The organism is Glaciimonas immobilis, from assembly GCF_011947285.1.
In the GTDB taxonomy this organism is placed as follows: domain Bacteria; phylum Pseudomonadota; class Gammaproteobacteria; order Burkholderiales; family Burkholderiaceae_D; genus Glaciimonas; species Glaciimonas immobilis.
Map to the genome: position 1 here is coordinate 173014 of NZ_JAAOZT010000003.1, position 57671 is coordinate 230684.

The window sequence follows — 57671 nt, forward strand, 5'->3', positions numbered from 1 at the left end:
CGATAGTCTTTGCATGCGATACCGCAATTGACGAAAACTGATTCCCAATAATTCAGCCGCCTTCGTCCGATTGAATTGCGTGCGGCCCAAGGCTTGCCGAATAATATTACGCTCTACATCATCAAGATGCGTCGGCAATGACGGCGGCAAAATGTCGGCACCCGGACCGGCATTAGCGCCGGTGCGAACACCAGCCACCGCTGGCTCAAGTAACTTTTCACCCATCGCCATAATAGACGCCACCGCCGCCGCCGACTCCTCTGCACCAATTGGGTCCCGTAACTCAGCTGTGAACGCTTCCGCGTGACGCACGCCGGATAACTTCAGCGCCAGATCACATACTTCTATGATGCCATCGTTGGCAAATGCTAAGGCGCGCTCAAGAATGTTCTCCAGTTCACGCACATTTCCAGGAAAAGTATAGCTCTGCAATGCCTGTAACGCTGCCGGGCTTAGTGTCATCGTGGTCTGGTGTAAATCCAGTATCGCCAGACGCATCAGAATGACTTCGGCCAGCAAACCGATATCATCCTTGCGTTCGCGCAGTGGGGGCAAATGCAGCTCTATGACATTTAGCCGGTAGTATAAATCTTGTCGAAACCGGCCTTTCTCAACGCATTCAGCCAAATTCTGGTGCGTTGCGCTGACTAGCCGCACATCCACGACTTCCTCCGTTGTGGCACCGACTTTACGCACGCGCCGCTCCTGAATCGCACGTAATAATTTAACTTGCATTGCCAACGGTAGATCCGCGACCTCATCAAGCAACAAGGTACCACCATTTGCTGCCTGGAAAAACCCGTCGCGGTCCTCCACTGCACCGGTAAACGCACCTTTGCGATAGCCGAAAAATTCCGCTTCCATCAGGTTTTCGGGGATCGCGCCGCAATTGACGGCGACAAACGGTTTTTCTGCACGCGGACTAAGCGCATGCAAATCACGCGCGGCCAGTTCTTTGCCGCTGCCAGATTCTCCGCTGATGGCGATCGGTGCCATGCTCCGCGCTAACCTTGCAATTTGGGAGCGCAAGTCCTGCATCGCTGCCGACCTGCCAACCAATCGCAACGTCGGCGGAGCCGATTTGTTATTGCTCACGCCACTGCGAGGCAATGCGCCGATGGACGGCGAGAGATTGCGCTCAGAAGCGTGGACACGTAGCGCCGATCGCACCATTAAACGCAACTGATCCAATGCCACCGGCTTTGATAAATAGTCAAAGGCACCGGCCTTCAGCGCCATGACGGCATTGTCCGCACTACCAAATGCGGTAATAACCGCAATCGGCATCGTTTTTCCGCTGGCGACTACCTCGTGCACTAGTTCAATGCCAAGTCCGTCGAGTAGGCGCATGTCGGTCAGAACCAGCGCATAATCACGCTGTGACAGGAGTTGTCGCGCGGCCGCCAGAGAATCGGCACTATCGACGTCCAAACCCATTTTAACTAACGCAATTTCTAATAATTCACGCAGATGCGATTCGTCGTCGACGACCAGAATACGGGGTGAAGTCATAACAACAATTTTCCCGGGCAAATAAATTAAAGTGGCCTACGTACCGCAAACGCAATCACAAAACGCCCGCTCAGATCTTCGTGCTCTTCATGCCGATATTCATAATCCAGCTTCGCACCGTTATTCAAACACAACTCGCGCGCCAAAAATAGCCCTAACCCGGTACCTTTATTAGAAGTCGTATAAAACGGCTCGAATAAATGCGATCGAACTGCGGGTATGATCGGGTTACCATCATCCTGAACATGCAGTTCCAGCCCCCCAGACGCGTTCGTCATTACATGCAAACGCATGCTGTTGGGACCGCCGCTGGCATAACGCAACGCGTTTGATAGCAAATTGACCACTACCTCGCGCAGATGTAACGGATCAAACCATACGCTGGATTCCTCGGCGCTAGAAACTAGCAATTGCATTACGCCGGGTTTGATGACGTTCATCTGCTGAAATTCTTCCGTTATGTCCGTCATCAGCGGGCCAAGCAGAATAGGCGCGGTCTGGCGCTGGACTTTACGCGATATCGATAGGATATCTTCGATCATCCGATTCAAACGCGCTACATTATCTTCAATAATATTAAGCAAGCGCACCTGCGATGGACTCACCGCGTCTTCGACCAGTAGCGTCGCGGCGTACGCTATCGACGATAACGGATTCCGTACCTCATGGGCAATACTGGCGGTCAAGCGCCCCATCGCCGCCAATTTAAGTTGTTGCGCCTGATTTTCGATTTCACTGACATCTTGCAAAAAAATAACTGTAAGGTATTCGCGCAGGTCATCGGTTTGGACTGCGGCGAAACGTAACTTGAAATGGGCAGCTAGTTCGTTGCCGGTTGAACCCATCGCAACGCCATTAAGTCGGCGGTCATCACTGTGTTTGATTGTCACCACAAAAGGTGGATCACCGGCAGAGGCGCCACCTATAAACTGACTGGCATCAGCGGCACCTCCCGGATGTAAATTAAACGTCGACGCCCAAGAAAAAAAAGCCTCGGCAATCGGTGTCAATGCGGGAAAATCCCCCAGTTTACCCCCTGGAGCGCCCCGCACCACCGATAACGCCAGCATGCGGTCCGCCATGGGATTTGCACTTAAAATCGTACCGTCCGGACCGACAACCAGCAGGCCGTCACCCATATCTGCAACCGCGATATGGTTAATCGCAAGTTGCACCCGCAAATCCTTGCCACGTTGCTCGGCCAGTTCCTCCTGACGAATCAATCGGCTAGCCAAGCGATTGATCACAAACACTGCAAAAAAATATGCAGCGCCCGATAACCCAGCTTTCAGAGTGGGCGCGTCGGACGCTGATTGCAGCACCTGATAACCGCTCTCGCCCAATAACACGACCGTGACTACTGATACAAAAAGCATCGCTAGCGTGAGCGACGCCAGAATTGCGCCTCCAGCCAGTGGAAACAAATAAAGTACGCCAAGTCCACTTTTGGCGCCGCCCGCACCGAGGTACAAAATCGAGATGGCCGCAATATCCACCAAAATCTGCACCACAATTTGCAACCGGTAGTGGCGCCGGCAATAGGCCGCGAACAAGGCAAAGACAATCGCACAAAGCAAGTAGATCGAACAGGTTTCCGGATAGTCAAAAAATTCGGAAAGCCCGCGGGCATTTTGGCCGTTCGCACTGAGGTAAACCAGCAATACCAGCGCGACCACGATACGCGTGATGTTAAACGTTTGCAGCGTGCGCCAAAACGTTGTCGGCTTCTGGCCCTCTATAAAAAATGCGGCCATCGACTTGGGAAGCTGGAAGGACAGCGCGGATTTGATCATGCGCAAGATTTCAAAACAACGATTGGAGCACTAAACAAGGCGCGGCTTAAAGAAACGGTCAAAGTATCAGCACAGGTATCCCTACGGACTTTGGTCGAAAGCCAACTCACTGGACGTGCAAACGCCGATGTTCTTCACCGCAAAACACCGTGCCAACGTAATCTGTTACCGCTTCGGAGGCAGGAAAATGCAATCCGCAATGCGCGCATGCCACCATTTCTTCCACCGGTGACGAAGCCCCAGATAAGGACGATGGACGCGCATTTCTGGCACCCGCGGCACCAGCAGCATTGTCACGGCCGGCATCATTTGGCCCCGTACCGCCTTTATGGACGATGTTCTTTTTCACGCGCTGAAACCAGACAACAACCGCCAGCGCGATGACTAACCATATGACATATTTCATACCAGGACCCGATGTAACACAACTTCAAGTACAAAACGACTACCCACATAGGCGAGTAGCAAAATAGCAAACCCAGTCAATGTAAAACTAAGCGCAGTACGACCCCGCCAGCCCTGCCACTTCCGGCCAATCAATAACAAGCCAAATAGCGCCCATGACAACATCGTAAATATGGTCTTGTGATCCCACTTAAAAGCTGTTCCGAATAACTCTTCCGAAAAAACCACACCCGATGCCACGGTCAAGGTCAGTAAAAGAAATCCAAAGGCAATTAAGCGAAATAATATTTTTTCCATTGTTAACAACGCTGGCAAACGGTCCAGCGCGGCACCAAACCAGGTGGTATGCGCGCTGCCCGGGCGCGTGTGCAGACGGCTTTCTTGCAAAACCATCAGCACCGCATGAAACGCCGCGATGGTTAACGTACTATAGGCCAGGATTGAAATAACAATATGCCATAAAAACACAGGTGACTTACCAACCAAAGACACCATATTTCCAGGAAACAGACCCGGCAAAAGGACAGTAAGCGCCGCAGTCGGCAATACCAGAACACGCAAACCATCGAGGGTATAGTTACGATTTTCGAGCCAGTAAGCGGCGACCGATACCCACAGCGTCGCCGATAACATCATCGAAAACCCCACTCGCACCTCGTCCGGCCCAACAACGTCAGCCCACAAAGCGGCACCGTGCAGCAGCCAGGCGAGGGCAACGACGGTCGAAATTGTCTTCCGCTGCCTGGACGGCAATAGCGCGCAGCCGAGATATAGAATGGCTGTAAGAATAAAAAAATAAGTATGCATCATCTAAGTTTACAGTATGTGACCCAATTGTGGCATTTGTCGTGGCAGTAGCAATAGTGCCGCAGCCCAAAACAATGCCGCCCTTCATGGGTCGATTAGGGTTCGATAAACGACCGATCATGCCCCTCAGAAACAATTTGCTCGAATCACGCAAACTGATCCCGGCCACATTGTACTGTGCTGCAACCTATACGGCCCGCTACTAACCCCCGGCATTAGAGGGCGGTTTTAAAAATCACCTCGCCCACTCAGCAGCATCTGCTTAGCGTTCTCGCACGCGATTCAAACGCCCTATTTATTCCTGCGCTTATCCCGTATGTATGTTGCCGATTTGTTATTCGATAGCGTACGTTGCGTGACATCGAATAATTCCGTCGCACTCACTAGCCCACTTAGTTTGGTATAGCCATATTCGCGGGCATCAAAATCTGGCGCCTGCTTGGCGATGTGACTTCCCACCGAACCCAGCTGCGCCCACCCGTCCTCGTCCGAGACTGCCTCAATACCGCTGCGCAATAATCGTAGCAAACGCGTATCTTGCCTCAGTTCGTTAGCCGCCCGATGTAATTTACCGGGCGCCTGGCTGACGCCATCCTGATCCACCGCATCCGCCACATCCAGATCAATCAACAATTCCGTGTAGATAAACTTATCGCAAGCGGTAACAAATGGTTGCGGCGTCTTGCGCTCACCAAAACCGTATACCGTCAGCCCCTCTTCTCTGACCCGCGAGGCCAGACGCGTAAAATCACTGTCACTTGATACGATGCAAAAGCCATCGAAACGACGGGTATAAAGCAAATCCATCGCATCGATAATCATCGCGCTGTCCGTCGCGTTTTTACCTTTGGTATATCCAAACTGCTGGATCGGCTGGATCGAGTTCCGAAGCAGACACTCTTTCCAGCTGCCAAGCCGGTTATCGGTCCAGTCGCCATATATGCGCTTGACGCTGGCAACGCCATACTTGGCAACCTCGGCCAGCAATCCGTCAATAATGGCGGCACTAGCATTGTCAGCGTCGATTAAGACCGCCAGACGCGGCGCTTCAGAGGTGGAGTTTCCTGACATAATAATCCCTGAAATCTGTATTGAAGAATAATACCTCAAGCTAGAGCGCACCTACACGACGATCCTGTTCAGCGATCGCAATCAAGGCGACCTATTAAACATCCTTCTTAACATCCATCTTATATCGCGCATATATGGTGACGGCATCAGCCATTGCCATGCCCAGGAGAAATTTTTTTAAAATAATAGCTGATTCCGCGCATCTCGCCTGTCTTCAAGGCAGTTCATTACAGGTATCGGGTAAAATAGTCGATTATTTTCAGTGCGCCGCGTCGGTCATCCCCGTGGTGAAATTGTCCCATGACCACAGCGGTCATACGGTAACAATCGCGCATTGCCCTCTTGTCCTCTTCTGAAAACTCGGTCACCTATGTTAGACAACCTTACCCAGCGCCTCGCCAAAGTCGTCAAAACCATGCGCGGCGAAGCACGGCTGACGGAAACCAATACCGCTGAAATGTTGCGCGAAGTACGTTTGGCATTGCTGGAGGCTGACGTTGCGCTGCCCGCTGTGCGTGAATTTATTGCCAACGTCAAGCAAAAAGCATTGGGCGAAGAAGTCATTGCCTCGCTCACACCCGGTCAGGCGCTGGTCGGCGTCGTACAACGCGAGCTAGCCTCATTAATGGGTGCCGATCTCGGCCCTGAAGCATCGCAACTCAACTTTGCCACGCAACCGCCTGCGATCATTTTGATGGCGGGTCTGCAAGGTGCGGGTAAAACCACCACCGTCGGTAAGCTTGCTAAATATCTGCGCGAACAAAAAAAGAAAAAAGTACTTACTGTATCCACCGACGTTTATCGCCCGGCAGCGATAGGTCAACTGCAGACCGTCACCGAGCAAGTCGGTGCCGATTTTTTCCCCAGTCTGACCACTGATAAGCCAGTCGATATTGCACTGGCCGCACTTGATTTTGCCAAACGCCATTATCACGATGTACTGATTATCGATACCGCCGGTCGTCTGGGTATAGACGAGGCGATGATGCACGAAATCACCGCCGTCCACGCCGCAGTCAAACCAATCGAAACCCTGTTTGTCGTTGATGCCATGCTTGGGCAAGATGCGATCAACACCGCCAAGGCGTTTAACGACGCGCTGCCACTCACCGGTATCGTGCTGACCAAACTGGATGGCGACGCGCGTGGCGGTGCTGCCCTGTCAGTGCGTCATATCACCGGGAAACCAATCAAATTTGCCGGTGTCGGCGAGAAGCTCGACGGCCTCGAAGCGTTTGATCCGTCCCGCATGGCCAACCGTATTCTCGGCATGGGCGATATTCTGGCGCTAGTCGAAGAAGCGCAAAAAGGGGTTGACGTCGCGGCCGCGCAGGATCTCGCGCAAAAAATCAAAAGCGGTGGCAAGTTCGACCTGAACGACTTTAAGTCGCAACTCGGTCAAATGAAAAAAATGGGCGGCATGTCCAGTCTCATGGATAAATTGCCAGCCCAATTTCAACAAGCTGCCAGTGCCGCCAATATGGGCCAGGCCGAAAAATCGGTGCGCCGCATGGAGGGCATGATCAACGCCATGACCGCACAGGAACGGGCCAAGCCGGAGCTGATTAAAGCATCGCGCAAGCGCCGTATTGCTATCGGTGCAGGTGTGCAAGTCCAGGAAGTCAACCGCATGCTGTCGCAATTTGATCAAATGCAGTCAATGATGAAAAAACTCAAAAGCGGCGGCATGATGAAGATGATGCGTAGTATGAAAGGCATGATGCCGGGCCTGAAATAAGCGTTGATCGGTGCGGTTTTGCGGGACCCGGTATCAACCCCGTTGTCTCGCAAAACCGATAAATCATTGATTGCTAAGGCTTTCATGCTTTGATTTGGTGCAAACCGAGTTCCCTCGCGCCCCTCTATTATTCGCATAAAAGTCTCAGTATTGCGGCAGGCCATTATCATAAAAACCATAAAAATGGCGTCCAGATAGTTCCCCAAAGCGCTATGAAAATATGATGTTTTTGAGCGCCTCTGACCGGTGGCCATAAAATCCTGAAAAACCCATAAAAAACACTTGCGTCACTGGGAAAACCGCACCACTATGAGCGTTGCGTGATTGACGCATGTTTCACACTTTCTTCGTCAAGGAGGCTCAAAGATGGCCACAGCAAAAAAACCAGCAGTTGCGGAAAAAAAACCCGCAGCTAAACCAGCAGTAAAAAAAGCAGCACCAGCAAAAGTTGAAGCGGCCGAAAAACCCGCGCGCAAGCCTAACGCCGCATTCATGAAGCCAATGAAACCATCGGCTGTTCTGGCTGCCGTAGTTGGCGCTGACCCGTTGCCACGTACTGAAGTTACCAAGAAGGTTTGGGAATACATCAAGAAACACAATCTGCAAAATCCAGAAAACAAGCGCAACATCGATGCTGATGAAAAGCTTACAGCTGTCTTTGGCGGCAAAAAACAAGTGTCTATGTTTGAAATGACTAAACTCATTTCCGCCCACTTGAGCAATGCTTAAGGTCTAGCCAACGCGCTATTGCCCTGAGTGCCAAACAAAAACGCCCGCATTGCGCGGGTTTTTTTGTTTTTTTCGTCTGATGGTAAGCACCATGCGGTACGCGCTCAGCGCCGACATCCTCTCCGCTTTTTTTTCACGTCCGTCATTGGTCGGTTATTTGTACCGACGCAGACCAGACACGACAGCCAACTACGAGGCCGATGCCTAGGTTATTGCGCAGCCACCGTAGTTTTGAGCGGCACTTCACTAAACTGCCAGCGCTTCCAGGCGGCCTGTACCAGGTTCGGATACTCAGGGCGACCGCGGCTGCCGTTATAACGGCCCAGCGCCAGATAGAGATTACCCTTTTCCATATCTAAGTACATCCGCAGAATCGCGCAACCATAACGCAGGTTAGTCTGCATATTGAATAATTTACTGCGGTCGGCATCGCCAATCACGCCGGTCCAGAACGGCATCACTTGCATATAGCCGTGCGCATTGACGCTGGACAAAGCGTATTTGCGAAATGCCGATTCAACCTGAATCAAACCCAATACCATCGCCGGGTCCAAGCCCGCTCGCTTCGATTCGTACCAGGTGGTTTCCAGAAATTCGGTGCGCGTCTGTTCATCCGGAAATTTCTTTTTGAGGCGTCCCGACATTTCTACGAACCAGTATAGATACTGAATACGCTGGTTGATATCGGCGAACTGCACTTTAGGAGGCGCCGCATCGTTGATCGAGCGCGATAAAGCCAGCCGCACCGAATCCGCCAATGCTTCTTCTTTTTGATTACCGGCATACGCCGCGCCGCTCGCCAGAAGCAGCGTCGCCGTGCACCAAAGAAAAATCCGACCGATCAAACGCAAATCCAGCTCCCGGGAAAAAACCTGCATTGTTTGGTTTCCGCGGAAACCCACTATAAACAAAGGCGGTGTTGCCATGCTAAGCGCTTAAAGCGATTTTTGCGTCTGAAATCGGCGTAAATACCGCAGAAAGTCGATTTTTCGCACATAAATTTGCGGGTTTTGTGGAATGCATGAAATATAAACAATACATTGGGAGGTTAAAGCTAACTATGAATATCAACTGAAGCGTGTTGATATTTGAAGTTTTAGCGGTATTGTTTGGGTGATCGGTAACTCACATTGTTACTACTCCGTGGACGCTAGTCGGGGGTAGCCCGACAGCTAGTCACTTTTTCTTGCTTCGGCTAGGCGCCCCCGCAGAAAAGAGTAACCAAAAAGAAGGCGACCGCAGAGACGTCGCCCGCGGTTGGCGGGTCCCCGATTATTTCGACTATCAGTCGGGTCGAAATATCAACTCGCTTCGCTCAAACATGGTTTCCGACAATTCCCGACTGACAGCCGAAATAACCGGCAACGTCTATGACGGGGTAGCTCAAGCTCAAGTTCAACTTCAACGTCAAGTTCAACAGCAACGACCTTTAACGTTCAGGTGATTTAGTTTCGGGATATCTCGTCTGCAAATCTGTATGTCAACACGCCCTACTGGCCCTCCCCCCGAGGGAAATACCACTTAAGATAAATCCGCACCCGATAAACTTATCGGGTGCGCTTAAGACGGTGCGACGTTAAGGCTTTATGAATTCAAGCGTGCCTTCACAAAATCCACCATCTCGCTCAAAGGCACGCTAGTAGCCTCAGTGTCACGGCGTCCCTGATACTCAAGCTGGCCCTCTTTCAGACCGCGATCACCTACTACCACGCGATGTGGCACGCCTATCAGCTCCCAATCGGCAAACATCGCACCCGGACGTTCGCCACGATCATCAAGGATTACATCGACGCCTGCAGCCTGCAAGGCCTCGTAAAGCTTATCAGTCTCGGCTTTAACGGCCTCGCTGCGGTCATAACCCATCGGACATAGTACGACTTCAAACGGCGCAATCGCGGTTGGCCAGATGATGCCTTTATCGTCAAAATTTTGCTCAATCGCCGCACCGAGAATCCGCGTGATACCGATACCATAGCAGCCCATTTGCAGCGGTTGCGGCTTACCGTTTTCATCCAGGAAGGTGGCGTTCATTGCTTCTGAATAGGCGGTCCCCAGTTGAAACACGTGCCCAATTTCAATCCCGCGCAGGATCGCCAGCACGCCCTTGCCGTCCGGCGACTGGTCTCCCTCAACCACATTCCGGATATCGACCACCATCGGCTCAGGCAGGTCGCGACCCCAGTTAGCACCGGTGAAGTGAAAATCCACCTCATTGGCACCGCACACGAAGTCATGCATATCGGCGACCGTACGATCGGCAACGACGATAACCGGTCTTTTGGTATTGATCGGCCCAAGATAGCCCGGTGGCGTACCGAAGTACTCGACGATTTCTTCTTCGGTTGAAAAGCGATATCCAGCCAGACCGGGAATTTTGTTGGCTTTGATTTCGTTAAGTACATGATCTCCGCGCAGCATCAGCAACCAGACTTGCTTGGATGCGGGCGCGCTCTTGGTCGCCGCTGTTTCCACGGTCAGGACAATCGACTTGAGCGTCGTGTTCAAAGGAATATTGAGCAGCTCGGCAACCGCTTCGCACTTGGCTTTGCCTGGCGTCGCGGTCTTGGTCAGCGCTTGAGTTGGCGCAGCACGACTTACGTCGCCTTGCAAAGCCTCAGCAGCCTCCATATTGGCCGCATAGTCGGAGGTCGGGCAATACACGATAGCGTCTTCACCGGTCGCCGCGATCACATGGAACTCATGTGACGCAGTGCCACCGATGGCACCATTATCGGCCGCGACGGGGCGGAACTGCAGTCCAAATCGGTTAAAAATGCGGATGTAGGCGTCATACATATTTTGATATGACTTTTTCAGACCATCCACATCGCGATCGAATGAGTATGCATCTTTCATCGTGAATTCACGACCGCGCATTAAACCAAAACGGGGACGACGCTCATCGCGAAACTTGGTCTGGATATGATAAAAATTTACCGGAAGTTTGCGATAAGAACGTAGCTCGGTACGCGCGATATCGGTCACCACCTCTTCCGAAGTTGGCTGAATGATGAAGTCGCGGCCATGCCGGTCCTTCACGCGCATTAGTTCGTCACCGTATTTTTGCCAACGGCCAGTCTCCTGCCAAAGCTCAGCCGGTTGAACCACCGGCATCAACAATTCGACGGCACCGGAACGATTCATTTCTTCGCGCACTATATTTTCGACCTTGCGGATCACCCGCAAACCCATCGGCATATAGGTGTAAATGCCAGAACCGAGGCGTTTAATCATGCCGGCGCGCATCATTAATTTATGGCTGACAATTTCGGCGTCAGATGGGGCTTCTTTAAGCGTAGAGACAAAAAAACGGGAGGCGCGCATAACGGTGAATTCTTTTTAAAAAGAGAGGGTTATAATCGACTCAATTTTAAAGGATTAGCTGGCTGATGCGCCCACTCATTGCACAATTGATTGATGTTCTAGCCAGTTTAAGCACTGGCTGGGGTCTGCTTCGTGTAAATTTAACATGTAAGCGAGTTGGCATGAGGACCGTCTAGCTGCAGAAAGTTTTGAGGTAATAGTATGCTGGACCGTGAAGGCTTCCGCCCCAACGTCGGCATTATCTTGCTCAACACCCAGAATGAGGTGTGGTGGGGCAAGCGCGTGCGTGAACATTCGTGGCAATTTCCACAAGGTGGCATCAAGTACGGTGAAACGCCGGAACAAGCCATGTTTCGTGAACTAGAGGAAGAAATAGGCCTCAAGGCGGAGCATGTCAAAATTATCGGGCGGACCCGGGACTGGCTGCGCTATGAAGTGCCGGACCATTTTATTAAACGCGATATTCGCGGACATTATCGGGGCCAAAAGCAAATCTGGTTCCTGCTCAGAATGGTCGGACGTGATTGCGATGTTAACTTGCGATTAACCGAACACCCTGAGTTTGACGCCTGGCGCTGGCATGATTACTGGGTACCTCTGGATGTCGTGATCGAATTCAAGCGCGATGTCTATCAACGTGCATTGCAGGAGTTATCACGTTTCCTGACGCGTCCAACGCCAGGCGCCGGACGACCAGGCCGCGCCGCGCGCTGCGGGAGCGAGTCTGAAGCTGACGACCAACTGCCTGTAATATGTATTTCGGCTGAATCAAGTATCGACAAGGAGTAAGTTTTTATATGTTTTTTAACGCTACTTTACAATCCAGACTCAACAAATTTGTCTCCGTCAGCGCGCTCCTGCTTTTGGTAAGTGCACACGTTCATGCGGCCCCCGGCTCCGGTCCGGGCCCGGGTTTTGACGACGATTTCGACAACGAAGTGAAGACTTGGCAGGAACTAGCGGTGCAGTTACCGCCACAACCGCAGGCGGCTAATTTGGTGCCTTTCTATGTGAGCCCGACATCGACCATGAAGTTCGCAATTGACGTGAAATCGATTACTGCCGGCTCCGATGGCGTGGTGCGTTACACGCTGGTCAGTACCAGCAGCGCGGGTGCAGAAAACATTAGTTATGAAGGCATTCGGTGCCAGACCGCCGAACGGAAGTTGTATGCGTTTGGGCATAAGGAGGGTAATTGGTCACGCGCGCGCCTGAGTAAATGGCAGCAAATTACCGATGTGTCGGCCAATCGACAACATGCGGCGCTTTTTCAGGACTTTTTGTGTCAGGGGGGGACTATTGCAGGGAGGGTTGTTGATATTCAGGCGCGGTTTCAAAATAATCGGCCGTTGAAACCGGGGGATTAAGTGATGCGACATTTCAAGGCCTTGCGTTGGGGGCTGGAGCGGAATAAATAATAAAAAGCCGATACTTATTCTGTATCGGCTTTTTATTTACACCGTTTGTAGCGTGAATCGGTTACATGAATCTACAACGTCAACTAGTTAAATCAACTACGCTTTAATAAATACGCCACCTTCTTCAAATGCGCACGACTGGACTACTTAAGCGGTTATTGACCGCGCCCGGCGCCATCCCTGCCACCCTTCCTTTATTTCAGCTTTCGAGATATTCCTCAAAGAATAGCCTCCGTCCGTTCTCCCCGTTTTTATAGAAATATTGGAAGGGCTATCACACTAAGACTCTCAGATGCCGATGTTACCGTAACGATACTTACGGACCCGGCTAAACCGGCGTACTTTGAAATGTTATTTTATTCATCTGAATCTGTTAAATAACACTATTCCCCGATAAGCCTGTTGTCACGGCGCTTACCAGGGTTCAAAACCGCAGTTTGCTCCGGGCATCAACGTTGAGGCGTGCTCCGGTTACGGGAGAGTCCCATGTCCAACATCGCAGGAAAAGCCTATGCCATGAATGTCATCACACCGATCCGTTGGTACATGACATGGCTAAATAAACTTATTTTTTGGGCTGCACTTCAATTTCCACGGACATTAAAAGGGCTCATGAACCTGTCCCTGATTCATTATGCGCGCTGGGTCATTGTTGGTCGTCATCAGTTCCCGCATCTGGATCCAAGCCAACCTAAAGAGAATCTGAAGTACGCTTATATGCTGTTTTTCAGTAACTTCAACGGAAGTTGGGATCAGTATGTCGACTCCTTCACATTTGCGATTCCGAGTGGACTAGATATGTTCTGGAAGTGGAATCTACGTTATCCACGATCAGTGCCGTTGTCACCGTTCCATGAATACATTCAGTACAACCAGATTGAAACTTCGCATTATTACAATGCTTATCCTCTGGCCGCATCAAACGATATCAAGTCGGCTAAGGTCGTCAAGAATGCGTTGATTGCTTTCAATCAGGAATACGCCAACGCTGCGCCGGAAATCTTCATTAAGCAGTATTACGCTCTGTTGCGAAGTGTGCAGAAAGATTTGGGCGATATGTCGCCAAGTCCGATTGTCAGTATGGCCGCAGCTGAGGTGGAAAAAAGATGCGCCGGTGATGCATACCATGCCAAAGTTGCCCGCGATTTACTTGAAGTAATCGCCCATAAAGCCAGACAAAGCGAAATAGCAAAGAAAAAGGAGCTCGCAGATGGCTAATATTCAGGGCAACGCTTATGCATTGACCATTTTGTCGCCGATCATAGAGGGTCATTTCAATGAGATCGCCTATTCGGACGAGATCAAAGCGCGGTTGGAACAGTGGAATATGCTTCCGAACAGTCCTATGACGCGGGTACCGCAAACGTATTTATGCCGCTATTTTGTGCTGGACGATGTGGTTATTCAGTCGACGCCCGGGACCGATATATTTGGTCCGATTATCGATCTCCTGTCGATTTTCTCTGACAAAGTGCGTCGGGGTGCATTGCCGCAAGAAGATCATCTGGCATCTAAATATTTAGTTTTTTCGACCAATTTCCATGGTGAACTGGAACCGTATTTACGCGCAATGTGGAACGCCATCGGTAAAGAAATCATACACGTATGGGGCTTTTGTTACGGCTTTAAACTGGTCCACGATGCGGACAGTTTTGTTACGTACATGAAAAAATGTCAGCTGACGGCATCGCTATTTTTTGTGGGTTCGAATGACGAGTCACTGGATGAACAATTAAAAGCGCTGTATCTCAAACAGCAGTTCACCAATTTTGCTTTGCGAACACAAGGCATGCCAGTGGCAGAATTACAAAAAGAATTTAACGATTTCATTCTGCGCGTCGAGCCAGCCAATGTCACCGGACCATCCTGGAAAGCCGGACAATATCGTTTAGATCAACATGAAAGGACTGCATTGTGACGCAAAAACTGGACTTGATGGATATTCAGGGAAATGTCGTTCGCGCTTATGGACGCTTTAATTTTCCTGTTGCGCGCTATCTTTTTTTAAATGTCATCGCACAAGCGCAAGGTAGAAAATTTATCACCGCTCTGCTGCCACAGATCACGAGTTCGGCAAATTGGGGGGCGGGCCCTGATGAAGTGCCAAAGCCAGCGGTAACGACCAACATTGCGTTCACGTATGAAGGACTGAAGGCGCTGGGATTACCGGGTGCATCATTGATTGGATTCCAACCGGAATTTATGATGGGAATGAAGGCGCGTAAAGACATATTGGGTGACGATGGCCCAAGCGCGCCCGAGCATTGGGACGCTATCTGGCAGGGCGACCAGGTCCACATATTTATTTCCCTCAATGCGCAGGACCAGGCGCATCTGGAAAAAAGCTATCAACAATTATTGGTGCTGATAGCAAACCATCCGGACAGCGTCATGGTCTTGGAAGGTCATCGCGGTGATGCGGCTGTGGATGATTTGCCGTATCAGGACGCCAGCGTTTTAAGAACTGCGGACGACAAACCTACCAGCAAAGAGCATTTTGGTTACACAGATGGCATTGGGGATCCTGTGTTTGAAGGATTGCCATGTCCGCCGGCTAGCGTCAATGGGCGCGGCAAGCAAACTGATGCGGGCTGGTTACCGCTGGCGACCGGTGAATTTATCCTTGGACATCTGGATGAAGCCAAAGAATATCCGGCGGCACCAAGTCCTGTTTCATTTGCGCGCAATGGTAGCTTTTTGGTATATCGCAAGTTGCATCAAAACGTCGGAAAATTTAACGAATTGTTGGATAAAGAAGCAAAAACCTATCCCGGAGGAAGGGAATTGCTAGCCGCCAAATTCATTGGTCGATGGCGTGACAACGGCGCGCCGCTGGCGTCCACGCCTGATCAAAAAAGCAAGAATGCGTGGGACATAATTTTCAATAAAGCAGAGAATCCGGAAAAGGACAATATGCTGAGCAACTTCACTTTCGATGACGATAGAGAAGGCGCGAAATGTCCATTCAGTTCCCACCTGCGAAGAATTAATCCGCGTGCATCGATGGAACTTGATAAAGATGCATTTGATACACCCGGAGCGCTATCCAATCGCCGCCGTATTCTGCGGCGCGGTCTGCCTTACGGCATCGCCAAAGACCAGACAAAAAACGATGGTAATCACGGCATTATCATGATGATGATCAACGTCGATATCAACCGGCAATTCGAGTTTATTCAGCAGCAATGGATTAATTACGGGAATGACTTCGGCGCTGGCAACGATAAGGAAATCATTCTCGGCAATCACAATGACGTAAATCCCAGCAAGGCAGTTATTCAGGTCGATCCGGATAGCGATCAGCCACCTTATTTTGTTCAGAATATTCCACGGCTGGTGGAAACCAGAGGCGGAGATTATTTCTTTATTCCCGGTATCACAGCGCTGCGATTGATCGCTAAGGGGCTAGTCGATCCTACGTAGATGGTTTGCCAGCGATCCGACGGGCGGGATAATGTTGCCACCCCGGCGAGGGCGCAATAAACACTGAGATGCATATTGCCGAAATTGATCTGTAATATGATTTTTCAGTGGGGACGCTGCACGTCTGACAACAAGGCAACCATTAATTCTCAGAATGGTATGCATTCGGTCAATTCAAAAAATTACGCAACAATAAAACCATGTCAATTAAAGAAAAAATCCAGGCCTTCGTTCAAAGTCACCTCCCGTTGTTTTATGGATATTGCGTAACTTCAAATTAATTTTTACGTTCAATAAAATTACTTTGGTCACCCGTTTACCGATATCCAAAAGGTGTTATCGCGTCCCGATGTATTTGGCGTGACTTACGCGGAAAAGATGGCGGTCGTTGCGGCGGGCGGCAATTTCTTTTTGGGGATGGACAATACCCCGTCCTACACGCGAGACGTTTCAAATATGCGGTTGGTCATACGTCGTGATGGTTTGAGTCAGATTATTGCGCCAATGATTTTACGCCTGACCAATGAGGTAATAGCAAAGCACGCGGGAAAAATTGATATGGTTAAAGATATCAGTGCGGTAGTCCCGGCCCGTTTCGTCAAAGAATATATGGGCGTTGCCGGGCCTGGCGAAAATAATTTAATTGAGGAGACGACTTATCTCTTTGAATATTTATTTTATCCAGCAAATCCTTTCAACCAACTCCACATCCAAACTTAATATGTCATTCTCGCCAGATAAGCCATTCAAATTACAGCAACACCATATTATCGCGATGGATCAGTTCTGACTTTTCAACGAAGCCTAGAATTGCGGCAATCTCTGATGAAGGGTGGCGGATGATTTTTCTTGCTTCGGCGCTGGTGTAGTTGGTGATTCCGCGGGCGATTGAGCGGCCATCGCTGGTTACGCAGGTGATGACATCGCCGCGGCCGAATTCGCCCATTACATCTGTGACGCCTATCGGTAGCAATGACTTGCCCTCTTGGGTCAGTTTTTGTACCGCGCCTGCATCTAGCACTACTTTACCGGCTGTCTTCAGGTGATCCGCCATCCATTGCTTGCGGGCCGTTAGCTGACCGGTTTGTGCATTTAACTGGGTGCCGATTGCTTCGCCAGCGGCCAGACGCGTCAGTACGTTGGCTTCGCGGCCCCAGGCAATCACTGTGTGGGCGCCCGAAGTTGCTGCGCGCTTGGCAGCAAAAATTTTGGTGAGCATACCACCGCGACCAATGCTGGTGCCGGCGTCACCGGCCATTATTTCGAGCGCCGGATCGCCGGCTTGCGCCTCATGAACGAACCTGGCATCTGGATTTTTGCGTGGGTCGGCAGTGAACAGGCCCCTTTGGTCAGTCAAAATAATCAGGGCTTCAGCCTCGATCAAATTGGCTACCAGCGCACCTAGCGTGTCGTTGTCACCGAACTTGATTTCGTCGGTGACGACCGTGTCGTTTTCATTGATGATTGGAATAACGCCAAAACGCAGCAACGTAAAAAGGGTGGAGCGCGCATTCAAATAGCGCTCACGATCTGCCAGATCGGCATGCGTCAACAGGACTTGGGCGGTATGGATATCGTGCAGGCGAAAGCTGGTTTCGTAAATTTGGGCAAGGCCCATTTGTCCAACTGCGGCACAAGCCTGCAGCTCATCAATACTGGTGGGGCGCTTGTCAAACCCAAGTCGCTGCATACCCTCGGCGACAGCACCGGAACTGACTAAAACTACTTCTTTGCCCATCGCACGCAACGCTGAAATCTGGGCGGCCCATGTCGCAATCGCTTCGCTATCGAGTCCTTTGCCGTCATTGGTGACCAGCGAAGAACCGACCTTGATGATGATACGTTTAGCTTTTTGAATGACGGAATTCATATTTTTATCTGCCACAGCCAATAGCACCTTTTCGGCGCTGATAATAAAAAACCGATATCGCCAGAGCAAATAAGCGCTAGCCATATCGGTTGATGGGCGGACCCAATTTGCCTGCACATTCTACTGCATCTTATCGCAACGTAACATAAGCCACGGTAAACATAACGTAAAAGCAAGGTAGCGCTTAACAGCCCGCAGCGCCCCGGCATCAGATGGTGCGTTGCTGTCTGGCCCTTGATTCACACGCAGGCCGCGTATCGTTGCCTGCACTCTTAATCGAGGATTTTAAAACGCGGATCGTCTGGATCAATCGACAGAATGCCCTGTGCTTCTTCTGTCATGTGCGTTTCTTCAGCGCGATGTTCTTGCTGACGCTTTTCTGCCAGATAAGCATAAATCTCGTTAACCAATTCTGGACAACCGGCATGCGTCAGTGCGGAAATTTCAAAAACAGGACCCTTCCAACCGAAACGTTTAACGAAATCCTTGACCCGTTTTTTGCGCTCGTCTTCCGGTACCACGTCCAGTTTGTTCAGAACCAACCAACGCGGCTTGTCAAACAAGGACTGGTCGTATTTCTCTAACTCTTTGACGATCGCTTTGGCTTCCTTGACGGGATCCACAGTCGATTCGAACGGTGCCAGATCAACGATATGCAACAGCAATCCGGTACGCTGCAAATGTTTAAGGAACTGAATCCCTAAACCTGCACCATCCGCGGCACCTTCAATCAGCCCTGGAATGTCCGCGATCACGAAACTCTTTTCATGACTGACGCGCACGACGCCCAGATTGGGATGCAAGGTGGTGAACGGATAATCGGCAATCTTCGGACGCGCGTTCGACACGGCAGTAATGAAGGTCGATTTACCTGCATTAGGCTGCCCTAGCAGACCCACATCTGCCAACACTTTTAACTCTAATCGCAAGATGCGGCGTTCGCCTTCTTTACCATCGCTTTTTTGGCGTGGCGCACGATTGGTCGAGGTTTTAAAGTGAATGTTGCCCCAACCGCCTTCGCCGCCCTTGGCCAGCATTATTTCCTGACCATGTTCGGTCAAATCGGCAATGCTTTCGCCAGTATCAACGTCAACGATCAGTGTGCCTACTGGCATGCGCAATTTGATATCGTCGGCGCCCTTGCCGTAGCAATCCGAACCGCGGCCATTTTCGCCACGACCTGCACGATGCATTTTGGAAAAACGGTAATCGACCAGCGTATTCACGTTACGGTCGGCAACCGCATAAATGCTGCCGCCGATACCGCCGTCGCCGCCGTCTGGCCCACCAAAGGGACGAAATTTTTCGCGCAAAAAGCTCGCAACCCCATTGCCACCATCGCCGGCAATGACTTCGATTTTTGCTTCATCTATAAACTTCATTCGAAGGTCCTAATGAGATTGGATGTTTAAGTTCCGTGTACCTGCTTCTTGGGCGGGTTAGCGGGATAGTTGAGGCGTTAAAGCTGGCAAAAGCACGCGTGGACCAGCCTTAAATTAAAAGGCATATCCCCGATCAACTTGTTGCAAGCACGCATCAACTTGCTTGTTGCAAACCAACTATTTCAAGCTATTTGCAACGCATTTACAACGTAATTACAGCTTCTTTAAGTGGGAAGCAGGCATTTTATTGCGTAAAAACCCTGGGATTACCGGATTCACACAATAAATTTATTCGCCTACGTTGCGCAGAATTGGTAAATCAATCCCAGCACAACCATACCCAAAGCAACTAATGCTGTTCAGTTAAGCAAAATACCAACTGTTTGTCCGACCTGAATAACCATTCGGATCGCACTAAATCTGGCCTCGGCGCGCTTTCAATCCTCATAAAGGAAATGAAGTTAGCAATGCCATGATCGGTCTGGATTCCGGACCATCGATTTGTTTATGCTTAAATATTATGCTTAACTGAACGGCATTAACGCCACAAACCATTGTGATACCGGTTCGTGTTGCCGTTTTTCCGCCATTATCTAATTTTACGCAAGCAGCCAAACAATTACACGCGTTAAAAACTAAAAAGGCTCTACCAGCGGCAGAGCCTTTAGCGGCAAAGCTTGCGCCTCGCGCTAATCACTTCAAACGCTGTGCGCTATGCTTACGCAGCAACAGCGGCAGAAGCTGCTACTGCAGTAGCAGCAGCTACAACAGTAACGTATTGACGCTTTGCAGCGCCCTTGATTACAAATTGTACTTTGCCTTGAATCAGTGCGAACAGGGTGTGATCCTTGCCCATGCCAACATTTTCGCCTGGATGCGTCTTAGTGCCGCGTTGACGAATAATGATGCCGCCAGCATTGATAGCCTGACCACCGTAGACCTTGACGCCGAGTCGCTTTGACTCTGAGTCACGGCCGTTGCGCGTAGTGCCGCCGCCTTTTTTATGTGCCATTTAAAACTCCTGGTATCTGGTTAAGTCAATCAACGATTATTTTGCTAAATACACAAAATAAATATGCAAATTAAGCGTTGATTGAAACGATTTGAATTTCGGTGTAATTTTGACGATGGCCTTGATGCTTCTGATAATGCTTACGACGACGCATTTTGAAGATCTTGACTTTATCGTGGCGCCCTTGCGCCAATACCTTAACCGACACCGTAGCACCTTCAACCAAGGGCGCCCCAACCTGCAGGGTATCGCCAGCGCCAACTGCAAGCACTTGATCAATAGTGAGTTCGGTGCCAATGTCTGCAGGTATCTGTTCTATTTTAAGTTTTTCGCCGGCAATAACTTTATATTGTTTGCCACCGGTTTTTATGACCGCATACATATGAAACCTCATCGAAATAATTGAAGAACCAACAACAATTCATCACCCCGCTACGGCATAAAACATCATCCGGAGTCGGGAGAACCTGAGATTATACATAGTCTTGATCCGAACGTCAAAAACTCTTGACAATTGTATTAAGCACACCATAATTGTGTCGCATTTCAGTCTCGTCAGCGGCATACGCCACTTTTTCATATAATGACTACATTCTGAATATTAATCTGAACATTTAAAGGTATTGCCATGAGCGAAGTACAAGCGTGGATCAAAGAAACCGTGACTCAAAACCCAGTGGTTTTGTTCATGAAGGGCACAGCACAATTTCCACAATGCGGTTTTTCCGGTCGTGCCATCCAGCTATTAAAAGCTAATGGCGCAGAAAACATCGTCACCATCAACGTGCTGGAAGACCCTGCCGTGCGCCAAGGCATCAAGGACTATTCTAACTGGCCGACCGTCCCGCAACTCTACGTCAAAGGCGAGTTCGTTGGCGGCTCAGACATCATGAACGAGATGCATGAGTCCGGCGAGCTAAAAACCCTATTGGTGCCTTAAGCAGATCCGGGTGTCAGCCACGTCCGCAGAGCACGCAACACCGCTACTCTTGTCGCCCGAGTCGGTTAACCCGCTGGTAGCAGCGGCGCGTCCTGATCCGTCCGCAGGAACGCGAGCGCGACCGCAACCACGCCGCCTGATTGTCGCCATCACTGGTGCCACGGGCGTTGCGTATGGCGTGCGGCTATTGCAATTTATGCGAGAGATGCCAGAAATAGAGTCACATTTGTTGATCTCAGACGCCGGCGTACTGAATTTGCATCAAGAACTGGATATGCGCCGTAAAGAGGTCGAGGCCCTGGCGGATGTGTCGTATAACGTGCGGGATGTCGGTGCATCGATTGCAAGCGGCTCGTTTCAGTCCGACGGCATGATCGTGGCACCCTGCTCCATGAAGACGCTGGCGGCAGTAGCGAACGGATTATCAGACAACCTGATCACACGTGCGGCGGATGTGGTCCTTAAAGAGCGGCGGAGGCTGACGTTAATGGTCCGCGAGACGCCCTTTAATTTGGCCCACCTGCGCAATATGACGAGCGTGACCGAGATGGGCGGGATTATTTTCCCGCCGCTCCCAGGGTTTTACCACCGCCCAAAAAGTATCAACGAGATGATCGATCATACGGTGGGACGCGTACTTGATCTGTATGGCATAACGCATACGTTGACACCGCGCTGGGCCGGTATGAAGGCAGACTCTAAAATGGATACTTAAGCAGGTGCCTGCGTAGATACTTTGTAGCTACTCAGGCAAAAAGCCGACTTCACAATCAGCTCCTCTGCCATTTCCTGCCTCATTCCCCATTCACCCAGATATCCACACCAGAATTACTCCCCCGCAACGCTAGCGCCCGCTACGTCCTTCTAGCCAGGCATTCCGTGCGCTTAGCAATGCCACTGGTTTCGACTCCACCTTCAGGTCAAATTGTGGGGTCGCATCGGCAAGCAGTTTTACGCTAAAAACCAATAACTCATCGCGCCGGAATACATGTATCGTCACACTATCGCCGACGCGATAGCGTGCGAGAAGTACGTCCAGACTGGCCGTAACCCGGATGCCATCGAGTGCCATCAACACGTCGCCCGCGGACAAACCTGCACGATGCGCCGCACCGCCTTCATACACATTGGCGATCTTGCTTTCTGCACCGATACGGGTGATACGTGCGCCTAATCCCGGCTTAGCGCTGTTGCGGCTATCGTTCCGGTTGTCATTAATTACTACCCCGGCGTTGGCAAATAGTTTGGCCAGCGGCAGATCTTCCGTGCCATGCACATAACGGTCGAAAAAACGTTTTAGTTTAAGTCCGGTTACCGCATCAAACAAGGCTTCGACCTCCGCTTCAGTGACACCACGCCCGGACAATGCGTTGTCGGCAAAAAAATCCCGGCCGTATTTTTGCCACAACGCACGCATCACGTCATCGAGTGATTTCTTGTTGCGGGTTTCACTGCGTATCATCAAATCCAGCGCCAGCGCTACCAGCGAACCTTTAGTGTAATAGCTGATGATCGCGTTTGGTGCGTTTTCGTCCTGGCGGTAATATTTAACCCACGCATCGAAGCTGGAATCAGCGACGCTTTGTTTGCGACGACCGCTGCCGAGCAAGACGCCGTTAATGGTTTTAGCGACCATTTTCAAATATTGCGCCTCATCAATCAGGCCGCATCGGAATAGCATCAAGTCGTCGTAATAACTGGTAAAACCCTCAAATAACCACAACAAGGGGGTATAGTTTTCTACCTGTAGATCGTAGGGCGCAAACGCAGCTGGCTTGATGCGCTTGACGTTCCATGTGTGGAAGTACTCGTGACTACACAAACCCAGAAATGTGCGATAACCATCACTGGTTTCTGGCTGCCCTTTTACCGGCAGATCGGCCCTGGCGCAAATCAGGGCCGTCGATGCGCGATGCTCCAGCCCACCATAACCATCGCCCACCGCTAACGTCAAAAACACATACCGTTGCATCGGAGCCTGTTTGGCAAATTTGCTTCCGGCTGGCTCAAAAAACGCAATCTGCGTTTCACAGATTTTTTTCAAGTCCGCGCTTAGCCGCGTCATATCCAGATTCGGCACATTGCCGGTAATGGCGATCTCATGCGGGACCCCATGCGCCTTGAAGGTGGCGAGCTGAAACAATCCCATCTCCACCGGATGGTCAATCAATTCATCGTAATTGGACGCCGCATAACTGCCGAATGCACCGCGTGCCGCCTTCAATGTCGGCAACGCTGTGGCGATCCGCCAATCGCTATAGGCGTCACCCGACGGCCGCTGAATGTCGACGATATGGCGAGCGCTTTCTTGCCCGACTACGCGCAAAAATACACTGGTGCCATTGAAGAAACCGTGCGTCTGATCCAGGTGCGCCGCCCGCACCGACAAATCCCACGCGTACACTTGGTAATGTAACGTCAGCGGCCCCTCACAAGGCGCAGCTTGCCATGAGTGCTTGTCGCGTTTTTTTAAGGCGATCGTGCGACCATTTGATTCGCCCCGAATCTGCACAATATGCCGCCCAAACTCGCGGATCATATAACTACCGGGAATCCACGCGGGTAGCGCGACGATCTGTCCGACTGCTGCTGGCGCATCGATAACCAGCGTCACCGCGAACAAATGCGCTGCAGGGTCGGCTGCCACGATACTGTATTGAAGCGCGCTGCTGGGCGCGCTAGCGCTGGACAGCACATTGCGTTTAGAGACCGCCGCGGAGGATGACCTAACTAATAATTTAATAGCTGCTTTGCCCGATGTTTTATCCACTAAGCTGCGTGATAATTTCGCGCACGGCTTGGCATCTGCCTTGATATCGTGCTTGGCTACGCGGGTAGAGGAGCGGTAGCCGATCGACTTATTGCTCGATTTTTGGACCGCTTTCGCGAGCGTTTTAATGCTGGATTTTTGCATAGATTCAGGCACCAAGATTTCCTCTCACACCGGCAGCCAACATCGCTAACACCATCGCGCCAACCGCGACACAGGTTAATCGATAGCGTAATTCGGTGAACCATCCCGGCAAACCATACCAGACAAATAAACGTTTATCCACTTGATAAGCGGCAATGAACCCAAGGATCAATAAAGTATACCCATACGCAAAGAACAAAGTAGAAAACCAGGCAATCATTGTCGGCATGATTCCCCAGATTAGCGCCCACTTGGTGCGCTGTGCGGACATATCGGCACGCAAGACCATCGCACCCCAATGAATCCCGCCGAGAAATGATAGCGCTGCGACGCCATACGCCATCTGACCGCGAATAAACTCACCAAGCCAATCAGGGCTGACCAGCCAGCAAGCAATTGTCAACATGACAAAGGGAACTAAGCCCAGGTAACCGAGGACGAGGATCAAGCGTTTATTCAGGAAGTGTGGATTCATTGCGGAGGATAGACTGGTTAGTGAAGCGCAGCAAGGCACCGTGCGGCAAACTGAGGAGTCTGTCGAACCCAGGAATTAGCCGGGCGGTGGATGGAAGCAGCCAGTCTACCGGTATTGTTGGGAAACCAATGCAGGCTTAGTCAATTACCGGACCGGTGCACGTTCAAACGACTGATAAGGGTTCAGGAATGTGGTATATCGGCGACGGTATCGATATCCAGCAAGATACCAGGATCGTCGACAACCACTTCGACCACTGGAAAGCGTTGCAACAACCCACGCGCGCCCTGGTCGCCGCGCAGTTGCAATAACTGTGACAAATGCCGATGACTAAAGGCGACCGGATTACCACGACGCCGATTGTGCACGGGCACTGCTATATCAGCGCCTTGCGCCAACGCCGCCGTCAACGCCTTAATGGTATCGACGGCAACAAAGGGCATGTCGGCTAATGCAATCACCCACCCTGTCGCTGCCGAAGTCTGCTGAAGACCATGCACCAGCGTAGCCGCCATGCCATCGTCGGCATCCGCGCAATACAGCAGTGTGCAGCCACCAACAAGTTGCGATAACAATTGTGCAGTCAAAGTGGGTGTATCCGGTCGGCAGACGACATAAGTTGGTAACGCCATGGACAACCTGCTGGCAGCGCTGGCCAAAACGGTGTTCCCGTTCGGAAGAAGTTGCAAAAGTTTACTCTGCTCACCGGTTGGATCAAAGCGGCGACCGCGCCCAGCGGCGAGTAAAATACCTACTATCTGGCCGGTTATCGCTGTATCCATTTGCGCTTAGACATTGCTTAAATTTGTCGCAGGAGGTTCTATCAAAATATGCGCGTATTTTTGGCTTACCGACTCAATTTAGTGACCCAACTTACTTACTAAGTTGCTTACTAAGTTGGTCAGCAAGTTGCTTATCCAGATAGGTGAATAGCTTATTTAATGGATGCGAATTTCGCCTCAAGCGCCGTGGCATCGATAAAGCCCGGAATCCGTGATCCATCCGCAAAGATAATCGTTGGCGTACCGCTAACCCCTAGCGACTGTCCAAGCGACAAAACCTTTTCGTTAGGCGATGTCAAGCAACTTGCTGGGGCCGTCGCCGGCAGTTTTCCGCTTAGCATCCAGTCATCCCACGATTTGTCGCGGTTAGGACTACACCAGACGTTTTTCGATTTGACCGCAGAATCTGGTGCCAGAATATTGTACATAAACGTATAAACGGTAACGTTATCAACTTCCTGCAAGGTTTTACGGAATTTTTTGCAATAGCCGCAGTTTGGATCTTCAAACACCGCAATCACGCGCTTACCGTTACCCTTTACCGATTTCATCGCCAGATCAAGTGGCAAGTCGGTAAATTTGACTTTGCTGATCTCGTCCATGCGTTCTTTAGTGAAATCCCGCGAGCTTTGCGCGTCCAGTATGCGACCTACAAACATGTACTTGGCGCTGGCGTCGGTATAAAAAATGTCTTTACCGACGCGCACTTCAAACATGCCGAGATACGGCGTTTTGGTCACAGCGTCGACTTTGACGCCATCTCCCAGACGTGGCTCAATAAGCTTCTTAACTGCTGCTTCCTGCGGTGTTTCTGCCATAGTAGTGGTCATTAAAGACCCTAGCGCGAGCGCCAACAACAATGGTTTTAAATGTACCCAAATCCGTACTTGCATTACAACTCCCGTTAATTTTTTTCGAATGTGCGACCAAATGCGTGACGCATTAAACGCCGCTTTAAGACCGGTAGCTTGTCCAGCAAGTTCAATCCAGCATTTCTTACCAGGCGAAGAGGCGCAATATCGAGTCCAAATAACCGCTCCAGACCGTCAGTCGCAAGTTGCATTAACAGAATCTCTTCCTTGCGTGCTCGCGCATACCGCGCCAGCACAGCGGCATCGCCACAGTCTCGATGTCGGCCCCGTTCACTCAATACTTTGATCAATGCGGTAACGTCGCCAAACCCCAGATTCATCCCTTGCCCGGCCAGCGGATGCACCAAGTGGGCCGCATCGCCAATCAACGCGACCCGCGGTGCCACCAGCGCGTGACTGCGAATCAGGGCCAGTGGAAAACTTTGCGCGCCTTCCGGTAGCGACGACTCAAGCGGCGTCAACTGCCCCAATTGCGCACCAGCCAGCACCGACAAGCGCTCAGCTAGTTGCGCCAATGACTCGTGCAACAAGACCGGCGCCAGAGTTTCGGGGGCGGACCAGACCAGCGACACGCGCTGTCCCGGCAACGGCAACAACGCGATAATACCCTGTTCTGCGGTGAACCATTGATGCGCCACGCCGTGATGCGGGCGTTCCGTGGCGAAATTAGCGACAATCGCCTGCTGATGATAAGTGCGGTAATCGATACCAATATCGCACTGGTTACGGACCCATGACTGCGCGCCGTCGGCACCGACCAGCAACGCTGCACTTAGTATTGATCCATCCTCGAGTTCGAGCGACGCGCCAGCGGCGTCTACCGCCATCTTCCGAGCCCGGCCATTTACAACGCGTACGTTATGCGCAAATTTCAACGCCGCATCCAGCGCATGATTGAGATTGCGGTCCTCAACAATCCAGGCCAGCGCCCCGGTACGGGCACTAAAAGCATCAAAGCTGATCTGCCCTGCGTCCGCTTCGGCACCGCCTTTAACCAGCATACTTTCTACCGCTGCAATCCGGCTATCATCCAAAGCGTCCCAGACTTTAAGTCCAGCCAGCAGGCTGCGCGCCACGTGATTCAGTGCATACACGCGCTGATCCCAGTCAGCAGACGGACTTTCAGGTCGTGCCCCGTTCCCGATCACCATCGCTGGCGCACCCAATAAGGTGACGGACAGACCCGTTTGCGCCAAACCCAGCGCCGCAGCCTTGCCCACTGCACCATTTCCTACGATACAAATATCGCTACGGGAAATACTCCGCGCAGATCTGTCGGGGCTAATATGCGCCGCCGCACCAGCGCCGACGCTCTTGAAAGGTAATCTGGAATCATTCATGCGATCATTATAACGACTACTAAAATAAAATAATTACATAAGGGGTTTGCGAATTCAAAATGTCTTGCTATAATTCGGCTCCTTGGCCTGGTAGCTCAGTCGGTAGAGCAGAGGATTGAAAATCCTTGTGTCGGTGGTTCGATTCCGCCCCGGGCCACCAAGAAATGGTATGAATATCAAAGGGTTACTTGCTTCGGCTTGTAATCCTTTTTTGCTTTCTACTGTCAGCATCGTTCAATGTAACCGCTGTATAACCCAATTTGGGAAATTCCCCCGGGTTTGCGCTTATTTGAATACATCCCACACTGACGGTCTCGAAAATTCAGGAGTCAACGTATCACTGCGAAGATAGCGGGCGCTGTCCTCTCGTCATTTAAACGAAGATGGCCGATACTGACGCAAGTTCGCCCTATCGGTGTTATGTCCAACGAAGCGTGTGGAGACGGTAAAAAGCCCCTTGCGGGGCCGTATATTGCGCGGCGAGTGACCGCCTGACGGGAGATATTATAAAGACTTGCGACGACGAACTATGACCCCAATCAACCCTAGGCCGCCTAGCAGCATGGCGTAGGTTTCTGGCTCTGGAACTGCGGAGACGAAGCTTCGATAATTGCTCAAGCCGCCACCGCTCCCGCTCCCATTGCTAGTAATCACAAAGTTCGATTTGGTTGGTGTGCTCCAGTTAAACAACAACTCTCCCCCGCCAACATGTACCGCCAGATAATCGTAGGCCGCCGTGCTTATGATGGTTGCAGTAGAGCCCGAAATGTCGCCGAGTCCGATGCCAGTCAAGGATTTGGTTGGAGACAATCCAAAAAGATTGCTATTTTTTATATCGGTCAATATTGCTGACTGACTATTATCCCCAAGATTACCATTGTAGTAACCCACCTTGAGTCCGGGTGTGCTTGGCGTGTCCGTAAAACTGAAAGCATTGCCATCCGCAGCCGTGAAAGATCCTAACCCGGTTTGATTGTTCACAATGATCGTCTCAACAGTCCAGGTTGGTGTGGTGGGTGCAGCCTGCGCCCTCAAGGCAACCAACAATCCCACAGAAAATATAATAATATGTGCTGCGATGGTTTTTGAAATTTTCATTTTTCAACCTTTAGTTGTATATTTATCAATATTTTTGAGTCAGCTATACAATGCACCGCCATCATTTGGCCATTATTGCCGTTTCCTACGATGCATGAAAAAAGTTTCTATATAAATCACAAATTTCTATTTTATTTATATACCCTGCGGGAATAAAATTCCATAGTTATTTTCTTATGCTTAAAAATAACTTTTTATGAAAAGGTAAAATACACCCTGTTTCTGTCGTTTAAATATTAGCCATATGCGTTGCTCCCGCCGGAGACAATGCGCATGATGTCAGCAACGTTCCAAGCCAGGCCGCCCATGATGCGAACAGGGCGCAATGGCCCCGATTTATATACGGCCCATTTTCTCAGTGTCTATGGTTTGCGGCATAAGTTGAAAGCGGCGGCGTTAGTATCTGGCACAGTGCGATTCTTACGCGCTAGTGGGATGTATTGTAGTTCGGCTTGCATCTTGATTCCTTACGTTGAGTGAACGATTAAGGATTCTATGTATCTTACAGAATGCCAACCTTCGGGTTGGCGTTTTTGTTTCCGCTGATTTACGGTCCCCATCCGGACATTCTGCCAGCATTCGAACCTAGCGCTACGAGGACCGTGCGGTACAAACCGTGCCATCATTCCCCAATGCCCAAGGCGGAGAAATACCAATACGACTACTTGCCGTACTCCTCCGGACTCTCCGCGTCACAACTACAGCGACTGACATTTTGGCAACGATCCCTTCACTGCCAGCCCTGCAACCACTGACTGCTATCGGCCAACTCACGCCAACGCACTGAAAAACTACGGCCTGAATGAACTGCTTCTAGCTGTATCACGTCAATTCCCATCCCCGGAAATTGGGGCGCGATCACCATCGTCACCAGAAAATGTTTCTCTTTGTTAGCGGGAGAAACCGCCGTCCATTTACTTAGTAATAGTTTGTGGGGGTTGAGTCTGGATGTGACCTGAAACGGCTGAAACGGCATAGCTGTTACTCCTTGATTGTTTAGCATCGGCAAATTGACTCTTTTTAACCACAAGCAGCTAAAAGCAGATATTAATTTAATTACTGCAAGATAGTTTTTTCCTTGCCTTTCATTCATTAAAAACTTGCGAACAGTCACCCCAAAAATTGACTCTCTTCGATTATCGTGCCGCTCCCCTGCTGCGACCTGTTAAGTTTTGATTAACAGACCCTCAGCGCTAAGCATTACACGAATGGATTTGGATTAGCAATATCCTCAAAATTTCCCGGAAGAAAATGGCGCTGCATGCTAACCTTTCCAAATGGAACCATTTTTATAAGTTCTGCATAGTCAATAATATTTGCGCATTGCGTACCAGCAACAGAAGGTTGCCAACCTTATCGATGCAAACAGTAAGTTAGTGCGGTGTGGAAAGCAACGCGCGGCTAGCGGATATTGCATATGGACACTAAAAACTAAAAGATATACATGCAAATTGTAAGCAAGTGCTCTAAAAGAAAAGCGACGTAATGCACATCACCCGACTACGCGGTTATATAAACCGAATACCAGCAAACCTCGGATTTCTAAGAGGCAGTTTATACATTATTCTGGCATGGCCGATTATCGGCCTGATAATAGCGACTATCATGTGGCAGTTAACCTCGTCACGTATCAACGCGGAACGAGACAGATTACACAAAAGCGGTATTGCCGAAGTCGCACTGCTTTCTGGTGCCTATGCCGAGCAACTCGCCCGACCGCTTGAGCAAATCAATCAAATTACGCTCAACCTTAAATATTATTGGCGCATCAGCGGCGGCACGCTAAAACTTGAGGAGCAAAATCGGGCTGGCTTGTATCCTCTTACCGACCGACTATATGTCACCATCGCTGATCGAGACGGCAATATCGTCACTACTACGCTAGCGAGAAAAAGAGTCAACCTCGCTCAACGAGACTATTTTCAAACGCTAAAAAATAGCGATACCGACCAATTAGTAATAACCAGCCCTTCCATTGGCGCCGGTTCCGGAAAGCTGATCGTCCGTTTCTCCCGTCGACTAACCAAAAGTGACGGTAGCTTCGACGGCATTGTCATGGTGTCGGTAGAACCTAGCTATTTTGCCAGTCCCACCGTGGATGGCGCGCTGGGAAAAGACGGGTTTCTTTCGCTGCGCACTCAGGATGGGATCGTTCTCGCAAAACGCATGGGCGCAAACATACGCGCGCGGCCCACGATATTCAAATCGCCCCCGACATTTTCGACCTTAACAGGTTTCGAATTTATAGAAAAAGATCACTTTGTGGACGGACGCGCGCGCCTTGTTGCGTGGAAAGAAATAAAAAACTTTCCGCTGATCGCCGTCGCTGGCTTGTCCGAAGATGAGTTGCAACAGCCACTGGCCGCCATTGCACGCGAGGATCGAATATTTGCTTTTGCGCGCATCTCCGGGGTGATAATTTTTATCATGATCGGCATTTTTTTTTCCTGCCGTCTGGCATGGCGCAAGCATCAGTTCACGCAAGCACGTCAGGCCTATGGTATCTCTAGCGAAGGCGGTAGCGAAGGTTTTTTTATGCTTGCATCCCAACGACGACGCACTGGCACGGTATCGGACTTTATTATTGTCGACTGCAACGAATACGGCGCGGCACTGTATGGTACTTCGAGAGGAGATTTAATTGGACGCCGACTCTCGACTCTTTACGCCGACCGCCCTTATTTCGAGGAGCTGGTGCGGACGTTCGTTGAAGCGATCAAGGATAATTTCTATGAAGATGATTTTTTGGTTCCCCCGGAATGCCCATTAAAAATGCGCTGGATTCATCGCAAAATGACGCGCTCCAATGCCGGATTGGCCCTCACACTGCGCGACATAAGCGAAAATAAGGCGCATGAAGAAGCGCTATTAGTAATGGCCAACTCCGATGCGCTTACTGCCCTGCCTAACCGCCACTGGTTAATGGGATTCTTGCCGCTAGCGATCGAACGTTCTCGCGTCGAGGAGACCACGCTCGCGCTACTATTTGTCGATCTTGATGATTTTAAAAACATCAACGATACAATGGGACACGCAGCGGGCGACGAGTTGCTTCAAGCCGTTGCGGCGCGCTTGCGCTCGGTGATACGACCATTTGATAACGTAGTACGTTTGGGCGGCGACGAATTCACTATCATTCTCGATAATCCAGAAAACACAGGCGCCGTGGCGGGCGTCAGCGAACGCGTTATTACCGCGCTTCGGAAACCGTTTCTGCTTTCCGGCCATAGCAATCACGTCATTTCCGCCTCCATCGGAATCAGTCTTTTCCCCAAAGATGGCGATGACGTCGAGACTCTGATCAAACACGCAGATATCGCCATGTATGTAGCCAAAGCAAATGGCAAAGCCAGTTATCAGTTCTTCCGCCCACAACTTTCTCAGAACCTGGTCATCAAACTCAACAACGAGCAATCCCTGCGGGAGGCGATTGATGGCAATGAATTTGTGCTTTACTATCAGCCCCGCGTGGATGCCGCGAGCGGAGAATTACGTAGCCTGGAAGCACTCGTGCGCTGGATACATCCTGTGCGCGGCCTGATACAACCCGATGAATTTATTCCACTCGCAGAAAAGACCGGATTGATCGTCAAACTAGGCGAGCTAGTCATTGAGAAAGCCTGTGCGCAGTTAGCGCTATGGAAGCAGCAAGGCGTGCCGCTGGTGCCGGTTTCAGTCAATGTCTCGTCGCCGCAATTTAATCAGGGCAATTTTGATGCGATATTTGAGTCGCACTTGATAGAACATGGGATCGACCCATCGTTCGTAGAAATCGAGCTGACCGAATCCTGCATGATGGGCGAGGACCAGGCGATATTTTCGCAGTTGGCCGCCCTAAAATCGCTCGGCGTTAAGTTGTTACTAGATGATTTTGGCACCGGCTATTCATCGCTGTCCCAACTGCAGCGACTTGATCTGGATATATTGAAAGTGGACCGGGCTTTCACTGCCAAGCTTGGCGAGAGCAAAGAAGGCGAAGTATTTTTTATGGCAATCATCTCAATGGCCCATGTACTGAATATGCGCGTCGTCGCAGAAGGCGTTGAGACCGTCGAGCAACTGCATATTCTGCAAGCCCTATCCTGCAACGAAATACAAGGCTATTATATTTCCCGTCCTGTGCCTGCGAACGAAATAGAGAGGCTAATGCATAAACGCTTTCTATTCCCCAACGACGCCATTCCGACAGAAATAAACGGGTAATGCTTGCAACACGTATGCATTTCCCGCCGTTGAAGGCGCTACCGGTTACCAGTTACTGCCTAAGACTTAAGACTCAAGAGCGCAGAGATAAAAGCTTACGAACGCGCAGCGGCATCGAACTCGCCTTTGGCATACCCTTGTGCCATACGATCGAGCGGAACGACCTTAATTTTAGAGGCTTTGCCAGCTGAACCAAACGCTTCAAAACGCACCTGACAGATATCTTTGGCCGCCGCTGTTGCATCCTTGAAAAACTTGCGCGGATCGAACTCAGCCGGGTGTTGCGCCATACTGCGACGCATAGCGCCGGTCATTGCCAGGCGAATATCGGTGTCAATGTTTACCTTGCGCACACCGTGTTTAATCCCCAGCAGGATTTCTTCTACCGGCACACCGTAGGTCTCTTTCATATCGCCACCATATTGGCGAATAATATCCAGCCATTCTTGCGGTACCGATGATGAGCCGTGCATAACCAGATGGGTGTTCGGAATCCGCGCATGGATTTCTTTGATGCGATTAATCGCGAGAATATCTCCCGTTGGCTTGCGACTGAATTTATATGCGCCGTGGCTGGTGCCAATCGCAATTGCCAACGCATCCACGCCGGTGCGTCTGACAAAATCGGCAGCCTGTGCCGGGTCGGTCAACATCTGGTCGTGCGACAAAACACCTTCTGCGCCAGAGCCATCTTCTTCACCGGCTTGACCGGACTCTAACGATCCCAGGCATCCTAATTCGCCCTCCACGGAGACGCCGATGTAGTGGGCGAAGTCGACTACCTTGCGCGTTACTTCGATGTTGTAATCGTAGGTCGAGGGTGTTTTCATGTCTTCCATTAACGAGCCGTCCATCATTACGCTGGAGAACCCGGAGCGAATGGATGCCTGACAAACGGCTGGACTGCCGCCGTGATCCTGGTGCATACAGATTGGGATGTGTGGATAGGCTTCAACGGCGGCTTCTACCATTTTGCGTAGAAAAGCTTCACCGGCATATTTGCGTGCGCCAGCGGAGGCTTGCAGGATTACCGGGCTGTCGCAGGCGTCTGCGGCTTGCATGATGGCGAGGATTTGTTCAAGATTGTTGACGTTGAAGGCGGGGAGGCCGTATTGGTGGTCGGCGGCGTGGTCTAGAAGTTGGCGTAGTGAGACTAGGGACATAGAGATCTCCTTGGTGGTTTTTTGGCGAAAATTTTAGTGAGTCAGGGTGAATTTAATTTTTTTGTTTATGTTAAGTGATTGGATTTCTCTTGGTCCGGGGGTGCGCTTAATATTGAGTATTCGAATACTTTTTTGGACTGTTTTGGTTGTGCTGTAGCCGATTTTTAAAACGGAGAAGGTCGTCGTTAAATAATTCGTTTTCTTCTCCGTGGATGCTGGTCGGGGGTGGCCCGACAGCCAGTTACTTTTTTTTGCTTCGCCAAAAATAAGTAACCAAAAAAAAGGCGACCGCAGAGACGCTGCCCTTCGGGTCCCCAAGCGTTTTAGCCATCAGTCGGGTCGAAATACCAACTCGCTACGCTCAAACATGTATTCCGACAATTCCCGCCTGATGACTAAAACACTTGGCAGCGCCAATGACGGGGTACGTCAAGGACCGCTTCAAAAGCAACCGCAACGTCAAAGGTGGCTGCGCCTGCAACTTCAAGAACAACGTCAAAGGTGGCTGCGCCTGCAACTTCAAGAACAACATCAAAGGTGGCTGCGCCTGCAACTTCAAGAACAACATCAAAGGTGGCTGCGCCTGCAACTTCAAGAACAACGTCAAAGGTGGCTGCGCCTGCAACTTCAAGAACAACATCAAAGGTGGCTGCGCCTGCAACTTCAAGAACAACATCAAAGGTGGCTGCGCCTGCAACTTCAAGAACAACATCAAAGGTGGCTGCGCCTGCAACTTCAAGAACAGCATCAAAGGTGGCTGCGCCTGCAACTTCAAGAACAACATCAAAGGTGGCTGCGCCTGCACGGTCGTCTTGTGATTTACGAGAACAACTCTGCCAATACAAAGGCTGCGGTTTTTGACGTTGACGTACCCCGTCATAGGCGTTGCCGATTATTTCGGCTGTCAGCCGGGAATTGTCGGCATACATGTTTGAGCGAAGCGAGTTGGTATTTCGACCCGACTGATAGTCGAAATAATCGGGGACCCGCCAACGGCGGGCGACGCGTCTGCGGTCGCCTTTTCTTTGGTTACTGTTCTTTTAGTCGGGGCGCCTAGCCAAGCAAAAGAAAGTGCCCGGCTGTCGGGCCGCCTCCGGCTAGCACCCACGGAGAAGTAACCGCGTTAAGCATCAACGTCCTCAAAAAAACCAATTCACCCTTCCGCCCGACGACCAAGCGCCGCAACCGCCGGCAAACTCTTCCCCTCCAAAAACTCCAAAAACGCCCCACCAGCAGTAGAAATATAATCAATCCGATCTGCAATCCCAAACGCATTTATCGCCGCAACAGTATCTCCACCACCAGCAATCGAATAAGCCGGCGACGCAGCAATCGCATGCGCCAACACCCGCGTACCTTCTGAAAACGCCGCAAACTCAAACACCCCAACCGGCCCGTTCCAGACTATCGTTCCCGCCGTCTGTAAGGTACGTGCCAATGCAGCCGCACTATCCGGCCCAATATCAAAAATCAGATCATCAACCTCAACCTCGTTGATCGATTTAATCGTCGCCGGTGCATCGGGAGAAAACCGTTTAGCACACACTACGTCAGTCGGCAACGGCACTCCCGCACCACGCGCCTGCATTTTTGCGATGATCAGACGCGCTTCATCGACCAGATCGGCCTCAGCCAACGACTTTCCGATGGGCGAACCCTGAGCCAACAAAAACGTATTTGCGATCCCGCCACCAACGATTAACAGGTCTACCTTTTCAGCCAGTGCGTTCAAAATAGTAAGTTTGGTCGACACTTTGGAACCTGCAACGATTGCCACTAACGGCCTCTTCGCATTTGCTAACGCGGCCGTAAGCGCGTCCAGTTCCGCCGCCATCAAAGGTCCGGCGCAAGCGATCTTTGCGAAGTGCGCCATGCCTTCTGTGCTGGCTTCGGCCCGATGTGCCGTACCGAACGCATCGTTAACATAAATATCGCACAGTCCTGCCATGGTTTTGGACAAGGCCGCTGAATTGCTCTTTTCACCGACATTACCCCGACAATTTTCCAGCAAGACGATTTCACCATCCGCCACAGCGAATTCGCTATCGATCCAATTTTTGACGAGTCGGACCGGTTGACCCAAATGCTGGCTCAGTGCAGCGGCGATTAATGACAATGACTCCAACGGTTTCAACTCCCCTTCCGTTGGCCGCCCTAAATGCGACGTCACCATCACGCGCGCGCCAGCGTCAGCAGCAAAGCGCAATCCCGCCAATGCTGCACGGATGCGGGTATCGTCCGTAATGTTGCCCGCTTCATCCACCGGCACGTTCAGGTCCGCACGGATGAACACTCGCTGGCCAACTAAGTCAGTGGAGGAGAAATCGGTCAGTTTTTTGAATAGCATGTTGCAGCTCGCTTTGCATGTTGGTTCGTGCGGCCGTCTGTTGAGCGACCTCCGCGGCATCGCTATCGAGGGTCCATGACGGAACAATGTTATCGCGTCGTTCAGGTCTCACATACCGGTGCTGGGACTGACAATTGTTGCGCCAACTCCAAAAGCGAATCTATAAATCCATCACATTTCAGCGCGCTCAGTCCAGCCGGGCCAGGATAACCGTAATTAACGATATACACCGGCATGCTTGCAGCGCGGGCGGACGCAACGTCAGATTCTGAATCGCCCACCATCACCGCCCGTTCCGGCAGCGTCCCCATCACCTCGCAAGCGTGGTAAAGCGGCTCAGGCGCTGGCTTCATAAATGGCAACGAGTCGCCGCCCACCAACACATCAAAATAGCCGTCAAGCCCAGCTATTTGCAGCAATGGCTCGGCCAGTGCAAACGGTTTATTGGTGACGCATCCCAATCGAAAACCGGCCTCTTTCATGGCGATCAATCCCTCATGCACGCCAGGAAATACAAAGCCGAAGTGACCGTTTGTTTCCCGATAATGCCGATAAAAAATGGCGCATGCATCGGCGTCCGGAATAGTGGTGATCTTTGCCGCAATGAGTACGCGGTGCACCAGATTAGGTACACCCTTTCCGATAAAATCGCACACTGTCTGGTATGGCAATGCCTCAGCCTTCAGATCGTTCAGCATGCGACTGACCGCCTCAAAAATGTCTGGCGCTGTATCTATCAAGGTACCGTCCAAATCGATTAAAACTGAACGTTGCGATGTGTTAATCTGTTCCATTACGATTCCTTGATGACTGCCAGCGCACGTTCTACCATATGCTCAGGCGTGAGTTTAAAGTGCGCATACAACTGCTCTGCAGGCGCCGATTCGCCAAATGTATCGATACCCATGGCGCTGCCGCTTTCCCCTACAATTGCCCGCCAGAACCAGGTCACCCCGGCCTCAATACTGACCCTTGGAATGCCATCCGGCAGCACATGTTTTCTGTACATTGCATCCTGTGCATAAAAGGCCTCTACGCAAGGCATCGATACTACGCGTACCGCAATCCCTGCGTTGCTCAATTGGACGGCGGCGGCGGCGGCGATCTCGACTTCCGATCCGGTCGCGATCAACACTACCTGCGGCGTTGACAATCCCGATAGGGTCTCGCTCAGAACATAACCGCCCTTTGCTGCATCACTAATCTGTGTAGTACTGCGTGAAAACGGTGTCAATGCCTGTCGCGACAAAATCAGGCAGGTCGGGCCGTCCGTACGCGAGATGGCCGCTTGCCACGCGATGGCTGTCTCGACGCCGTCACACGGACGCCAGAGTCGGTTATTCGGTATCAGACGCAAGCTGGCGGCATGTTCAATCGGTTGGTGGGTCGGTCCGTCTTCGCCCAGACCAATCGAGTCATGCGTGAGAACGTGAATCACGCGTTGCTTCATCAGCGCCGCCATCCGAATCGCATTGCGCGAATAATCGGAGAAGGTCATGAAGGTCCCGCCGAATGGGATAAAACCGCCATACAGCGCCATGCCGTTCATCATCGCGGCCATGCCAAACTCACGCACGCCATAACTCAGATAATTGCCACTCCCGTGATGATTGACCCATACCGATGCCTTGACATTGGTGAGGTTAGAGCCGGTTAAATCAGCCGAGCCACCGAAGAACTCTGGCAAGGTGGCACTAATATGTTCGAGCACAATTTGCGAAGCTTTACGGGTCGCTACTTTCTTCTGCAAATCGCCATCGGCGTGCACTAACTGAGAGAAAACTTCGGTCAGATTGGCAGGTAAAGTTCCCCCCATACGTCGCAGTAACTCACCCGCCAACGCCGGATGTTCCGCCTGATATGCGGAAAATAGTTCGTTCCATTCGGCCTGACGCGCCGCGCCTGTGGTACGCGCATCCCAAGCTTTTGCAATATCGGACGGCACCTCAAAGGGTCCTGCGGTCCAGCCTTTTTGTGCGCGCATTGCAGCAATTTCGATGGCACCCAATGGCGCGCCATGCACGTCATGTCCACCCGCTTTAGTTGGGGCGCCTTTACCAATCACGGTCTTGCAACAGATCAACGTCGGCTGGCTATTTTGCGATTTAGCCTGACGAATAGCGAGGTCAAGCGCGTCCACGTCATGGCCATCCACCGCAGCAATCACGTTCCAGCCATAGGCGGCAAAACGTTTTGGCGTATCGTCCGCAAACCATCCGGCGACGTTGCCATCGATGGAAATACCGTTATCGTCATAAAAGCAAATCAGCTTGCTCAGACCTAATGTACCGGCGAGTGAGCTGACCTCATGACTGATGCCCTCCATCATGCAACCGTCGCCGACGAACACGTAAGTGTGGTGATCGATGACCACGTGCCCCGGACGATTGAAGCTGGCCGCGAGCATTTTTTCTGCCAGCGCCATGCCGACCGCATTGGATAAACCCTGACCCAACGGACCGGTCGTCGTTTCTACACCCGGGGTGACTTCCACCTCTGGATGGCCTGGCGTTCTGGAATGCATCTGGCGGAACTGTGCCAGTTCTTCCATCCGCAAATCGTAGCCGGTCAAATGCAAAAGGGAATAAAGCAGCATCGAGCCGTGGCCGTTGGACAGGACGAAACGATCGCGGTTTAGCCATTTTGGGTCGGCCGGATTATGCCGCAAGTGCCCGCGCCATAAAACGTCGGCGATATCGGCCATGCCCATTGGTGCGCCGGGATGACCGGACTTGGCTTTTTCTACCGCGTCGGCTGCTAAGAAACGCAAAGCGTCTGCCGGTGTCGCCGTCGTCGCTGTAATTTTTTCTGGTGCATTCATGATGATTCCTCGGTCAGAGTAAGCTTGCTGCACGTTTTTTACGTTCCATCATCCGCAGGATAAAAGGCGTAAAAATCAATTGCATCGCCAGTTCCATCTTGCCGCCGGGAACCACGATCGTATTGGCCCGTGACATAAACGAGTCATTCACCATATTGCGCAAATACTGAAAATCAATGCCTTTAGGATTAGCAAAGCGAATCACGACCAGACTTTCATCAGGGGCCGGAATTTCTCGCGCAATAAATGGATTGGATGTATCGACACACGGTACCCGCTGAAAATTGACGTGTGTGTGCGAAAACTGCGGACAGATGTAATTTACATAGTCAGGCATACGTCGCAGGATGGTGTCAGTCACCGCTTCAGTGGAGTAACCGCGCTTGGACTTATCGCGCCATAACTTCTGGATCCATTCCAGATTGATGACTGGGACGACGCCGATCAGCAAATCGGGATGTTGCGCGATATTAACTTTATCGGTCACTACGCCCCCGTGCAGGCCCTCGTAGAACAACAAGTCATTGTCGGCGGAGAGGTCCTCCCATGGAGTAAAGGTGCCCGGGTCTTGCTTGTAAGGCGCGGCTTCTTCTACATCATGCAAATATTTACGACGGCGTCCGGTGCCAGTCTTGGCATAGTTGGCGAACAACGCCTCCAACTCAGGAAAGAGGTTGGTATCCGGGCCGAAATGGCTAAAATTATTGTCGCCGCGGGCCTCTGCAGCCGACAGTTTTATTTTCATCTCGTTGCGATCATAGCGATGGAAACTGTCCCCTTCGACGATAACGGAACGAACATTTTCACGCCGGAAAATATTTTCAAAGGTACGGGTGACTGAGGTAGTACCTGCCCCGGAAGAACCGGTTATCGCGATGATTGGATAGCGTTCAGACATGATGGTCTCTCAAATAAGGGGTGAGCATTGAGCGGGTTACACAGCAAATCAGGCGCGCAAATCACGTGCGCTATAAGCTACGCAACTAAGGTACGTAACTAAGCTGGAACCCGGAACAGACTACGTTCGTTAAACAGTGGACTCGGCATATCATCAGTTTGCGGCGCATTGTGATAGGCCTGAATCCGGTCTACCTCGTTACGCGATCCAAAGATCAGACCGATGCGCTGATGCAGCGAGGTCGGCTGAACTTCCATGATCGACTGACGACCGGTACTTGCCCTGCCGCCCGCCTGCTCCATCAGGAAGCCGATCGGATTAGCTTCATACAATAAACGCAGACGACCGGATTTGCTCGGATCCTTGGTATCGCGCGGATACATGAACACGCCGCCACGCATCAAGATACGATGGGCCTCAGCCACCATGGAGGCGATCCAGCGCATATTAAAATCCTTGTCGCGCGCACCGCTTTTGCCTGCCACGCATTCATCTACATAGCGCTTGATCGGCTCTTCCCAAAAACGGCTGTTAGAGGCATTGATCGCAAACTCGTTGGTATCCGGGGGAATCTGCAAATCGGGATGGGTCAGCATGAACTCGCTCAGATTAGGGTCGAGCGTAAAGCCGTTAACGCCGGTTCCTACCGTCAGTACCAACATGGTTGACGGGCCGTAAATCGCATAACCTGCGGCGACTTGCTGCGATCCGGGCTGCAAAAAATCCTCTTCTTTTACATCCTCAATGCCATCTGCCGCACGCAATACAGAAAAAATGCTACCAACCGATACGTTAACATCAATGTTTGATGAACCATCCAGCGGGTCAAACACCAGCAGGTATTTTCCTTTCGGATATTGACTAGGAATTTGATACGGCAATTCCAGTTCTTCGGAGGCCATGCCCGCCAGTTGACCACCCCATTGCGTGACGTGCAAAAAGGTATCATTGCTCATGATGTCCAACTTTTTTTGCGTCTCGCCCTGGACGTTGACTGAGGCGTCCGCGCCCTCGGCGCCGGCAGCATTACCAAGCATCCCGCCCAGAGCACCAAAAGCCACCGCGCGTGCGATGCTTTTACACGCCAGCGCGACGTTCAAAATAAGACTGTTGAAATCGCCGCTGGCATCTGGAAAACGCCGACGCTCTTCGATTAAGAACTGGGTTAATGTCGTGCAATGTTGGGTTAAAGGCATGGTGATCTCCAAAAATTTTAATTTTTTATAGTTGCGTCAACTGCGTACGCAGTTGCTGCATGATCGTTCGATAACCCTGATCAGCGTCGGGCGCGCCAAACACCGCACTGCCAGCCACAAAGGTATCTGCCCCGGCCCGTTGAATGGCGTGGATGTTATCAACCTTGACGCCGCCGTCCACCTCCAGCCAGATGTCCTGTCCGCCAGCGGCGACATGGGCATCAATGCGAGCGCGGACTGCCTTTAATTTAGTGAGCGTGCTGGGAATAAATTTTTGTCCGCCGAAGCCTGGATTGACGCCCATGAGAAGAATGATATCGAGCTTGTCCATGACGTAATCCAGCACATCGAGCGGTGTCGCCGGATTGAATACTAACCCGGCCCGACAACCATGCTCGCGAATCAGACTTAGTGTACGGTCAACGTGCCGGCTAGCCTCGGGATGGAAAGTGATGATATTTGCCCCAGCCTTTGCAAATAAAGGTATTAATGCGTCTACCGGTTCGACCATCAAGTGCACGTCAATCGGAATCGTTACATGCGGCCGGATCGCCTCGCACACCATTGGGCCCATAGTAAGATTAGGGACGTAATGATTATCCATTACATCAAAATGGATCAGGTCGGCACCGGCGGCTTGGATGGCGCGCACTTCTTCGCCGAGACGGGAGAAATCTGCTGACAAGATCGATGGCGCAATGCGTAGCCCAGAAGCTTGCACTATATTTGCAGCGGGTGGCGTGTTGTGGATGGTCATGTCATGCCGCCTCAAAAAGTGTACCGTTATGCCAGCGACGCAAAGCCGCCAGGTCAACCCAGCGCTGGTCGGCACCGGGAACGTGTTGTAACATCGGTTGATCAGGATCACCGAGATGCGGCAGAACCAGCATAGCATCGGTGAACTGCTGTCCTGACGTGTAGGCACTTGGCGTGATCAGGGTCGGGATACCTGCTGCACGGGCAGCACGCAAGCCGTTTTCGGAGTCCTCGAAAGCCAGACAATCGGCACCGGGCAATCCAAGCGCCTGCAATGCCGCAAGATACACGTCCGGGGCGGGCTTTTTCTTCTGGACCGTAGAGGCGTCGCATACTGCAACAAACAGATGCCGCCAGTCGGTTCCAAAAGATGAGCGCAGCAGGGCATCGATATTTGCCGGTGTAGTAGTGGTCGCAATCGCCATTGGCATGCCGGTTGCATGCGCCTCAAGAATCAATCGCTGCACTCCCGGGCGCATCCCCAGCTTGCCGCCACAAACCATGGCTTCGTAATGTTCGGTCTTGATGGCATGTACTGCGTTGATGGTTTCTTTTACTTTGTGACCGCCGGATTCGTCTGGATCAAGAATGTTCCAGTAATGCAAAAGCCGTTCCTTACCGCCCGCCACGTCAAGCAAACCGGCGTATAGGGTTTCGGTCCAGTACCAATCCAGACCGACATCCACAAACGCCGCATTGAACGCGTTACGGTGTGCTTCCTCGGTATCGGCTAACGTCCCGTCCACATCAAAAATCAACGCGCTCAAGGAACCTGGAGTTGCGGCTCCCCATACTTTTGCCACGCTCGAGTTGGCTTGCATTATTTTCACTCCTGTATGTCAATCAGCGGATTTCCCTGCGCAAATACGCGACTTGCCAATAGATCGGGGGCGGTAATAGTGGTCAAGGCCGTGTCGCTCGCGGTTGAATGAAGATCGTTCATCAGTCGCGATGCGTGACGCAAGCGAGCGCGGTCCAATGCATTACGTACGCTGCGGGCGTTAGCAAAATGCGGCAACAACATGCGGCGATTCAGATAATCCGAAAATACGGCAACCGCCTCATCATCAAACCGATACTGCATCGTCTGCAACATCAGGTCTGCTATTTGCGATAGCTCGCCAGTGCTGTAATCAGGAAAATCAATGTGATGCGCAATCCGTGACGACATGCCGGGGTTGGACTCAAAAAACTTATCCATGCGGTCTTTATAACCCGCCAGAATCACGACCAGATCGTCGCGACTATTTTCCATCACCTGTAACAAAATTTCGATTGCTTCTTGTCCGTAATCACGTTCGTTTTCGGGACGATAAAGATAATAAGCTTCGTCGATAAACAATACGCCGCCCATCGCTCTTTTTAATACTTCTTTAGTCTTAGGCGCGGTGTGACCAATATATTGTCCAACCAGATCATCGCGCGTTACGGCGATCAAATGCCCCTTACGTACATAACCCAAACGATGCAAAATCTCTGCCATTCGTAACGCAACAGTCGTTTTACCTGTGCCAGGATTGCCCGAGAAACACATGTGCAAACTAGGCGCGCCCGCCGAAAACCCCCGCTCCGCCCGTAGTTTATCTACCAGTAATAATGCGGCAATATCGCGGATGCGTTGTTTGACCGGTGCCAGGCCAATCAACTCGCGGTCCAGCTGCGCCAACAGTTCCGTAATGCCGGAAGTTGCCAACGCCTGCGCAAATGGATTTGCTGATAGCGCAAAATCTACTGGCGCTGCTGATATGATATTCGGCGTTTGCATAATTAACTCGCTCTATAAATTAATTAACTAGTCTTGAATTACTGACTGGTCTTAAGTCTCTGACTGGTACCGCACGCCTTCTGGCTTGGCTTGTACCGCATAGCTTTCCATGCTGTAGCGGATAGTCCGACCAGCTTCTTCGTGCCGTACCAGACGGAAGCCCGGCTCAATATCCGGACGGTTGACGATGAAAGCCATGACCAGCGATTCCACGCCCGCGCTTGAATCAAACGCCGTCAGGCGAATGTAATAGTTCGGAAACGTTTTACGGCAATTGTTCAGCTCGATCATAATTCCCGCAGGATCGCGCAGATCAAACATCGGTGGTCCGAACATTTCCCAGTAAGTATTCCGGGGATGTGGATCATCGGTATATTCAACGGCCAGCGCCCAGCCTTTTCCCAAACAATAGTCAATTTGCTTGACGATTTGCGCATCGGTAAGATCGGGCAAAAATGAAAATGTGCCTTGAGTAACTCGCATGATATTCCTTCAATTCTTTATGTAACAGTTTGAGCAATATGATCGGACTATTTCCAACTTAAACTATCAGGAAACCGAAGCCGTCGGCGCAAAATCAGATGTATCTGTCGACGCGTAGTTGAAAGAAATTTCACCCCACGTATCCAGTGCTGCTTTCAATGGTGAGCACCATTTGCCAGCATCGCGCAGGATTTGCGGACCTTCATTCTTGATATCACGGCCTTCATTACGCGCCTGCACCATAACTTCCAAGGCGACCCGGTTAGCCACCGCGCCGGCTTGAATGCCTTGTGGATGACCAATCGTGCCGCCACCGAACTGCAACACAACGTCATCGCCAAACAAGTCCAGCAACTGATGCATCTGACCGGCATGAATACCGCCGGATGCGACTGGCATAACTTTGCGCAACGAACCCCAGTCCTGATCAAAGAAGATACCGCGTTCCAGATCCATTTTGGTGTGCGAATCGCGGCAAATGTTGTAGTAGCCCTGAACGATCATTGGATCGCCTTCCAGCTTGCCAACTGCTGTGCCGGTATGGAGATGATCGACACCGCACATACGCAGCCATTTGGCAATCACCCGGAAAGAAACACCGTGATTTTTCTGACGTGTGTAAGTGCCGTGACCGGCACGATGCATATGCAGCATCATGTCGTTCTGACGGCACCAGAAAGACATCGATTGAATCGCCGTCCAGCCAACCACCAGATCAATCATGACGACAACCGAACCTAATTCTTTAGCGAACTCTGCACGGCGATACATCTCTTCCATGGTGCCGGCAGTGACATTGAGGTAATGTCCTTTTACTTCGCCGGTGGCCGCATTTGCGCGATTGACTGCCTCCATGACGAATAGAAAACGATCACGCCAATGCATAAACGCTTGCGAGTTAATGTTCTCGTCATCCTTCATGAAGTCGAGGCCGCCTTTCAGGCCTTCATACACTACACGACCGTAGTTGCGTCCCGACAAACCTAGTTTTGGCTTGGTGGTGGCACCTAGTAAAGGGCGTCCAAATTTGTCCAGGCGCTCACGTTCAACAATAATGCCGGTCGGCGGACCAGGGAAGGTCTTGATGTACGCAACAGGAAATTTCATATCTTCAAGACGTGCTGCTTTCAGCGGCTTAAAGCTGAATACGTTGCCGATGATCGAAGCAGTAACGTTGGCAATCGAGCCTTCTTCAAACAACGACAGATCGTAAGCAACATAACAGAAATATTGACCCGGATTATTTGGCACTGGATCAACCCGATAGGCTTTGGCGCGATACATATCGCAAGCGGTAAGACGATCTGTCCACACAACGGTCCAGGTCGCAGTCGATGATTCCCCTGCGACTGCAGCCGCAGCTTCTATCGCGTCTACGCCATCTTGTGGCGTGATACGAAAGAGTGCCAGAATATCGGTTTCTTTCGGAACATAATCTGCGTCCCAATAACCCATCTGCGCGTACTTAAGAACGCCTGCTGAATAGCGTTTTTTTGAATCCATTATCTGACCTGCGTCGTTGCTTCCCATCGTGCTCTCCTCAGTGTGGGCGATGCCCGTTTTAACTACCTCAGGGTTTATGCAAAATTATTCCGAAAGCATGTAGACCATACCTGTCATTAACCTCGGGGACAACTTTGCGTAAGTCCTTTGCCTATGGACTCAACTATATAAAGCGACTAACATCAGGTCTAATAAATAAAAAAATAAATTGCATCAGAAAATACTTATAGATAGGTCTTTATGCGTCGCTATACTCTCCGTCAGCTGGACACTTTTCTTGATGTCGCACGCGAGCTATCGATATCTCGCGCTGCCGAAAATCTCCACGTCACCCAACCTGCTGTGTCGATGCAAATGCGTCAATTAGAAGAAGCGATAGGCCTGCCGCTGTACGAGCAAACCGGACGCAAAATAAAACTCACGGACGCAGGTGAAGATTTTCAGCAATATGCGATCGGCGCCGTTGCACAACTCAAACAACTTGAAGATGCGATGGCAGAAAGACGCGGCCTGAAGAAAGGACGCGTGGCGCTCGCCATCGTCAGTACCGCAAAATATTTTGTGCCGATGCTATTGGTTTTATTTCGTAAGAAATTTCCGGATGTCCAGGTGGTTCTCCATATACACAATCGCGAGAGCATCATGAATTTGTTGGCGCGCAATGAAATCGACCTGGTTATTATGGGACGCGCACCCGACTCTATAGACTGCACCGCGAACATATTTGCGACCAATCCGTTAGCGGTTATCAGCGCGCCGCAACATCCGCTTTCGCGCAGACGAAATGCGCCGATATCGATCCTGAAGGACCATGAATTTGTCGTACGGGAAAAAGGTTCAGGCACGCGCCAGTTAATGGAACGGCTGTTCGCAGAAAACAATATCAAGCCGCCCATCGTCATGGAAATGCCGAGCAACGAAACCATCAAACAGGCGGTTATGGCGGGTATGGGACTGAGTTTTTTATCGTTACGAACCATCCGGCACGAACTGGCGTCCGGCCATTTGGTGCTATTGGATATAGAGGGTTTGCCGATCATCCGGCACTGGCACGTCACACACCTGACGTCCAAAAGATTGTCCCCGGCGGCCAGCGTACTCAAAACTTTTTTGATAGAAGAAGCGGCACCGCTGATCAACCTATGGGCTTAAAAGGATTGAACGCTTTTTGGTAATGCAGATGTTCAATCCTAAACCGATCAACCAGCGGCACCAAGGTTTTTTTAAGGCAGCATCCGCTGGAACACACCGTCCCGATCAATCAGCCTGTGCTTGAGTGCCGCCAGAACATGCAGTATGACGAGCGCTGCAAAAATAGCCCCTGCCACGTAATGAATCAAGCCAAACATATCGCGTAAAAAAGGATCTTCCCATCCCCATTTGGGCAGAGGAATGCCAAAAAATTTGACGCCGTACTTATTGAAAGACGATGACAGATATCCGGACGCTGGTTGCACGATCATGCTGAGGTATAACAGGCGATGACTCCATTGTGCCGACTTGACTTCCCATTGCGGCATACTTGATGGAAAAGGCGGTACGCGATGTGTGAAGCGCCATGCCAGTCGCAGCAAGATAAGCACGCCCGTCATTACCCCGAGCGATTTATGCAGGTTAAAATAATCAGCGCGCCCCGGCGTACCTTTAGGAATATTGATCATGTAATAGCCCAGCACCAGCAGACTAATAATCAACAGCCCGACCACCCAATGCATGACTATAGCGGGCGGGCGATACTTGGTCGCCTTGCCAACGCTGCTGACGCCTGACGTTAAATTTCTGGTGTCCGCCCCTCTGATGTTTTGCGCGCTCATCTGATCGCAACACCCCAAGGTAAGGTGCCTACAGGGATTTCCTTGCTCACGGTATTTGTGGCGGTATCAATCACTGAGACGGAGTTGGAACGCCCGTTGGCCACGTACAGTTTTTTGCTATCAGGTGTGATCGCCATGTTCCATGGACGCTGGCCGACAGGGACGGTCGCTACCACTGTATTGTTGCTTGTATCGATAACCGAGACCGAAGCATCCTTGCCATTGGAAATATAAACGTGCTTGCCGTCGGGTGCCATCGCGACGCCATTGGAGAAGCTACCGGCCTTCACTTGCGCGATTACTTTATGGGTTGCCACGTCAAGCACATAGACCATACTACCTAGTTCCGCAGCGATGTAAGCAGTTTTTCCATTGGGCGTAAATGCGATGCCGCGCGGGCGCTTGCCGAGGACCACCAAGTCAACTTGTTCGCGCTTGGTCATGTCGATAATATCGAGCGAGTCTGCCTCTTCCGCACTGACATAAAGCCATTTTCCATCAGGACTGAATTCGGCATGCTCCGGATTTTTGCCTTTGGTTTTGATGATGAACTCTTGCTTGTTGGTGTCGGTTGAAATGAAATTGACCGAGTTGGTTATTTCGCTTGCCGCGACCACCCATTTACCATCAGGGGAAATGCCAACGCCTTCTGGTGACTCACCCACGGCGACTTTACCAACGACCGCTTTTTTTTGAAGATCAACGATTAATAAGGAATTGGTCGGTTGATCGCTGACATACAACGCCTTGCCGTCGTGTCGCACAGCAAGACCGCGTGGTTTGGTACCGGCTTTGATTTCGTTTACAACCATATCGGTGGCAGTATCAATCACGGAAATAGTGCCTGACTTTTCATTTGGAACGTAGGCGAACGGACTAGCGCTTGCAATCGACGGCAACACCCCTAATGACAGCGCCGATAATACCGCGCCCACCATTATTGTTTTACGTGCAGCACCGATTGCGGACAAAGGCCGGACATAAATCCCATGTGGGAATGTGGTCAGCGATGGTTGCTGCAAAAAATTTAACTTCATGGTAAAGCCTCTCTAATAATGTAATTCCGACTATTCAGCTACAAGGCATGACAGCCTCTTCAAGTAAGCTGCCATTAACTCCATGAATATCTTAAACCAACCCAGCCTCCGCGCGGTGCGCCGGGACCGATAAATTGCTCATTAGAAACGCTATTACCGTCCAACGAACGTCCTGGTCCGTTAAAGTAGTTTTGTCCAAGCACGCCAAAGTTTGCGTACTGGCGGTTGAACAGATTGTCAACCCGCGCGAAAATTTGCAACCGCTTGGTGACCAAATACGTGGCGTCAAGATTGACCATGGTATAGCCAGAAATTTTGCCGTTAGCATCCTGATTATTTTCATCGCCACGGGCATAAATACTGCTGCGATACACGAAGTTGGTGCCGACATTCCACGCCGATGTCGGCGCATAATCCAGACGCAGCTTGAGGGTATTTTGCGGGATGCCCGGTAGCTTATTCCCGCGATTGACCGCGATATCGCCGATGGCGTTGGCGCTTGAGTTACTACCGCTATGTTCCACGAAAGCAGTCTGATAAGTGGCATCAATATAGCTGTAGCTGATTGTCACGCCAACTGGGCCAACGACAGTATGACCCGCCAGTTCCAGGCCTTGTCGACGGGTTTTACCGACGTTTTGAAAATACCCGGTGCTGGCTGACGCCCCGCTACTGCTGATAAATTGAATGTCATTATCAAGCGCGGTCCTGAATATTGACCCGCTCCAGCCAGAGGCGGCACCCAGTTTGCCGCGCAGGCCAAACTCACCTGTTCTGGCGATCACGGGCTTTAACGCCGGATCCGCAATAAAGTTATTTGGCAACGTGCAAGGGGCGTTTGGGTCCGCGCAGGCTAGTTCGATGGCGGTCGGGGTACGCATGCCTTCGTTATACGTTGCATACGCCGTTAGCGCAGCGTTGGGGTTATACGTCACACCCACACCGGGATTGAAGCGCGTAAAAGTATTCTTGCTGTTCAGCAGCGGCTGATTGCCGGTCTGGTCGCTGATGTTAACCCGCGCATAGTTGTAACGACCAGAACCGGTCACCGACCATTGATCGTTAAGTGCTAACGTGTCGGAAACAAAAATACTGAGGTTGCTATTATGCGTTTTGGCATCCGTACCTAACGTAAAGTCGTTCAATCCTAACGTGTCGCGGCTGGCAGTAAAATTAGCATCCTGCCGCAGTTGCTTGAAACGTGAATTTGCAAAATCACCAGAAATACCGCCCACAATATGATTGTCCATTGTGCCAAGCTTTCCGATATAGCTCAGTTGCGTCCCGAATCCATAACTGCCCTGCTTCACCATAGAGCGCGTGTTATTGGCCGAGACCGGATTTGTTATCGCGTCGTAGTTTTGATTCACATTGCTACTAGAATTATCGTTGCGATAATTGCGATAGTACGCATTGGTCGATAGCTGCAAATTATCATTATAAAAATGACTCGCGGATAAATTCCATAGCTGCGCGCGGTTTATATTCTTATCGGGAAAAGTATAAGCCTGGCGCCGGTTGTCCAGGAACGCACGCGGAATCGTTTGCATGCCCTGCAGGTCGTTATCAGCCGCCGTTAAACTTAACGAGGCTGTTGTGGCTGCGTCCTGATAACCTATTTTTCCAAAAAACTGTTTGACGCTACTCGGGTTGTGGTCGGCCCAGCCCTTGTCTTTGGAGTCGTTCGCGGTCAAAAAATAATCGATATTACCGACGGTTCCGCCTTGCTCCACCTCAACGGTCTTGCGACCAAACGCGCCACCGGACACTTCAACCTGACCGCCAGGATTAGTCCGACCGTTCTTGGTCGTAATCGCCAGCGCGCCGCCGAGTGTGTTAAGGCCAAAAACCGGATTGGAACCGGGCATCACCTGCAAGTTGGCAATTGCCGACTGTGGCAACAGATCCCAGTTGACGACATCGCCGAATGGTTCGTTGATGCGTACGCCGTCCTGAAACACGGAAAGACCTTGCGGCGTGCCCAGCAAAGGCGATGCAGTAAAACCACGATAGTTAACATCCGGCTGATAGGGATTACCCTGCGCCGAATTGATCGTGACACTGCTCAGATTTTGCTCAAAAAATTCAGTAATATTGCCAGCGTGCTGGCGCGTAATATCTTTGCCGGATACTGACTGTACGCTTGCCGCGACATCGCGCAAGGGCAGACCCAGGCCGGGTAACGGCGTTGTGCCGGTTACGACGATCTCGGGCAAATTTTTATCGGTTGCGGTAAATGTTTCGGCTGCAAAAATTGGACCGTGGAGCAATAATATGACACTCCCCAAAAGACTACTCAAAGCCAATTCAGTAGCGCCGGGCACAGATTTCCAGTACGCCATATTTCTGTCTCCTGATTATATTTTTTTATTTACTGCCTTGTGACTGTAAACCATCGGCAATGCCAATTCCCTGATGCAATATCCATGCCGGCTATGGTTTTGACCTTAACCGGTCTCTTCAGGACACATATCAGGGGAGGTGCGTTACCGGGCCTGTAATATTTTTACAATGTCCAGATGGCTATTCTCCTGTGCCATTTCCAGCACACCCTTGCCACGATTATCGAGCAGCTGCGAGTCTGCGCCGCGCGCCAATAGCGCCTCAACCGTGGCCGGGAAACCGGAGGCCCCGGCCCACATCAGCGCCGTGAGGCCATTTTCGTAGGAAGTATTGACCTTGATCCCGCTCTCAGGACCCGTTTGCAGCAACATATTAACGATCTCAGTTTGCCCAGTGCCGGCGGCGTAGACCATAGCTGTTTTATGCACTTGATCGATTGCGTTGACGTCTGCCTTTTTGTCGATCAACACCCGCGCCATGGCAGGACGCCCAAAGTACGCAGATGCCATCAAAGGCGTGACTTTTGCCACGTTTGCCAGATTAACGTCTGCTCCGCGCGCTATGAGCAATAACATGATGTCCATCTGACCGTTTTTAATGGCGCTCATCAATAACGAATCGCCGAGCCGATTACGGGTATCGGGTGAAGCCCCTGCCTCAATAAAGCCCTTGAAAGTCTGGGCATTGCCGCTACGGGCGGCAGCCAGGGCCTGGCGGTTCAGATCAACCTGCGCATCGTTGGCGGAGGCGTTGCTGAAAAATGCCGAAACAGCTAAAGACAAAATACATTTTAAAAATATGGAACGACCTGTATACATACTAAATTATCCTGTTGAAATGTGCTGAATTGTGGCCAAATTACTTGCCGCCTGGTGCCGACTTATTTGCAGGCTCCACGCTAGTTATTTTTCCGAATTATGATGCTAGACCTAGAAAGGAGAATATTACCGACCCATTTTATATTTAATACATTGCAATATGAATTAGAGATATTATGCTGACGGGGAATTATCATACAAGAAATCAAGTTTCAAATTTTGATTTAAACCCTTCAAAACAATAAAGTATTGCCTAAAGCTAACGTTGCACAAAACAACATCATTAAGGGAATCAGTATGAGAATGGCAAATTACAAAATAATAGGACAGATTGCTCTGGCGACGAGCATGTTAGTCGCCACGGTAGTAAGCAGCGCACAAGAGACGGAAGGCGGCGCTGGCATCAAGATTCCACCAATGGCTAAAGCACTGGCACCGGTCAATCAAGCCATGCTTGATGGCGCGGCCAAAGACAGCAAGAATTGGCTGCACACCAACGGAGATTACGCGCAAACGCGTTTTTATCCATCAGCGCAAATTAATTCAAAAAACGTAGCAACACTAAAGCCTAAGTTCGTGTTCCAGACTGCTATTGTCGAGTCTATGGAGACGGCACCAATTGTGGTCAATGGCGTGATGTTTTTGACTACTTCCTATAATCATGTGTACGCAGTAGATGCTGTCACAGGTCAGGAATTCTGGCACTTCAAACACAAAATGGGACCAGTAACAACATTTTGCTGCGGACCAAACAATCGTGGTGTCGCCGTTTCGGATGGCAAACTGTACATGGGCACGCTGGATTCCAAGTTGATTGCACTGGACACCAAAACCGGCAAACTGCTATGGGAAACCGAAATCGCTGACCCGGAAAAAGGTTACAGTGAAACCATGGCACCAACGGTTGTAGACGGCAAAGTGCTGATCGGCACCAATGGCGGCGAATACGGCATCCGCGGTTTCGTTAAAGCCTTCGACGCTGCGTCAGGCAAGCTAATCTGGACGTTCTATACCATCCCAGAAAAAGGCCATGAAGGCGTATGGGCTAAGAACGATGCAACCGGTCGTGATTTGCACCGTGACATCGCTGCAGAAAAAGTTGCCTTTGCGAAAAAATCAAATTTTCACGAGACTTTGGGTGGCGGCGTCTGGACAACCCCAGCAATTGATCGTGCGACTAAAACGGTCTTTTTTGTTGTAGGCAATCCATCTCCTGATTTGTATGGTGCTGAGCGTCCTGGCGACAATCTGTACACGGATTCACTGGTCGCAATCAATCTTGATACTGGCGCATACAAGTGGCACTTTCAATACATCGCTCATGACGTATGGGATTTGGACTCGGTCAGCCCACCGATCCTGGTCGATGTAAAAGACAAGAGCGGCAAGATGGTTCCTGCAGTGATCCATGCTGGCAAAACCGGTCATGTATATGTGCATAACCGTAACGACGGCACTTTGATTCGCTTCTCTGAAGCCATGGTTCCTCAAGAAAACATGTGGGCGCTTCCAACCGCTGCGGGTACGCGTATGTTGCCGGGTGCTAACGGTGGTGTGGAATGGTCCCCAATGGCCTATAACGCCGGTGCACGCCTGACTTATGCCTTGAATTTGAACCAACCGATGACTTATCAGGTAGATGGATCAAACTATCCAAACGGCAAATTGTGGTTAGGCGGCGCGTTTAAAAACGCTGCGGGCGAAGAGCAATCAGGCAACGTAACCGCCGTCAATATCGATACCGGCAAGATCGCATGGCAGGCAAAAACCGACCAACCAATGATCGGTGGCGCATTGGCAACAGCGGGCAATCTGGTGTTTGCAGGCGAAGGTAATGGCTTGTTCAAGGCTTATGACGCTAAAACCGGCAAAGTGCTATGGCAATTCCAATGCGGCGCGGGCGTTAATGCACCGCCAGTGTCCTACTCTGTCAACGGCAAGCAATACATCGCTGTCGCTGCGGGCGGCAACTCACAGATGGACTTCAAGCGCGGTAACAGCGTTTTTGTCTTTGCTCTACAATAAGTCTCAGGGAAGTTCATTTGCGATCTGATGCGGCTTACAAAAATCATTACCGCGCAATAGGATTGTGAATGCCGTTTAAGAGATATTATGTCTGTCATCTCAGGCATGTAATTTGCAAGTAAGTACCGGAAAGAGGGCGCATTCATAGTGAAGCGGCCTCTTTCCTTATAGTTGACCACTGGATACCGAATAACATGAAAGTTGCACACATCGTTTTTGCGGCAATAACCGCACTCTCCGCCCTCTCCTTTCAAAGCCATGCCGCCGATATCGAAGCGGGCAAGAAAAAAGCGGAAACCTGCATAGCCTGCCACGGGGTTGCCGGCAATTCGACCGTGCCGATGTTTCCGGTATTGGCGGGTCAAAGCGCACGCTATCTCTACCTTGAGCTCCGCGACTTTAAAGAAGGCGCGCGCGTTAACCCGATGATGAGCCCGATGGCCGCGAATCTATCGAAGGAAGACATGCAGGACCTGGCGGCTTATTTTGCCGCCCAAATACCAACCCCGATCAATTTTAAGGCCGACCCGGCAAAGGTAAAGTTGGGTTTTGCCAAGGCCGAAGAAGTGCTGTGCTCCATGTGTCATCTGGGCGCGATGAAGGGACAGAACGAGATTCCTAAACTGTCCGGGCAACACTATGACTATATTGCTAAGCAACTTACCGACTTTAGAGCTCGCGCGCGGACCAATGACGCTGGCAACATGACAGCCGTGACCAAAAATCTGACTGACGATGACATTGTTAATTTGTCACAGTACATCGCTAACATTCACTAACGGCTAGCAGAGCGCCATTGCGTCCAATTCTGCGCCAAACGGCGAAAGCGCAGTTGGCGTAATAATTAGATGCAATTAAAGTGTCCCATTTGTCGCGTCATGTTCCCATGGAATATTAAGTGGGTCGTTAATGGCAAAATAGCGCGTCCGGCGATGGTCCACATATTGAACAGTTTGTGCAACGACTGTATCAATTTCGCACACATTATTTAGGCGTGGGACAATCAGCATGCTTTTAACTGCCGACCGGTGGGTAGCTTTAAAAACATAATAATGCCGGTCTTAGCATAATTAAAAGAGGCCACCCTCTGACAAGTAATTTAAAGATGTTTTACGAAACACTCTTTTAAACAGGTAACGAGGCTGGAAGATTTTAAAGAAATTTGGGCATGAAAATTGCTCCAAATGAGTGTGATTGTCGGAATAATCAGTGAAGAACTGAGTAGTATGCAATCGAGTTTCCCCGTAGCAAATCCTAGTATTTTAATAACATTGGAGATTAATTATGAACTGGACTACACCTGCATTTACAGATCTACGTTTTGGTTTTGAAATCACTATGTACATTGCAAATCGTTAATAGCGTTTTGTAACGCGGACTTGACGGCGATTGCTAAACCAATCGCCGTTTTTATCTCTAGAATTTAATGCTGGGTTCGTAAACAGGATCACATCCTGCGAATTACTCCCATACTCAATCGCAACATTTCCTCGCTTGAAACCATTAAATTATGCAAATCATTGTGTTAGGCTCGGCCGCTGGTGGTGGATTTCCACAATGGAACTGCAATTGCCATAACTGCAATGGGCTGCGCAATGGCACCATTAACGCAACGGCTCGCACGCAATCATCGATTGCCGTCTCCGCCAACGGCAGCGATTGGGTGTTGATCAACGCGTCCCCCGATATTTTGACCCAGATTCGTAATACACCGGCACTGCAACCCAACCGTCACCAACGCGACTCCGGTATTGCAGCGGTCGTCCTGATGGATGCGCAAATCGATCACGTGACCGGTTTGCTGATGCTGCGTGAGGGCAAGCAATTGCCGATTTATTGCACCCCATCGGTGTGGGACGATCTCACCACCGGCTTGCCGTTAATGCATGTGCTGTCGCACTATTGCGGGGTGCAATGGCATCCGCTGCCAACCAACAACCACGTCACCCAATATCCTGCGATCCAGGTTCCTGGCATAGACGGCATCAGCTTTACTGCGCTGCCGCTTAAAAGCAAAGCCCCGCCCTACTCTCCGCATCGCGAGCAACCGCAGGTAGGGGACAATATCGGTTTGCTGATTGAAGAAATAGCGACTGGCAAAAAACTGTTTTATGCGCCCGGTCTGGGCGCACTGGAGCCACACATCGAGAACGCCATGCGCACTGCAGATTGCGTTCTGGTGGATGGCACCTTATGGACCGAAGACGAGATGATCACACTGGGATTTTCCAAAAAGAAATCCGCGGATATGGGGCATTTGCCGCAAACCGGTCCCGGCGGGATGATAGAGGTGTTGGACGCGATGGACACGCCTCGCAAAATTCTCATTCACATTAATAATACCAATCCAATTCTGGACGCCGATTCGCATCAGCGCGCGACCTTGACGCAGCACGGAATTGAAGTGGCCTTCGACGGTATGGAGATTACGCTATGAACGCCAACACAAAAGAAGCCACCGCAGTCGCCGCGCCGTGGGACCGCACCGAATTCGAAGCGCAGTTACGCGCCAAAGGTGCCGGCTACCACATCCATCATCCGTTCAACGTCAAGATGACCAACGGCGAATTGACCCACGAGCAGATTCGCGGATGGGTCGCCAACCGGTTCTACTACCAGATCATCATTCCGCAAAAAGACGGTGCCATCATTTCAAATTGCGATGACCGCGAGACCCGCCGCAAATGGGTGCTACGTATTCTCGATCATGACGGCTGGGAAGATAACGAAGGCGGGATCGAAGCATGGACCGCACTAGGTAAGGCTGTCGGCATCTCCCGCGAAGATTTATGGTCATTGAAATTTGTTGTGCCGGGCGTTCGTTTTGCCGTCGACGCGTATCTTAATTTTGCCCGCCGTTCACCATGGCAAGAGGCGGTCTGCTCATCGCTGACAGAGATGTTTGCGCCCAAAATTCACAAGGACCGGTTAGCTAACTGGCCGCAACATTATCCGTGGATAGAAACCACCGGATTACAATATTTCCGCAGTCGCATTTCGCTGGCAGAACGCGATGTCGAACACGGATTGGCAGTAACGCTGGATCACTTTACGACGCGCGTGCAGCAAGATCGTGCGCTGGATATTTTACAGTTGAAGCTCGACATTTTGTGGTCAATGCTGGATGCGATCGATAAGGCGTATCCTTAAGCTATCAAGCGGTCGTTCACTTTCGATAAACGAGCGACTCAACACTTATGCGTAAAAAGATTGGCAAAAAACTTGTAAAAGTTTGGCAATAAAAAAGAGACAAATTGCATGCTGAGCACTCCTCAGTAGCGATTCAGCCACCCTTGACCCTATCTTCCGTGATCACATCCGACACCACTATGAGCGCTTATCCTGAGAAACCAAAGTTATCCAAACTGTTTCGATTGCAATGGGAAGAGACGCAGAATAATTACGTGCTGTTGTACCCAGAGGGCATGGTTAAACTCAACCAAAGCGCCGCAGAAATCTTGAAACGCTGCGATGGTGAGCGCGATTGCGCTGCCATCGTCAGTGATTTGGAGACCACTTTCGGGATGCAAAATTTGCTCGCTGATGTAGAGGAATTTTTGCGTACCGCCGATGCACAAGGCTGGATAAGGTGAT

52 protein-coding genes and 1 tRNA gene (1 of these 53 running past the window's edge) are annotated in these 57671 nt (G+C 50.9%); 19 read left to right on the forward strand and 34 right to left on the reverse strand.

The genetic code is table 11. From position 1 onward, the window contains the following. The 5 genes from HAV38_RS07210 to HAV38_RS07230 all read right to left on the reverse strand — a co-directional run. Nucleotides 1-1512, reverse strand: partial view of a sigma-54-dependent transcriptional regulator gene (locus tag HAV38_RS07210; RefSeq protein WP_168053921.1) — the 5' portion only. Its footprint begins 18 nt before the window's first position; the window shows 1512 of its 1530 coding nt (coding positions 1-1512); the start codon lies at nucleotides 1510-1512; its stop codon lies off the left edge, out of view. A 26-nt stretch (nucleotides 1513-1538) separates the two neighbouring features. Beyond that, nucleotides 1539-3305 (reverse strand): sensor histidine kinase, encoded by a 1767-nt coding sequence (locus HAV38_RS07215; RefSeq protein WP_245182247.1) that lies wholly within the window; start codon nucleotides 3303-3305, stop codon nucleotides 1539-1541. A 106-nt stretch (nucleotides 3306-3411) separates the two neighbouring features. Beyond that, nucleotides 3412-3711 (reverse strand): PP0621 family protein, encoded by a 300-nt coding sequence (locus tag HAV38_RS07220; RefSeq protein WP_168053923.1) that lies wholly within the window; start codon nucleotides 3709-3711, stop codon nucleotides 3412-3414. Next, on the reverse strand, nucleotides 3708-4517 hold the full coding sequence (locus HAV38_RS07225) for a cytochrome C assembly family protein (RefSeq protein ID WP_168054198.1): 810 nt from the start codon (nucleotides 4515-4517) through the stop codon (nucleotides 3708-3710). Before HAV38_RS07225 ends, HAV38_RS07220 begins: the two co-directional genes overlap by 4 nt. Before the next feature lie 291 nt (nucleotides 4518-4808). Further along, nucleotides 4809-5588 (reverse strand): NYN domain-containing protein, encoded by a 780-nt coding sequence (locus tag HAV38_RS07230; protein ID WP_168053925.1) that lies wholly within the window; start codon nucleotides 5586-5588, stop codon nucleotides 4809-4811. 370 nt (nucleotides 5589-5958) lie between these two features. Between HAV38_RS07230 and ffh the strand changes: the two genes are divergently transcribed. Further along, entirely contained in the window at nucleotides 5959-7326 is a 1368-nt protein-coding gene (ffh, locus tag HAV38_RS07235; RefSeq protein WP_168053927.1) for a signal recognition particle protein, read from the forward strand. 366 nt (nucleotides 7327-7692) lie between these two features. Next, the gene (locus tag HAV38_RS07240) at nucleotides 7693-8055 is read left to right on the forward strand and encodes an SWIB/MDM2 domain-containing protein (protein ID WP_168053929.1); all 363 of its coding nucleotides are present in this window, start codon (nucleotides 7693-7695) and stop codon (nucleotides 8053-8055) included. A gap of 209 nt (nucleotides 8056-8264) precedes the next feature. On the opposite strand, the gene HAV38_RS07245 is transcribed toward HAV38_RS07240, so the two are convergent. Continuing rightward, nucleotides 8265-8933: a lytic transglycosylase domain-containing protein gene (locus HAV38_RS07245; RefSeq protein ID WP_168053931.1), complete on the reverse strand. Its 669-nt coding sequence runs from the start codon at nucleotides 8931-8933 to the stop codon at nucleotides 8265-8267. A 706-nt stretch (nucleotides 8934-9639) separates the two neighbouring features. Next, nucleotides 9640-11379 (reverse strand): proline--tRNA ligase, encoded by a 1740-nt coding sequence (locus tag HAV38_RS07250; RefSeq protein ID WP_168053933.1) that lies wholly within the window; start codon nucleotides 11377-11379, stop codon nucleotides 9640-9642. A 201-nt stretch (nucleotides 11380-11580) separates the two neighbouring features. Between HAV38_RS07250 and HAV38_RS07255 the strand changes: the two genes are divergently transcribed. The 6 genes from HAV38_RS07255 to HAV38_RS07280 all read left to right on the forward strand — a co-directional run bounded on the left by HAV38_RS07255 (nucleotide 11581) and on the right by HAV38_RS07280 (nucleotide 16940). Further along, the gene (locus HAV38_RS07255) at nucleotides 11581-12168 is read left to right on the forward strand and encodes an RNA pyrophosphohydrolase (RefSeq protein WP_245182248.1); all 588 of its coding nucleotides are present in this window, start codon (nucleotides 11581-11583) and stop codon (nucleotides 12166-12168) included. An 8-nt stretch (nucleotides 12169-12176) separates the two neighbouring features. Further along, entirely contained in the window at nucleotides 12177-12746 is a 570-nt protein-coding gene (locus tag HAV38_RS07260; RefSeq protein ID WP_168053935.1) for a CNP1-like family protein, read from the forward strand. Between the two features lie 537 nt (nucleotides 12747-13283). Beyond that, nucleotides 13284-14015 (forward strand): hypothetical protein, encoded by a 732-nt coding sequence (locus tag HAV38_RS07265; protein ID WP_209216670.1) that lies wholly within the window; start codon nucleotides 13284-13286, stop codon nucleotides 14013-14015. Then, the gene (locus HAV38_RS07270) at nucleotides 14008-14715 is read left to right on the forward strand and encodes a hypothetical protein (RefSeq protein ID WP_168053937.1); all 708 of its coding nucleotides are present in this window, start codon (nucleotides 14008-14010) and stop codon (nucleotides 14713-14715) included. The genes HAV38_RS07265 and HAV38_RS07270 overlap by 8 nt, the downstream gene beginning before the upstream one ends. Continuing rightward, on the forward strand, nucleotides 14712-16220 hold the full coding sequence (locus HAV38_RS07275) for a Dyp-type peroxidase (protein WP_168053939.1): 1509 nt from the start codon (nucleotides 14712-14714) through the stop codon (nucleotides 16218-16220). Before HAV38_RS07270 ends, HAV38_RS07275 begins: the two co-directional genes overlap by 4 nt. A gap of 378 nt (nucleotides 16221-16598) precedes the next feature. Then, the gene (locus HAV38_RS07280; RefSeq protein WP_168053941.1) at nucleotides 16599-16940 is read left to right on the forward strand and encodes a cytochrome P450 family protein; all 342 of its coding nucleotides are present in this window, start codon (nucleotides 16599-16601) and stop codon (nucleotides 16938-16940) included. A 31-nt stretch (nucleotides 16941-16971) separates the two neighbouring features. Here the strand turns inward: HAV38_RS07280 and proB are convergent, their stop codons facing one another. The 4 genes from proB to rplU form a co-directional block, all read right to left on the reverse strand. Beyond that, on the reverse strand, nucleotides 16972-18090 hold the full coding sequence (gene proB / locus HAV38_RS07285; protein WP_168053943.1) for a glutamate 5-kinase: 1119 nt from the start codon (nucleotides 18088-18090) through the stop codon (nucleotides 16972-16974). A gap of 272 nt (nucleotides 18091-18362) precedes the next feature. Then, entirely contained in the window at nucleotides 18363-19472 is a 1110-nt protein-coding gene (gene obgE, locus HAV38_RS07290) for a GTPase ObgE (protein ID WP_168053945.1), read from the reverse strand. A 718-nt stretch (nucleotides 19473-20190) separates the two neighbouring features. Then, a complete protein-coding gene (gene rpmA / locus HAV38_RS07295; protein ID WP_168053947.1) occupies nucleotides 20191-20484 on the reverse strand; it encodes a 50S ribosomal protein L27 in 294 nt (97 codons plus the stop codon). Between the two features lie 70 nt (nucleotides 20485-20554). Beyond that, the gene (rplU, locus tag HAV38_RS07300) at nucleotides 20555-20866 is read right to left on the reverse strand and encodes a 50S ribosomal protein L21 (RefSeq protein ID WP_108441346.1); all 312 of its coding nucleotides are present in this window, start codon (nucleotides 20864-20866) and stop codon (nucleotides 20555-20557) included. Between the two features lie 246 nt (nucleotides 20867-21112). On the opposite strand from rplU, the gene grxD reads away from it, so the two are divergent. Both grxD and HAV38_RS07310 read left to right on the forward strand, forming a co-directional pair. Beyond that, nucleotides 21113-21424 carry a Grx4 family monothiol glutaredoxin gene (gene grxD, locus HAV38_RS07305; protein WP_168053949.1) on the forward strand — a complete coding sequence of 104 codons (312 nt, stop codon included), beginning with the start codon at nucleotides 21113-21115 and terminating at the stop codon, nucleotides 21422-21424. A 73-nt stretch (nucleotides 21425-21497) separates the two neighbouring features. Beyond that, nucleotides 21498-22139, forward strand: a complete 642-nt coding sequence (locus HAV38_RS07310) for a UbiX family flavin prenyltransferase (RefSeq protein WP_168054200.1) — start codon at nucleotides 21498-21500, stop codon at nucleotides 22137-22139. Nucleotides 22140-22268: 129 nt separating this feature from the next. Here the strand turns inward: HAV38_RS07310 and HAV38_RS07315 are convergent, their stop codons facing one another. The 5 genes from HAV38_RS07315 to HAV38_RS07335 all read right to left on the reverse strand — a co-directional run bounded on the left by HAV38_RS07315 (nucleotide 22269) and on the right by HAV38_RS07335 (nucleotide 27807). Continuing rightward, nucleotides 22269-24350 (reverse strand): M61 family metallopeptidase, encoded by a 2082-nt coding sequence (locus tag HAV38_RS07315; RefSeq protein WP_245182249.1) that lies wholly within the window; start codon nucleotides 24348-24350, stop codon nucleotides 22269-22271. After that, nucleotides 24343-24813 (reverse strand): DUF3429 domain-containing protein, encoded by a 471-nt coding sequence (locus HAV38_RS07320; RefSeq protein ID WP_168053951.1) that lies wholly within the window; start codon nucleotides 24811-24813, stop codon nucleotides 24343-24345. Before HAV38_RS07320 ends, HAV38_RS07315 begins: the two co-directional genes overlap by 8 nt. Nucleotides 24814-24995: 182 nt before the next feature. Then, complete coding sequence (locus HAV38_RS07325; protein ID WP_168053953.1) at nucleotides 24996-25595, reverse strand: nucleotidyltransferase family protein; 600 nt, start codon at nucleotides 25593-25595, stop codon at nucleotides 24996-24998. A gap of 152 nt (nucleotides 25596-25747) precedes the next feature. Next, nucleotides 25748-26488, reverse strand: coding sequence for a DsbC family protein (locus tag HAV38_RS07330; RefSeq protein ID WP_168053955.1), 741 nt, complete (start codon nucleotides 26486-26488; stop codon nucleotides 25748-25750). Between the two features lie 11 nt (nucleotides 26489-26499). After that, the gene (locus tag HAV38_RS07335; RefSeq protein ID WP_168053957.1) at nucleotides 26500-27807 is read right to left on the reverse strand and encodes an FAD-dependent monooxygenase; all 1308 of its coding nucleotides are present in this window, start codon (nucleotides 27805-27807) and stop codon (nucleotides 26500-26502) included. A gap of 84 nt (nucleotides 27808-27891) precedes the next feature. Here HAV38_RS07335 and HAV38_RS07340 point away from each other — a divergent pair. Continuing rightward, nucleotides 27892-27967, forward strand: a tRNA-Phe gene (locus HAV38_RS07340). Nucleotides 27968-28311: 344 nt separating this feature from the next. Here HAV38_RS07340 and HAV38_RS07345 read toward each other — a convergent pair. Together HAV38_RS07345 and HAV38_RS07350 are read right to left on the reverse strand one after the other, a co-directional pair. After that, the gene (locus HAV38_RS07345) at nucleotides 28312-28905 is read right to left on the reverse strand and encodes a PEP-CTERM sorting domain-containing protein (RefSeq protein WP_168053959.1); all 594 of its coding nucleotides are present in this window, start codon (nucleotides 28903-28905) and stop codon (nucleotides 28312-28314) included. Between the two features lie 730 nt (nucleotides 28906-29635). Next, nucleotides 29636-29908 carry a TIGR02450 family Trp-rich protein gene (locus HAV38_RS07350; RefSeq protein ID WP_245182250.1) on the reverse strand — a complete coding sequence of 91 codons (273 nt, stop codon included), beginning with the start codon at nucleotides 29906-29908 and terminating at the stop codon, nucleotides 29636-29638. A 482-nt stretch (nucleotides 29909-30390) separates the two neighbouring features. Between HAV38_RS07350 and HAV38_RS07355 the strand changes: the two genes are divergently transcribed. Next, nucleotides 30391-33108, forward strand: coding sequence for a bifunctional diguanylate cyclase/phosphodiesterase (locus tag HAV38_RS07355; protein ID WP_245182251.1), 2718 nt, complete (start codon nucleotides 30391-30393; stop codon nucleotides 33106-33108). 95 nt (nucleotides 33109-33203) lie between these two features. Here HAV38_RS07355 and fba read toward each other — a convergent pair whose 3' ends face one another. The 12 genes from fba to HAV38_RS07415 form a co-directional block, all read right to left on the reverse strand. Continuing rightward, on the reverse strand, nucleotides 33204-34271 hold the full coding sequence (gene fba, locus HAV38_RS07360) for a class II fructose-bisphosphate aldolase (protein ID WP_168053963.1): 1068 nt from the start codon (nucleotides 34269-34271) through the stop codon (nucleotides 33204-33206). Between the two features lie 395 nt (nucleotides 34272-34666). Continuing rightward, nucleotides 34667-35200, reverse strand: a complete 534-nt coding sequence (locus HAV38_RS07365; RefSeq protein ID WP_168053965.1) for a hypothetical protein — start codon at nucleotides 35198-35200, stop codon at nucleotides 34667-34669. Nucleotides 35201-35424: 224 nt separating this feature from the next. Then, nucleotides 35425-36618, reverse strand: coding sequence for a phosphoglycerate kinase (locus tag HAV38_RS07370; protein WP_168053967.1), 1194 nt, complete (start codon nucleotides 36616-36618; stop codon nucleotides 35425-35427). A 101-nt stretch (nucleotides 36619-36719) separates the two neighbouring features. Continuing rightward, the gene (gph, locus tag HAV38_RS07375) at nucleotides 36720-37412 is read right to left on the reverse strand and encodes a phosphoglycolate phosphatase (RefSeq protein ID WP_168053969.1); all 693 of its coding nucleotides are present in this window, start codon (nucleotides 37410-37412) and stop codon (nucleotides 36720-36722) included. Beyond that, nucleotides 37412-39439, reverse strand: a complete 2028-nt coding sequence (tkt, locus tag HAV38_RS07380; RefSeq protein WP_168053971.1) for a transketolase — start codon at nucleotides 39437-39439, stop codon at nucleotides 37412-37414. The genes gph and tkt overlap by 1 nt, the downstream gene beginning before the upstream one ends. 13 nt (nucleotides 39440-39452) lie before the next feature. Continuing rightward, complete coding sequence (locus HAV38_RS07385; protein WP_168053973.1) at nucleotides 39453-40337, reverse strand: phosphoribulokinase; 885 nt, start codon at nucleotides 40335-40337, stop codon at nucleotides 39453-39455. Between the two features lie 98 nt (nucleotides 40338-40435). Then, nucleotides 40436-41533, reverse strand: coding sequence for a class 1 fructose-bisphosphatase (locus tag HAV38_RS07390; protein WP_168053975.1), 1098 nt, complete (start codon nucleotides 41531-41533; stop codon nucleotides 40436-40438). A gap of 25 nt (nucleotides 41534-41558) precedes the next feature. Beyond that, the gene (rpe, locus tag HAV38_RS07395) at nucleotides 41559-42290 is read right to left on the reverse strand and encodes a ribulose-phosphate 3-epimerase (RefSeq protein ID WP_168053977.1); all 732 of its coding nucleotides are present in this window, start codon (nucleotides 42288-42290) and stop codon (nucleotides 41559-41561) included. Nucleotide 42291: 1 nt separating this feature from the next. After that, a complete protein-coding gene (locus HAV38_RS07400; RefSeq protein ID WP_168054206.1) occupies nucleotides 42292-43056 on the reverse strand; it encodes an HAD family hydrolase in 765 nt (254 codons plus the stop codon). A gap of 59 nt (nucleotides 43057-43115) precedes the next feature. Continuing rightward, on the reverse strand, nucleotides 43116-44054 hold the full coding sequence (gene cbbX, locus HAV38_RS07405; RefSeq protein WP_168053979.1) for a CbbX protein: 939 nt from the start codon (nucleotides 44052-44054) through the stop codon (nucleotides 43116-43118). Between the two features lie 51 nt (nucleotides 44055-44105). Beyond that, the gene (locus HAV38_RS07410) at nucleotides 44106-44537 is read right to left on the reverse strand and encodes a ribulose bisphosphate carboxylase small subunit (protein ID WP_168053981.1); all 432 of its coding nucleotides are present in this window, start codon (nucleotides 44535-44537) and stop codon (nucleotides 44106-44108) included. A gap of 66 nt (nucleotides 44538-44603) precedes the next feature. Continuing rightward, entirely contained in the window at nucleotides 44604-46067 is a 1464-nt protein-coding gene (locus HAV38_RS07415; protein WP_168053983.1) for a form I ribulose bisphosphate carboxylase large subunit, read from the reverse strand. Between the two features lie 213 nt (nucleotides 46068-46280). On the opposite strand from HAV38_RS07415, the gene HAV38_RS07420 reads away from it, so the two are divergent. Beyond that, on the forward strand, nucleotides 46281-47192 hold the full coding sequence (locus HAV38_RS07420; protein ID WP_168053985.1) for a LysR family transcriptional regulator: 912 nt from the start codon (nucleotides 46281-46283) through the stop codon (nucleotides 47190-47192). Nucleotides 47193-47263: 71 nt separating this feature from the next. Here HAV38_RS07420 and HAV38_RS07425 read toward each other — a convergent pair whose 3' ends face one another. The 4 genes from HAV38_RS07425 to HAV38_RS07440 form a co-directional block, all read right to left on the reverse strand. Further along, on the reverse strand, nucleotides 47264-47854 hold the full coding sequence (locus tag HAV38_RS07425) for a cytochrome b (protein WP_168053987.1): 591 nt from the start codon (nucleotides 47852-47854) through the stop codon (nucleotides 47264-47266). Beyond that, the gene (locus tag HAV38_RS07430) at nucleotides 47851-48891 is read right to left on the reverse strand and encodes a beta-propeller fold lactonase family protein (RefSeq protein WP_168053989.1); all 1041 of its coding nucleotides are present in this window, start codon (nucleotides 48889-48891) and stop codon (nucleotides 47851-47853) included. Before HAV38_RS07430 ends, HAV38_RS07425 begins: the two co-directional genes overlap by 4 nt. A 74-nt stretch (nucleotides 48892-48965) precedes the next feature. Continuing rightward, entirely contained in the window at nucleotides 48966-51233 is a 2268-nt protein-coding gene (locus HAV38_RS07435) for a TonB-dependent receptor (protein ID WP_168053991.1), read from the reverse strand. 144 nt (nucleotides 51234-51377) lie between these two features. After that, nucleotides 51378-52052: an ankyrin repeat domain-containing protein gene (locus tag HAV38_RS07440; protein WP_168053993.1), complete on the reverse strand. Its 675-nt coding sequence runs from the start codon at nucleotides 52050-52052 to the stop codon at nucleotides 51378-51380. A 297-nt stretch (nucleotides 52053-52349) separates the two neighbouring features. On the opposite strand from HAV38_RS07440, the gene HAV38_RS07445 reads away from it, so the two are divergent. From HAV38_RS07445 to pqqD, 6 genes are all read left to right on the forward strand, one after another. After that, the gene (locus HAV38_RS07445) at nucleotides 52350-54077 is read left to right on the forward strand and encodes a pyrroloquinoline quinone-dependent dehydrogenase (protein ID WP_168053995.1); all 1728 of its coding nucleotides are present in this window, start codon (nucleotides 52350-52352) and stop codon (nucleotides 54075-54077) included. Nucleotides 54078-54271: 194 nt separating this feature from the next. Next, nucleotides 54272-54856 carry a c-type cytochrome gene (locus HAV38_RS07450; protein ID WP_168053997.1) on the forward strand — a complete coding sequence of 195 codons (585 nt, stop codon included), beginning with the start codon at nucleotides 54272-54274 and terminating at the stop codon, nucleotides 54854-54856. Between the two features lie 505 nt (nucleotides 54857-55361). Then, the gene (pqqA, locus tag HAV38_RS07455) at nucleotides 55362-55436 is read left to right on the forward strand and encodes a pyrroloquinoline quinone precursor peptide PqqA (RefSeq protein WP_168054208.1); all 75 of its coding nucleotides are present in this window, start codon (nucleotides 55362-55364) and stop codon (nucleotides 55434-55436) included. 151 nt (nucleotides 55437-55587) lie between these two features. Next, complete coding sequence (gene pqqB / locus HAV38_RS07460) at nucleotides 55588-56514, forward strand: pyrroloquinoline quinone biosynthesis protein PqqB (RefSeq protein ID WP_168053999.1); 927 nt, start codon at nucleotides 55588-55590, stop codon at nucleotides 56512-56514. Further along, on the forward strand, nucleotides 56511-57227 hold the full coding sequence (gene pqqC / locus HAV38_RS07465) for a pyrroloquinoline-quinone synthase PqqC (protein ID WP_168054001.1): 717 nt from the start codon (nucleotides 56511-56513) through the stop codon (nucleotides 57225-57227). Before pqqB ends, pqqC begins: the two co-directional genes overlap by 4 nt. Before the next feature lie 179 nt (nucleotides 57228-57406). Then, entirely contained in the window at nucleotides 57407-57670 is a 264-nt protein-coding gene (gene pqqD, locus HAV38_RS07470) for a pyrroloquinoline quinone biosynthesis peptide chaperone PqqD (protein ID WP_168054003.1), read from the forward strand. Nucleotide 57671 lies beyond the last annotated feature (1 nt).

What these genes read in the sequence shown, in the direction of transcription:
- HAV38_RS07430 (WP_168053989.1), bottom strand. Translation starts at nt 48,891, where the DNA reads ATGAAGTTAAATTTTTTGCAGCAACCATCGCTGACCACATTCCCACAT.
- HAV38_RS07390 (WP_168053975.1), bottom strand. Translation starts at nt 41,533, where the DNA reads ATGCCTTTAACCCAACATTGCACGACATTAACCCAGTTCTTAATCGAA.
- pqqB (WP_168053999.1), top strand. Translation starts at nt 55,588, where the DNA reads ATGCAAATCATTGTGTTAGGCTCGGCCGCTGGTGGTGGATTTCCACAA.
- ffh (WP_168053927.1), top strand. Translation starts at nt 5,959, where the DNA reads ATGTTAGACAACCTTACCCAGCGCCTCGCCAAAGTCGTCAAAACCATG.
- HAV38_RS07370 (WP_168053967.1), bottom strand. Translation starts at nt 36,618, where the DNA reads ATGCTATTCAAAAAACTGACCGATTTCTCCTCCACTGACTTAGTTGGC.
- HAV38_RS07330 (WP_168053955.1), bottom strand. Translation starts at nt 26,488, where the DNA reads ATGCAAGTACGGATTTGGGTACATTTAAAACCATTGTTGTTGGCGCTC.
- HAV38_RS07325 (WP_168053953.1), bottom strand. Translation starts at nt 25,595, where the DNA reads ATGGATACAGCGATAACCGGCCAGATAGTAGGTATTTTACTCGCCGCT.
- HAV38_RS07220 (WP_168053923.1), bottom strand. Translation starts at nt 3,711, where the DNA reads ATGAAATATGTCATATGGTTAGTCATCGCGCTGGCGGTTGTTGTCTGG.
- gph (WP_168053969.1), bottom strand. Translation starts at nt 37,412, where the DNA reads ATGGAACAGATTAACACATCGCAACGTTCAGTTTTAATCGATTTGGAC.
- tkt (WP_168053971.1), bottom strand. Translation starts at nt 39,439, where the DNA reads ATGAATGCACCAGAAAAAATTACAGCGACGACGGCGACACCGGCAGAC.
- HAV38_RS07215 (WP_245182247.1), bottom strand. Translation starts at nt 3,305, where the DNA reads ATGATCAAATCCGCGCTGTCCTTCCAGCTTCCCAAGTCGATGGCCGCA.
- cbbX (WP_168053979.1), bottom strand. Translation starts at nt 44,054, where the DNA reads ATGCAAACGCCGAATATCATATCAGCAGCGCCAGTAGATTTTGCGCTA.
- HAV38_RS07250 (WP_168053933.1), bottom strand. Translation starts at nt 11,379, where the DNA reads ATGCGCGCCTCCCGTTTTTTTGTCTCTACGCTTAAAGAAGCCCCATCT.
- HAV38_RS07365 (WP_168053965.1), bottom strand. Translation starts at nt 35,200, where the DNA reads ATGTATGCCGACAATTCCCGGCTGACAGCCGAAATAATCGGCAACGCC.
- HAV38_RS07415 (WP_168053983.1), bottom strand. Translation starts at nt 46,067, where the DNA reads ATGGGAAGCAACGACGCAGGTCAGATAATGGATTCAAAAAAACGCTAT.
- HAV38_RS07280 (WP_168053941.1), top strand. Translation starts at nt 16,599, where the DNA reads ATGGCGGTCGTTGCGGCGGGCGGCAATTTCTTTTTGGGGATGGACAAT.
- pqqD (WP_168054003.1), top strand. Translation starts at nt 57,407, where the DNA reads ATGAGCGCTTATCCTGAGAAACCAAAGTTATCCAAACTGTTTCGATTG.
- HAV38_RS07270 (WP_168053937.1), top strand. Translation starts at nt 14,008, where the DNA reads ATGGCTAATATTCAGGGCAACGCTTATGCATTGACCATTTTGTCGCCG.
- rplU (WP_108441346.1), bottom strand. Translation starts at nt 20,866, where the DNA reads ATGTATGCGGTCATAAAAACCGGTGGCAAACAATATAAAGTTATTGCC.
- HAV38_RS07320 (WP_168053951.1), bottom strand. Translation starts at nt 24,813, where the DNA reads ATGAATCCACACTTCCTGAATAAACGCTTGATCCTCGTCCTCGGTTAC.
- HAV38_RS07345 (WP_168053959.1), bottom strand. Translation starts at nt 28,905, where the DNA reads ATGAAAATTTCAAAAACCATCGCAGCACATATTATTATATTTTCTGTG.
- HAV38_RS07385 (WP_168053973.1), bottom strand. Translation starts at nt 40,337, where the DNA reads ATGTCTGAACGCTATCCAATCATCGCGATAACCGGTTCTTCCGGGGCA.
- obgE (WP_168053945.1), bottom strand. Translation starts at nt 19,472, where the DNA reads ATGAAGTTTATAGATGAAGCAAAAATCGAAGTCATTGCCGGCGATGGT.
- HAV38_RS07410 (WP_168053981.1), bottom strand. Translation starts at nt 44,537, where the DNA reads ATGCGAGTTACTCAAGGCACATTTTCATTTTTGCCCGATCTTACCGAT.
- HAV38_RS07265 (WP_209216670.1), top strand. Translation starts at nt 13,284, where the DNA reads ATGTCCAACATCGCAGGAAAAGCCTATGCCATGAATGTCATCACACCG.
- HAV38_RS07440 (WP_168053993.1), bottom strand. Translation starts at nt 52,052, where the DNA reads ATGTATACAGGTCGTTCCATATTTTTAAAATGTATTTTGTCTTTAGCT.
- grxD (WP_168053949.1), top strand. Translation starts at nt 21,113, where the DNA reads ATGAGCGAAGTACAAGCGTGGATCAAAGAAACCGTGACTCAAAACCCA.
- HAV38_RS07450 (WP_168053997.1), top strand. Translation starts at nt 54,272, where the DNA reads ATGAAAGTTGCACACATCGTTTTTGCGGCAATAACCGCACTCTCCGCC.
- HAV38_RS07230 (WP_168053925.1), bottom strand. Translation starts at nt 5,588, where the DNA reads ATGTCAGGAAACTCCACCTCTGAAGCGCCGCGTCTGGCGGTCTTAATC.
- rpe (WP_168053977.1), bottom strand. Translation starts at nt 42,290, where the DNA reads ATGACCATCCACAACACGCCACCCGCTGCAAATATAGTGCAAGCTTCT.
- HAV38_RS07420 (WP_168053985.1), top strand. Translation starts at nt 46,281, where the DNA reads ATGCGTCGCTATACTCTCCGTCAGCTGGACACTTTTCTTGATGTCGCA.
- HAV38_RS07240 (WP_168053929.1), top strand. Translation starts at nt 7,693, where the DNA reads ATGGCCACAGCAAAAAAACCAGCAGTTGCGGAAAAAAAACCCGCAGCT.
- HAV38_RS07425 (WP_168053987.1), bottom strand. Translation starts at nt 47,854, where the DNA reads ATGAGCGCGCAAAACATCAGAGGGGCGGACACCAGAAATTTAACGTCA.
- pqqC (WP_168054001.1), top strand. Translation starts at nt 56,511, where the DNA reads ATGAACGCCAACACAAAAGAAGCCACCGCAGTCGCCGCGCCGTGGGAC.
- HAV38_RS07255 (WP_245182248.1), top strand. Translation starts at nt 11,581, where the DNA reads ATGCTGGACCGTGAAGGCTTCCGCCCCAACGTCGGCATTATCTTGCTC.
- HAV38_RS07335 (WP_168053957.1), bottom strand. Translation starts at nt 27,807, where the DNA reads ATGAATGATTCCAGATTACCTTTCAAGAGCGTCGGCGCTGGTGCGGCG.
- HAV38_RS07260 (WP_168053935.1), top strand. Translation starts at nt 12,177, where the DNA reads ATGTTTTTTAACGCTACTTTACAATCCAGACTCAACAAATTTGTCTCC.
- rpmA (WP_168053947.1), bottom strand. Translation starts at nt 20,484, where the DNA reads ATGGCACATAAAAAAGGCGGCGGCACTACGCGCAACGGCCGTGACTCA.
- proB (WP_168053943.1), bottom strand. Translation starts at nt 18,090, where the DNA reads ATGAATTCCGTCATTCAAAAAGCTAAACGTATCATCATCAAGGTCGGT.
- HAV38_RS07225 (WP_168054198.1), bottom strand. Translation starts at nt 4,517, where the DNA reads ATGCATACTTATTTTTTTATTCTTACAGCCATTCTATATCTCGGCTGC.
- HAV38_RS07355 (WP_245182251.1), top strand. Translation starts at nt 30,391, where the DNA reads ATGCACATCACCCGACTACGCGGTTATATAAACCGAATACCAGCAAAC.
- HAV38_RS07435 (WP_168053991.1), bottom strand. Translation starts at nt 51,233, where the DNA reads ATGGCGTACTGGAAATCTGTGCCCGGCGCTACTGAATTGGCTTTGAGT.
- HAV38_RS07350 (WP_245182250.1), bottom strand. Translation starts at nt 29,908, where the DNA reads ATGCTAAACAATCAAGGAGTAACAGCTATGCCGTTTCAGCCGTTTCAG.
- fba (WP_168053963.1), bottom strand. Translation starts at nt 34,271, where the DNA reads ATGTCCCTAGTCTCACTACGCCAACTTCTAGACCACGCCGCCGACCAC.
- HAV38_RS07445 (WP_168053995.1), top strand. Translation starts at nt 52,350, where the DNA reads ATGAGAATGGCAAATTACAAAATAATAGGACAGATTGCTCTGGCGACG.
- HAV38_RS07245 (WP_168053931.1), bottom strand. Translation starts at nt 8,933, where the DNA reads ATGCAGGTTTTTTCCCGGGAGCTGGATTTGCGTTTGATCGGTCGGATT.